Source organism: Umezawaea endophytica (assembly GCF_025061645.1).
GTDB lineage: Bacteria > Actinomycetota > Actinomycetes > Mycobacteriales > Pseudonocardiaceae > Umezawaea > Umezawaea endophytica.
On sequence record NZ_JANYMP010000037.1, the window covers coordinates 1 to 56,492 of the forward strand.

A 56,492-nucleotide genomic window follows, 5' to 3' on the forward strand; every position below is an offset into this window, starting at 1 on the left:
AGACCCAGCGTGAACAGCGAAACGATCGCGACCGGCCGCGCTGCCACCAGTGGGCCGACCCCCGTCGTGGCCGTGCGCGGTCTGCGGCGGCAGATCGATCCGGCTCAGGCCAGGCCCGTCTCGTAGGCGACTATGGCGGCCTGCACGCGGTTGCGGGCGTCGAGCTTGTCCAGGATGGAGCTGACGTGGGCCTTCACCGTTCCCTCCACGACGTGGAGGGCCTTGGCGATCTCGGCGTTGGAGTGCCCGGCGCCGAGCAGCGCCAAGACGTCGTGCTCGCGGTCGGTCAGCGCCTCGACCCGGCGCCGGGCCCGCGTGGCGGAGGCGCCGACGTCGCGGTACCTGCGGACGACGCGGTGGGCGACCGCGGGTGACAGGAACGCCGCCCCGGCGGCGACGGCGTGCACGGCGGTGATCAGCTCGCGCGGGTCGGAGGCCTTGAGCAGGAAGCCCGCCGCCCCGCCGCCGAGCGCCCTGGCGACGTAGTCGTCCTCGCCGAACGTGGTGAGCACGACGACGCTCGTCGCCGGGGCCACCACGGCGATCTCCTCGGCGGCGGCGAGCCCGTCGAGTTCGGGCATCCGGATGTCCAGCAGCGCCACGTGAGGGCGGTGGGCGCGCACCAATTCGACCGCCCGGCGTCCGTCGGCGGCCTCGGCGACGACCTCGATGTCATCGTCGGTGGCCAGGATCGCCCGGATGCCCGAGCGGACCATCACCTCGTCGTCGGCCACGAGCACCTGGATCGGGGGCATCGTGCTACGACCTCTCCAGCCGGTTCTTGGCCACCAGCACGTCGTCGACGAAGCAGAGCTGGTAGACGTCCGGACCGAGGTCGAGCAGGCCGTCGCCCGCCAGGTAGTAGACGCAGCTCGCGCCCTCGGGCCGTGGTGGGGCGGCGATCACCCTCGGCGCCGGGCCGAGGTCGTGGGGCGGCAGCAGCCGCTCGACGTCCGCGCGGCTCAGTCCGGACCGCAGGTCCTCGTACCGGTCGTCCGCGAGGCCGGTCCGACTCACGGAGAGCGCCTGGATGACGGCGAGCGCGACGACCAGCGCGAGGCCGATGCCGAGCGGCAGTGCGGCGAACCACCGCCTCCCTCTGAGGTCGAAACTCGGTGAGCGGGTGTCCCGCCACGGCTCGGTGCCGTCGTCCAGCAGTGCGGTCACCGCCCAGCCGCCGTCCGGCCGAGGGCCCGCGGTCAACCGCCCGCCTGTCAGGCGAACGCGCTCGTCCAGCCCGATCAGCCCCTGCCCGGTCCCGGTGCCGCCGTCCGACCGCGCGGACGGTCCGTTCACGACCTCGACGCGGGTACCGCCGTCCCGGCGCGCGACCGTGACGGTGACCGGCGCGCCCGGCGCGTGCCGGGCGGCGTTCGTCAACGACTCCTGGACCACGCGGTGGGCGGCCTGCCTCGTCATCGGCGACCACGCGGGCGCCGGCCCGTCGTACCGGAGGCGGACCCGCAGCCCCGCCGCCGACGCCCGACGGACCAGGTCGTCGACGCTTTCGTCCACCGGCCGCAAGGAAGCCGCGCTGCCGAACACCTGGACGATGTCGTGCAGCCGGTGGGTGGCCCGGACCGCCCCCGCCCGCACCTCGCCCGCTGCCCGCTTCTGCTCGTCGGTCAGGTCCGCCGCGAGTTCCAGCGCTCCACCGTGCAGCGCGATCAACGCCAGCTCGTGGCCGATCGAGTCGTGCACGTCCTGCGCTATCCGCTCCCGCTCACGCAGCCTGGCCTGCTCGGCGACCCCGGCCCGCTCGCCCTCGTCCTGCTCGGCGCGCAGCCGCCGGTAGCGGCCGACCGACCACGGCAGCACCGAAGCGGAGAGCTCGACGAACAGCACCGAGAGCCAGACCGCGAACGGGTCGGGCGAACGCTGGAAGGTCAGCGCGAGCCCAGTGGACAGCACGGCGCCGAACACCCACAGGGCGAGCGGAACGGACGTCATCCGCCTGCCCGCCGGGTACCCCAGCACCGCCATCGGCACCACTAGCCCGCCGCCGCCGTCGAACATCAGCACCGCCGAGAGCGACAGCCCGGCCGACAGCGCCAGCACCGGCGTCCACACCAGATCCGCTCGCCGAACGCCCATCGGTCCACACTACAAACCGGGACGGTTCGCTTGCCCCTGACGAAAGTCGGGGTGTCGGCCCGGCGGAAGACCGATGTCCCCGCACAGCCGGTGTCCCTACCTTCGTCACCGTGATCACTCGACACCTGTTGACGCGCAAGACGGTGGCGGCCCTCGTCGCCGTAGCCGCGGTCGTGGCGCTCGCGTCGCCCGCCACCGCCGCGCCGGACCAGTGGGTCCTGCCTGCACCGACCGGACCGCACCCGGTCGGCCGAACCGAACTGCACCTGGTCGACCAGGACCGGACGGACCCCTGGGTGCCGACCGGCCCACGGGAGCTGATGGTCTCGCTGTGGTATCCGGCCTTCGCGACCCGCGGCGACCGCGCGCCCTACGCCACGGCCGAGGAGTCCCGGCTCCTGCTGGAGCTGTACGGGATCACCACCGCGCCGCCGGACGCCCTGGCCGGGGTGCGCACCCACTCGCGGGCCGACGCGCCACCGCTGCCCGGCCGGTCGCCGCTGGTCGTGCTCTCACCGGGACTGGCGTTCCCCCGCTGGACGCTCACCTCGCTCGCCGAGGACCTGGCCAGCCGCGGTTACGTCGTAGCAGGCGTGGACCACACCCACGAGGGCGCCGCGGTCACGTTCCCGGACGGCCGCGTGGCCGCGTGCGTGGTGTGCAAGGGGGGCACGAGCGGGACGGCGATCACCGCCAGCCGGGTGGTGGACCTCTCGTTCGTGCTCGACCGGTTGCTCGCCGACCCCCGCTACGGCCGCTTGGTCGACCCGGATCGGATCGAGGTCGCCGGCCACTCGATCGGCGGATCGGCCGCCGCCGCGACGATGCTCGCGGACGCGCGGGTGGACGCCGGGATCAACCTGGACGGCTCGTTCCAACCTGCCCTCGGCGAGGACCTGGCGCGCCCGTTCCTGATGCTGGGTGCGGAGAACGGCGCCCCCGGCGACCGCCCGGACTGGGACCGGACGTGGACCCGCCTGACCGGCTGGCGCCGCTGGTTGCAGGTGCCGCAGGCCACGCACACCTCGTTCAGCGACGCGGCGGTGCTCACCGAGTGGCTCGGCCTGCCGCCCGTGGCGTTGCCCGGCGCTCGCGTCATCGAGATCAACCGCGCCTACGTGGCCGCGTTCACCGACCTGCACCTGCGTCACCGACCCCAACCGCTGCTGGCGTGCCCATCGCCGCGGTTCCCGGAGGTCGGCTTCGTGGGCCTGGCCGCGTGAACACCCGCACGCCGGGCGGTCGCGGCACTCCGGCTCACCCGGTGTTCCGCGACCCCTTGGCGGACGGCGTGATCAGCGCCGTGATCACCAGTTCCGCCGGCGCGACGTCGATAACGGGCGCCTGGCTGAGGGTGCGCCCACGGGCGATCTCGTCCACCGCCATGAGAACGGCCTGGACCTCGATCTGCGCCCGTGGTTCGTCCAGTTCGCGGGGGGTGGTGACGCAGAGCCGGACCCACTCGCCGACGTCGTCCCGCTGGGCCTGGATCAGCGGTTCGGCCTGGGCGCCGAGGCTGCGCATCTCCGTGACGCGGGCATCCACGAACACGGTGTGGCGAACCGCGAAGGTCGCGTAGACCGCGACCAGCCGACGCAGCGCGGCCGCTTCGCGCAGGACGTCGTCAAGGGTGATCTGCAGGTGGCCGTTGCCCGTTGCAGGGCTTCCAGCAGGACTTGTCGTGTGTGGTTCTCGCCGGTGATCAGGATGTGGTCGAGGGCTTCGCGTTGGATGGTGCCGATGACGCGTTCGCAGTGGGTATTCATCCGAGGTGCTCATGGGGCGGGGTGCTGGGTCGATGCCCGCGTCATGCTGGATCTGCCAGGCCGTCGAGGGAGCGATACGGCGGCCGAGTCGGGCCGGTCCTCCCTGAATCCGCTGGCACCAGGTCGATCCTCCGACTTGACCTGGTGCGCGCTCCAGGTCCTAGCGTCGGAGGCGTTCGTCAGCCCACGAAGTACCGCCCGGTTCGCCGGCAGGAGGAGTACCCGCGCATGATCACCCGAACCACGCTCGGCTCGCCCGGTCTCACCGTCAGCGCGATGGGCCTGGGGTGCATGGGGATGAGCGAGAGCTACGGCGCCGCCGACTGGGACGGTGGCCTGGCCACCATCGACCGGGCCCTGGAGCTGGGCATCACGTTCCTGGACACCGCCGACGCCTACGGCACCGGGCATAACGAGGTGCTGGTGGGCCGGGCCGTCCACGGCCGTCGGGACCAGGTGCAGCTAGCCACCAAGTTCGGCATCGACCGCAGCGCGGGCGACCGGGCACGCCGCATCCGCGGTGCCCGCGACTACGTGCTGCGCGCCTGCGATGCCTCGTTGCTGCGGCTGGGCGTCGAGGTGATCGACCTGTACTACGCCCACCGCCCGCCCCAGGACGTGGAGATCGAGGAGACCGTCGGGGCGATGGCCGAGCTGGTCGAGGCGGGCAAGGTCCGCCATCTGGGCCTGTCCGAGGTCGACGGCGAGTTGCTGCGCCGGGCGCACGCGGTGCACCCGATCACCGCGGTGCAGAGCGAGTACTCGCTGTGGACCCGCGACGTCGAGGCGGTCACCCCGGTGATGGCCGAGTTGGGGGTCGGGCTGGTGCCGTACTCGCCGCTGGGGCGGGGTTTCCTGACCGGCACCCTGGACCGCTCCGCGCTGGGCGAGAAGGACTTCCGGCGTACCAACCCTCGCTTCGCAGGCGAGGCGGGCGAGGCCAACGAGAAGATCGCGCAGACCGTGCGCGAGGTGGCCGACCGGCTGGGTGCCACCCCGGCCCAGGTGGCGTTGGCCTGGGTGTACGCCCAGGCCGATCGGCTCGGGGTGGCTGTGGCGAGCATTCCGGGCACCCGCAGCCCGGCCCGCCTGGAGCAGAACGCGGCCGCGCTGGATCTCAGCCTGGACGCCGAGGCGCTGGCCGCGCTGGACCCGCTGAGCGACCAGGTGACAGGTGAGCGCTACACCCCCGTGCACACCGCTGAGGTCGCTCGGGGTTAGCCGGTGGGGCGAGGTCACCGACGTCCGGCGCGACGATGTCGGTGACCTGGCCGGTCACGACCAGCCAGGTCGGGCAGCCCATGGACCCTGTGGCTTCCTGGTCGATGAAGGAGGCGACGCCACGCGGGCGGAGCACCGAGTGGCCCTGCTCTAGCACCCATAACCGGGTCGTATCCGCAGTTGTTCGTTGAGATGCTGGGCGGGTCGGCGACGATGCTCGGGTATCGGATGTCGATGTCGGGTGGTGTGGTGCCGTCGGTGGTGTGTGAGTGTCAAGAACCATTTTTTGAGCCAATGCTGAGGGATCAGCAACAGGCACAGGGAGGCAGCGCTCGGTGGGGTCACCCCCAGTGACCCCACCGAGCCCTCCTCGGGGCGGCGTGACGTCATCGTGTCTGACGCCGTGTACCAATCGCGTACCAATCGCGTACTCGTCGGCCTCAGGCGTTCTTCATCCAGTCCGTCACCACATCGGCCAGCACGGCGAGCGGTAGGGCTCCCTCCCGCAGCACCGTGTCGTGGAAGGTCCGGATGTCGAAGCGGTCTCCCAGCGAGTGTTGCGCGGCTGCCCTGATCCGGTTGATCTCCAGGCGGCCGACCATGTACGCCAGGGCCTGGCCTGGATAGCCGATGAACCGGTTGACCTCGGCTTCGACCTCGATGTCCGGTAATGCGGTGTTGGTCCGCACGTACTCCACGGCCTCAGCCCGTGTCCAGCCTTTGGCGTGCAGACCCGTGTCGACGACGAGGCGGACCGCGCGCAACACGTCGGACACGAGCATCCCCATCCGGGACAGCTCGTCGGAGTAGAGGCCCATCTCGTCGGCCAACCGCTCGGTGTACAGCGCCCAGCCTTCGACGTACGCCGTGCTCAGCGGCAGTCTGCGCAGCATCGGGAGGTGGCTGAGCCCTTGCGCGCGTGTCACCTGGAAGTGGTGGCCGGGTACGGCTTCGTGGAACGCCAACACCTCGGCGAAGTAGCGGAACCGCTCGGTGGGCCTGGTGATGTTCGTGAAGTACGTGCCGGGTCGCTTCCCGTCGGGCGAGGACGTCAGGTACATCCCCGACGGGATCGCCGCGTCCTGCTCCGGTGGAACGGCTTCGACCGCGCACCGCCGGTCGGGGATGACCGTGAACCAGTCCGGCGCCAGGCTCTCGGCCTTGGTCACCGCGATCCGCCCGGCGTCGAGGATCTCGTTCCCGTCGCGCCAGCGCAGCTTCTTGTCGAACCGCAGCCGGTGGAAGATCGCCACGATGTCGGACGTCCCGAACACCTCCTGGCCACTCCGGGCGATCTCCGCGTGGATCTTCGCCACCAGGTCCTCGCCGATCTGGTGGAGTTCCTCCGGGGGCCTGTCGGCGTCGGTGTGCACACGGACCAGGCCGGCGTAGATCGACTCTCCGCCGGTGATCCAGCACAGGCCGGGCCGCGAGTCGGGCCGAGCCTGTGGCGCGATCCGGCCAAGCACTTCGCGGTACGCCGCCAATCCCGGCCGGATCTCCGATTCGAGTAGCTGACGGCCCTGTTCGGCGTACTTCTCCATGCCGCCCTGCCGCAGCGGTCTCAGCAGCGGATCGTCCGCTCCGGTGTCCAGCACGCGGTCGACCTGCGCCACGGCTGAGTCCAGCAGCCTCGCGACCGGCGGCCTGCCCGCGCCGGTGCCGTCCACGTGACGCCGCGCCGCGGTGGCCAGGTAGTGGCGGAACTGCGCGAGCCGGGCCACGTAGGCCTCGGCCTGGGCCTCATCGTTGACCGTGACCCGCGGTACGAAGTACAGCGCCCTGGCGACCGGGGCGACGAAGAAGTCCGTGACCGTGTACTCCACCGCACGGGAGTCGATCCGGTGGCACACGGTCAGGGCCAGTTCCTCGACCGTGCCCTTGGTGATCCGGTCGATGGCAGGCAGCGCGGCGTCGTCCAGCGCCTGCGCCCTGGTCATGATGTCGACCGCACGCGCGCGCACGGCACTCTCGGCGTCCTCGGACAGGTCTCGCATGGAGTGGTCGGCTTTCCTGATGCCGTACATCGACGCGAGCAGCGGGTCCTCGTCGGTGAAGACGTCGATGAGTTCATCGGCCAGCATGTCGACGGTCGTCATCAAGTCCCCTCAACACCGGGCCCGACCTGCGCGGACCACGTCCGAAGTCCACATCACGCCGCGTACTTCACGCGTACTCCCCGCGAGCGGGACTAGAATCCGGTGTTCGTTACATGATCCGACTCGACAGGGGCGTAGATGGTGGGGGACACCGACTTCCGCCTTTTGGGGACCCTGGACGTGACGGTGGCGGGCCGGAGGATCGTTGTACCGTCTGGTACGCAGCAGGTGGTTCTGGTGGGTCTGCTGCTGCGGGCGAACCAGGTCGTCCGGGTCACCGAACTGATCGACTGGCTCTGGGACGAGGAGGCGCCGGACAACGCGGTGCCCACGGCTCAGGCCTACGTCCGCCGGTTGCGGCAGACGCTGCAGACCAGGGACCTCATCACGACCGTGTCCCACGGGTACCGCATCAACCTTGAGGGCGACGAGCTGGATCTGTTCCGGTTCCGCGGCCTGGTCAAGCAGGCCGACGAGACCGCCGACCCGGCCGCGCGGACCGACCTGATCACCCGTGCCCTCGCTCAGTGGCGTGCCCCGGCATTGGCCGACATCCCGGCCTGCTCGTTCCGGGAACGCGAAGTGGCCCGGCTGACCGAGGAGCACCTGCGGGCGATCGAGATCCGCGTCGACTGCGACCTCGCGCTCGGGCGGCACGGGGAACTCCATCCCGAACTGCTGAACTTGACCACCCAACACCCGTTCCGGGAGCGACTGCACGGCCAGTTGATGCTCGCGCTGTACCGCTCAGGACGTCAGGTCGAGGCGCTGGCCGCGTTCCAGCACGTGCGCGCCAGGTTGGCCGACGAGGTCGGTGTGGATCCGAGCGAGCACCTGCGGCTGCTGCACCAGCGGATCCTCACCAAGGATCCGGCGCTGGCGCTGACCTCGAAGCCGAACCCCGTCCCAGACCCTCCCGAGACCAAGACCACGCAGGCGAAGCCCCAGGTGCCCAGGCAACTTCCTGCGGGCCTGCAGGACTTCGTCGGCAGGGATGAGACGTACGAACAGATCGTCGGCCTGTTCTCCCGCGACGGAGGCACGGGTGTCCCGGTGGTGGCGATCTCCGGGCAGCCAGGGGTCGGCAAGTCCGCGCTGGCCGTGCAGGTCGCGCACCACCTGCGGGCGCGGTTCCCGGACGGCCAGCTCTTCGTCGACCTGCTCGGCAACGCGCTGGAGCGGGAGTTGACCACGGAGCAGGTGCTCGCCCGGTTCCTGCAGTCCCTCGGCCTGCCGCCGGACCAGCTTCCCGACGACCTCCACGGCCTCGTAGGTGCCTACCGGACCGCGCTCGCCGACCGGAAAGTCCTGGTGGTCCTCGACAACGCGGCCAGCGCCGAGCAGGTGCGCGGCCTGCTGCCCAGTACGCCGGGATCGGCAGCGCTGATCACCAGCCGCAAATCTCTGCGAGGCCTGGCCGTGCTGGGCGGAGCGCGACTGGTCAACCTGGACGTGCTCAGCCCCGGGCAGTCGGTCGCGCTGCTGAACACCATCGTCGGGCACGACCACCCGCACGATCCGGTTGTGCTGGGGGAGATCGCTGAGCTGTGCGGCCATCTGCCACTCGCGTTGCGCATCGCGGGAGCGAACCTGCTGCTGCGTGACGACGACTCGGCGCAGGCGTACGTCACCGACCTGCGGCATGGCAACCGGCTCACCGCGCTGGAGATCAAGGATGATCCCGGCGCCACCGTCCGTGCCGTGTTCGACCTTTCCTACCTCGGGCTGAAACCGGAGGTCGCGCGCCTGTTCCGGCAGTTGAGCCTGGTTCCGGGGCCGGACTTCACCCGACAGGCGGTGGCGATCCTCGCCGAACTGCCCGAGCAGCGGGTGGGCAAGCTGCTGACCGACCTGGCCGTCGCCGGCCTGCTCCAGCAGATCGCGTCCGACCGGTTCCGATTCCACGACCTGTTGCGCCTCTACAGCGAGGAACGCTGCCAGATCGAGGAGAACCCGGACAAGGCGGACGCGGTGCGGGCCCGGTTGTTCGCCTACTACGTGCGCTGCCTCGACGCCGCCGCTGACGTGCTCTGGGAAACCTGGCTCCGGCTGCCACGCACCGAGGTGGAGCTGGCGGTGCCGAGTCCCACGTTCGACGGGACGGCGCCCGCGTTCGCGTGGATGGACCAAGAGGGGCCGAACGTCATCGCGGCGATCCTCGACGCGGCGGAACGCGGACCGGTGCGCGCCGCGTGGCACCTCGTCGAATCGTTGCGCGCTTACCTGGTGACCCGTGGCCGTTACCGGGCCGAAGGAGTCGTCGCCGCGAAGGCTGCCCTGGCCGCGGCGCAGGCAGCGGGGAACGCTCGTGCGGAAGCGGCCATGCACCACGCCCTCGCCTCCATCTCCTTCCGCTTCCAGGACCGCGTCGCGGCGAAGGAGTACACCCTGGCGGAACTGGCCGCCTACGAACGGTGCGAATTCGACGAGGGCCGGGCACGGGCACTGATCGCGCTGGGCATCCTGCACTTCGTCGACGGCAGGCTCAGGCCCGCCGTGGACGAGATCGAACGGGGCGTGCGCCTGGCCGAGGAACGCGAGTCCGACAAGGTCCAGTTGTTCGGACTGATCAACTTGTGCGTGGTCGAGGAGCGGCGGGGGCACCTCGACCGGGCAGAGTGGGCCGGGCGGGAAGCCCTCCGACTGGCGCCGGCGAGCGGCACCTTGGTGACCGCGGCCTCGTCCCGCGCGGTCCTGGGTGACGTGCTGGTCCGCCGGGGCCGCTTCGGCGAGGCCATCGGACAGTTCTCGGCGGCCCTGGCCAGCTACCGGGAAACCGGGACGTGGAACAACGTGACCAAGACGCTGCGCGGACTGTCCGACGCCAACCGCTTGGCAGGCAACCACAAGGCCGCGGTGGCCCACGCGCTCGAGGCGCTGGCGGTCGCCGACGAGTCCGGCATCGAACAGGACCAGGTCGACTCGCTGATCACCCTCGCCGCGGCACACCAAGGAATCGGACACGCCGAGGAGGCGGCCACGTGCGCCCGCAACGCGTTGGAGATCGCACGTGGCCTCGCCTCCTACCGCCGCGGCGAGATCTGCGCACTGCTGGAGCTGGCAGCCCAGTGTCGTCAGCGGGGTGACCTCGCCACCGCACGCGAGCACGCTCGTCAGGGCGTCGAGCTCAGCAGGCGCGCGGAACTGCTCGACCTCGAAGGCCGCACCGAGACGCTGCTGGCCTGGCTCGCGTTCGAGGCGCAGGACCTGCTCGCCGCGCGGGAACACGCCCAGCGGGCGCTGACCGTGCACACCGACGCCGATTCCCAGTTCGACCAGGCGCGAGCCCTGCACGTGCTCGGCTTGGCGCTGGCCGCGAGCGGAGACCACGAGCAGGCGAGATCCTCATGGCGGCAGGCGTTGGACCGGCTGGCCGGAGTGTCCATTCCGGACGCTGATGAGCTACGCCTGCTGCTCGATCCTGTTTGACGACGTGGCCGCGCGCCACGCCGCGAGCAGCAGTGCGCACAGGGCCAGGCCGGCCAGGCCAGTGCCGATGATCACCGACGACGGCGCGAAAGACTCGGCCAGGACACCGAACAGCACCACAGCGATGCCCTGGGTCAGTCGCATGAACGTGAAGAGCAGGCCCGCCAGTTGACCGCGCCGCGAATCAGGAGCGGACTGGGTGTACTCGGCGCCCAGTGGAATCCAGAAGCACAGGGCCGCACCGGAAACGGCGAACAGCGCGGCACCCGCCCAGACACCGGGCTGGAGCACGAAGGCCACGAGAGGCAGGCACGTCATCACCATGAGCGGCGCCGTCAGCCGGGACCGACTGGCGGGCCTGACCCAGGTGGAGTACGCCCACAGGCCGACGACTATCCCGGTGCAGTTGGCGGCCATCAGCACTCCCGCGGCAGCCACGTCCGCCCCGGACTGCGCGGCGTACGGAACGGCGAGCGTCACGCAGATCGGGGCGATCGCGATCAGCAGTGGGAAGAGCACGAGGACGCGCAGCCGCCGATGCCGGGCGACGAATCCGATGGCTGACCGCAGTGAGGCGAACCACGGGCCCGCGTCCGTCTCGGATGCCGTCGCGGGTCGGTGCCGCAGCCCGAAGCGGATCAGAGCGGCCGACCAGAGAAAGGTGACGGCGTTGAGCACCAGCACCCCGCTGATCCCGATCCAGCCGACCATCACGCCGGAAAACCCGTAGCCCAGTGCGTATCCCAGGTGGGCGACCTGAAGGTTCATCGAGGTGGCGGTCACGAAGGACTCGCCGGTCAGCACCACGGACAGGGTGGCGGTGTGCGCGCCGTTGAACGGCGTGTCCAGCAACCGGGTCGCGATCAGCAGCAGCCACAGCCCGGCCAACGGCATTCCGGGGATCGCCATGCCCAGCAACAACATCGCGCGGCCGACGTCCGAGCAGATCATGACGGTCCGGCGGGGGTACCGATCCGCCAGGCCTGCCAGCAGCGGACCGCCGAGCAGGTCGGGGATCGTGGTCAACCCGAACGTCACGGCCATCAGGCCCGCGGACTGGGTCCGCTCGTACACCGCGATCATCAGCGCGGCCCTGGCCAGGTAGTCACCGGCCGTCGAGAGGCTCCGGCTGAGGAACAGCGCCCGGAACTCCGGGTTCGCGAGCGCCTGGTGGTAACCGACGCGTTGGGGCGTTGATGTCACGGTTTGTTCCCGATCACCGCGCATCCCATCACCAGTTCCCCCGCTGGATCGATGCCGAGCAGTTGCTCCACGAGTTCGTCGCGGACCGCTGAAGTGAACGTCATGCCCAGGCCCAGGGCAGTAACCAGCAGATATACCGTCTGGTTGAGGTGTCCGACGTCGAAGTGCAGCACCCGGTAGGTTCGGGCCGTGTGGTACTTCCACATGCTTCGTTCCAGGACCGCGGTGTAGAAGACCACCATTGCCGAATTCTCGATCCACGCCTGTTCAGTGAGAATACGAGAGAGGTCGTCGTCACCACACGGTCCACCGATACGCGCGAGCGTGTGCACGGTCGGGTTGTAGTGGTACACGCCCGGATCGATCCCGTCGACCGCTCGTACGAGGAGGTAGACCTCGGTGGGATGTCTGCCGCCGCCCGACGGCGAGGTCTTGAACACCGTCTGCGATTGTTCATCGATTTCGACGATGCCCGCGGAAACCTTCAGCAGGGCCGCCGCCGATTCCAGCGGAATCGGCTTGTCGACGAATTTCCGGTCACTGCGTCGCCGATTCAGCAGGGTGAGGAGATCACGTTCCCGCCAGTTCGCCGCGGACCAGTCGGGTAGCTGGGTGACCGGAGCATCGGCGAAGGTGTGGTGCGCCCGTGGCGGCGGACCGAGCTTCAGGTTCTCGGCCAGCAACGTGTCGTAGTCCTCTGGGGACATCGCCGCTTCGCTCGCCAGGTTGCGGGTGGAGAAGTGGAACGCGGACACGAGCCTGCCCCAAGGCTGGAACGCCGATACGGCTGACTCCTCGAGCCGGTGCCGAGGCGATCCTTCCGCGATCAGAATGTTGTGCGCCAGGAAGATCCTGGCGATCTTCGCGTAACGTTCACGGAGCACCGGATCGTCGGTCATGGTGTCCGTGGATTCCAGCGGCTTCCACTCCGAGAACAAGCGCAACAACGCTTCGGCGCCGTCAACCAGGGCGAATTGACGGTGACCGAGGGTGTCGTCCCACACGAGTTTCCCGGAGTCCCAGAAAGACACCCCGCACGAGGAGACGCGAACCTGGATGTTTTGGTGGTTCATGGGAAAACGGTCGTCCGGCTGTTACCCCTCGGACCGCGTGACGAACCCGAAGATCTCGTCGATGGGCTTGTCGTAGTCTTGCGAGTACGACTCGAACGCGATCTCGAGGTCTGCGTCCTCGATCATCGAACATTCACCCCTGTCTATCCTTGGATGTTATGGCACCGGTAACTCTTCACCATCGCCGACCGTACGCGCATCGTCATTATGGGTGACAGTCACGGTTCGCTTGGCGCCAATGACCCGTCAGCGGTCACTGAGCGTGCTCGGCTGGATGGCACTCGACCGGAGCTGATTCACTGGCCGAATGTTCGAAACTCCCGACGAGCTCCAGAGCCTCCAGGTCCTGCTCGACACGTCGTTGGCCGGCTCCAGCAACCACCTCAAATCGATCATCCGGCCAGGTGAGAGCACCTTGAACGCCGAGCAGGTCGTCCGAGTCTGCCAAGGCATGTGCACCCTGGCCATCGCCACGGTCACCCGGTGCGGTGAGCCACGCATCAGCGGTGCCGACGGGCACCTCCTGCACGGCCGCTGGATCTTCGGCACCCACCGCCAGGCCGCCAAGGCCCGTCACCTCGCGGCGCGGCCCGGCATCAGCGCGACCTTCATGCGCGGCGAGCAGCTCGGCATCTTCACGCACGGACACGCCGTCGAGCTGAACCCCGAGGGGACGAGCAGCGACCCGACGTGGCCGGCGATCCGCGACTACCTGGTCAACCACTACGACGGCGACAGCGAGGACCCGTTCTGGGACGAGAACGTCTGGTACCGCATCGACCCGAGCTGGATGGTCGCCTACAGCACCGACCCCGCCGGGCTGCTCGACCAACAACCGTCAGACTGACGAGCGTTCGAGCGGGTCGACCTCAGGCCTTCGCTCCGGGAGTGACGTGGCGGGGCTGTGGTCCGAGGTCCTCGAACAACCGTCGCCGCCTGCACGGGCGCGGGTAGCGCGACTCGACCAGCCGATGAGCCTTCGACCGGCGGTGGTGAAGCCACCCTCTACGGTTCCAGCCAGATCGCGAACCGCAGGAATTCGGCGAACGTAGTGGTCTCATCCTCCGGGATGCCTGCTCGACGGCCGCACGGTGGAACCGTTCTCGATGGTTCATGGCCGTGCACAGTGCCATGGCGATGCGACCCCGCCCGTGTGCTTTGGACGGAGGAGCGGACGGGGAGATCTTCTCGACGCTGCTCGTAGGGGAGAGGACCCTGGGTTGTGGGAAGCGACCTGTGCGGGAGGGACGAATGCGTGTCTGGCCCTACAAGTTCGAACTCGACCTCGAGACCTACCGAGCGCGTGGTGCCCTGTCGCGCGAGGCGTCGAACCCGTACTTCGACATGTTCCTGATCGACGACCGCGCGACCGACGAGGAGTTCGTCGAACGCCACCGAGGCGTCCACGTGATGGACGAGCACTACTGGTTCGGCGTCGACGTGCGATGCACATCGGCCGAAGAGGCCAAGTGGGGCGCTGTCCAGAACACCGTCCTCGAAGCACTGCGACGGATCACCGACGACCTGCTCCGCGACTTGGACGCGGGCGCCGGGGACGCTGTGCTCCTGGAGGCCCACACTCGCATGGCCGTCGTCGCGGTCGACCACCAAGCGGTGTGGGAAACGGTGGTAGCGAGGTTGAACGAGGCGATCTCCGCGGGACTGCCGATCGCCCGATTTCCGGTACCGCAAACGTGGAGCACCGCCCGGCACAAGCGCGAGGTCGGTGAGCGCAACCGGAGACTCGGAGGCGGTTACGCCTCGGGGTGAGCGCGGAAGGCCGAAGTGTCTGCGGTCGCTGACGATGACGGCAGGTTTATCGCTCAGCCGCCTGTCAGCGACGTGCCTACCGCGCACGCCCCCTCGCCCGACTCGGCACCTCTGTGGCAGTGGTCCAGAACACATTAACCCGCAATTTAGGTCCGACCGGGCGAGACAGGGTGATCGTGTGGTCACCGGTCACCGGTCACCGGTCACCGGTCACCGGTCACTCGACCTCGTCCCACCACCAGGCGATACCGGGGATGGGCGGCGCGGTCGGTTCCGCGTCGGACGGCACGTCGGCCCACGGCGAGGACGTCCGCTCGCCGTGCTCCGCGCCGCGGTAGCGCGGGACGTGGGCGCTCCACTCCAGGTTGCCGCGGACGAGGTGGTCGAGCTGGCTCAGGTGCCGCCGCACCGGTTCGCTTCCCCGAGCCTCGATCCCGCGCCGCAGCCGCAGGTAGCGGCACATGATCCGGTCGTGCAGGGCGACGGTCCGCCGGACCGCCTCCGGTGCGTCGCAGCCGTCCTCGTGCGCGATCACGCCGACGATGTTGGACTCCAGCACGTCGTGCTCGGTCTCCTTCGACAGCGAGTAGAGGTCGTTGCCGATCGTGACGAGCATGTTGGCCGCCTGCGTGGCGGCGCGGACCTCGGGCCGTTCGCGGTCCTCGTCGGGCAGGTACGTGCCCTCCGCGATCTCGATCAGCGACCCGGTCAGCCTCATCGCGCGGTCGCGGGGACCGAGGTTGACGTAGTCGGCGAGCGACGGCATCGAACCGGAGACCCGGTAGGAGGTCAGGCAGGCGACCGCGAAGAACCACTCCATGTTGCCCTCGACCCACCGGCGGACCACCGCGGCGGGCGCGGCGGCCCGCGCGCGGGCGGACAGGTCGCGGAACCCGGCCGAGAACGGGTCGTCGGCGGCCACCTCGGGGTGGTCCAGGTTGGGCATCAGCCGCATCATCAGCGGGATCAGGACCTCTGGTTGACCGACCAGCGCGCCCGCGTCGAACCTGCAGTCGTCGATGGCGAAACCCAGGTGCGTCCAGTCCGAGACGATCTGCAGCCGCTCCTCGTTTCCGAAGGGCGCGATCCGGCACGCCCACTCCGCGGCGCGGGTGCGGATCAGGTTCTCCCGCAAGCCTTCCTGCTCGAGCACCCCGAGTTCGTCCAGCCAGGCGATGCTGCGCCGCCCGATGTCCGCCGCGAGCGGGTGGACGGCGGAGGGGAGCGGGCAGTAGAGGGGCGGCACCTCCGGCGCGGCCGTGCGCACGGCGGTCATCGGCCGGTCCCGCTCGGCGTCATGACCAGGCGGTCGGGGTGGATGGTCACCCGCGGCACCGGCCGTGGGATGACGGCGGGGTCGGGGACCATCCGCCACCTCCTGGTCGTCTCCGCCAGGATGATGACCATCTCGCTCCAGGCGAACGGCTCGCCCACGCACTGCCGCGCCCCACCGCCGAACGGCTGGAACGCCGTCCGCGGGATCGACCTCGCCCGCTCCGGCGACCACCGGTCGGGGTCGAAGGTCGCGGGAGCGGGGTACACCACGGGATCGCGGTGCAGGATGTACGGGCTGAACACGACGGTCGCGCCCCGCGGCAGGTCGAACCCGCCCAACTGCGCGGGCGCGGTCACGGTCCGGGTCAACAGCCACGCCGGGCCGTAGAGCCGCATCGCCTCGTGCACCACCTGCCGGGTGTAGGTCAACGACCCGAGGTCCGAGCCGACCAGCGGCCGTCCCGGCGCCACCTGGTCGAGCTCGGCCACGATCCGATCCCGGACGGCGGGGTCGCGGCCGATCTCGTGCAGCGCCCACAGCACGGTCGCGGTCGACGCCTGGCCGTTGGTGGTGACGAACGTGATCACCTCGTCCTCCAGTTGGCGCCTGCTCATCGGCTGCCCCGTGTCGGGGTCGCGGGCGTCCAGCAGCAGGTCGAGCAGCCCCGTGTCCCGCGCGGGGCGCCGATGCTCGTCGATGAGGTCGCGGATGGCGTCGCGCAGCTCCGTGAAACTGGTGCGCTGCCTGCGTTGCGCCGGCGTGGGGACGGAGCCGAGCCACGGCGGCAGGATGGTCGCCCGGATCGTCCCCGCCATCACGTCCGGCAGCACCCGCTGGATCCGGCGCCGGGTCGCCTCGGGCGGTTCGGTTCCCAGCAATGCGGCCAGGAACACCGACAGCGTCAGCTCCTGCATGTCGTCGTGGAGTTCGCGCGGCTCGTCCGCCGCCCACCCGTCGACGACGGACCGGGCGACCTCGATCATCGTGTCGCCGCGGCCCGCGATGAAGGCGCGGCTGAACATCGGCTGCACCAGCCTGCGCTGGGTGCGGTGCAGGTCGCCGTCGGCCAAGGTCGCCAACCCGTTGCCCGCGAACCGGCTCAGCGCCTCGATCAGCCTGCCGCCCTTCCCGAACGACGCGGCCCGCGCGGTCAGCATCTCGTGCGTCAGGCCCGCGTCGGTGACGACGAACACCGGGATGCGGCCGAGCATGATCCGCACGACGGGGCCGTGCCGCCGCAGCGAGTCCATGAACGCCAACGGGTGTCTCAACAGAGGGACGACGTGTCCGAGCAGCGGTGCGCCGCCCGGTGCGAGCGGAGGAGCACTGGTGGAGGTGGCGGTCGCCTTCATGAACCGGACTCCTCATTCGGCGCGCCGGCCCGCCGTGGGGCGTGGGCGGTCGAGAGGCCGTGCTTCGGGGGTGGACGAACGGTCTCCCACGAACGTAAGCGGGATCCTCGCGGGTCCGCAATGATCTACCCGTTGGCGGAGGAACGCCTGTTTTCGCTGGTGCGACTGGGTTTTGGGGGGATTTTCCGCGTTGTGGACGTGCTGGCGAGTTCCTGCCACGGATGTCGTCGCGCGGCGGGCCTTTCCACGCCGGGGCTGTTCCTGCGTCGGAGGCAAGATCGTGCGGGTAGACCGAGGTAGGCCGGGTGGACGACACGACCGCAGGCGGGTCAGCGGCGACGGCGGTCGGGTTCGAGCTCGGCGGGGTCCCGCAGAGTCCTGATCCTCCTCCGGGGAACCTGAGTAGAGTCGGTTCGGAGATCATTCGTCGGAGGTCGACATGAAGAAGAACATCAGCTGCCCTTGCGGTGAGCGGATCACCGGCCAGGACGAGGACGACCTGGTGGCGAAGACCCAGCAGCACCTCAAGGAGAACCATCCGGGCCACGATTACTCGCGCGACGAGATCCTGTTCATGGCGTACTGAGCCGGGACTCCGGGCTGTGACCCTCGGACGGCCCCTGTGCCGCTCGGAAGGTCATCGCGGCCGGCGCACCACCGCATGTCAACAACGGCCGTCAGGCCGACTTCTACGCCACAGGACAAGGTGCCCGCCGGTGTCCCGGTCTCCGCCGCGAGGAGGACGTTCCCGGTGTGCGAGTTCCGGTCCTACCCGCCGGCCACGCGGCGCCACCTGGTTGGCGACGAGGCCGGGACGGCAGCCGCGGGTCAGTACGACACACACCACCGGCCGTCTTTGCGGGCAAGCGAGACCGCGGTCTTCCCGCCGCCGTAGAGGGCGAGTTCGACGGTGGCCTGCTCGCTGGACACGTGCACGGTGCTGACTTTCGTCGCCTCCTTCGGCAGCGTGCGCTTGATACCGCCGAACGCGGGAAACAGCGCACCGCTGTCGGTGCCCGTGCACGTCAGCCGGGTCGCCGCGGCCTCGTCGTTGGCGTCGAGCGCGACCGCGTACTGCTGGGCGGCAGCCCGCGCATCCCCCTCGTCGTCACGAGCAGGCACTGATTCCGTCACCGACTCGTCGTCACGGGCGGGCCCCGGCTCCGTCACCGCCCCACCGCACCCGGCGAGCAGCAGCACCACCGTTCCCACCATCACGAACCGGCCCAGTACACAACGCACGTCCACGTGCCTCCGATCGAACGCCTCGGTCAGCTCCAGAAGGTTCATCGTGAAGCCCTTGCCCGCACCGGGGTGTCGGGGTCCGGCTCGATCGTTTCATGCCCGTTGACGGGTAGGCGCTGCTGTTCGGCGTCACGATCGAGCGACCGGACCGTCGGCCTGCTCGCCGGCACGGGGCCAGGTGCGCAGCTCCCGGCTGCGAGCCCTGTGCTGCTCGAAAGTCGTCGCTGCCACCACGTCGCCCGATGGGGCAGCCGATCGCGCACCGCCGGCTGTCCGGCCACCCCTGGACGCGGTGGGACGGCGGCGCTTACTTGGATCTTGTGATGAGGATGTCCGGATCTGCCGACCGTGATCCCGCCGGGGCGCGACGGGTGTCCGCGCCGCGGAGATCCCCGTCGGGCGGGACAGCGGTCGCCCATCTGATCGCCCTGCAGTCCGTGCTGGGGAACAGAGTGGTGGCGGGCCTCGTCGGAGCGGCGCCGACGATCCAGCGCGTGCTCGAACGCGGAGCGGCCACGGTGGACACCAGGGTGATGGTGCTCGACATGAAGGGAAACCCGATCACGAAGGGGACGATCGTCGCCGCTCCCGGCCAGGAAACCAATGCTGACGGCAGAGATCCGGACACCGTGATCGTGCTGAGCAACAAGAAGAATAGATCTCGCAATTTGAACAACCTCCGCCTGCTGACGGAGGTGGAAGCGGCGAACGACACGGAGGACGGCCTGCCCGTCGTCGACATGAACCGCTCACCCGAGGTCCTCGAACTCTTGGGCCTGTGGAAGCTCCGGTCCGACCACAAGGTCGGGGGCAACCTCGGCAACCCGACCTCGGAAACGGTGCGACTCGCTCGCGAGGCGGGTGCGCGGTTCGACGGCCCGCCGGAGACCAAGGACCGCACCGTCTACGTCGTCGAGGGCGCGTTCTCCGACGCCGAGGGCCTGATGCGCCGCCTGTTCGGGGAGGTGTCCATCACCGGCTCCGCCGTCACGGCCGACCGCCGCGCGCAGGTCGACAGACTCGGTGCGACGTGGGTGTTGCGCGAGGACAGCTCGGCTACAGACCGGATCGCCGGGACCATCGAACTCCAGATCGGCGAGCATAGCTGCGAGTACAAGTTCGCCCGGTCCAAGGAGGAGCAGGCCGAGGAGAAGAGGCGGGTGGAGCAGTGGTCACCCGACTCGCCCAAGACGCTGGAGAACGCCGAGCACATCAGGCGCGAGTTCGCCCAGGCGCAGGATCCGAGGGGCGCGGACGTCACCGCTGACCTCGTCGGGGGGAGCTACGGCAAGCCGGAGGCACCCTACTTCCGCTCGTGGGACGAGTTCGCCGGCCAGGGCCCCGGCAAGTCGTTCTTCACCGACCAGGCGTGGAAGCACCTACTCGGCTATCCCGAGAAGTCGCGCCTGCTGTTCGTCAACCGCAACTTCGGCGGCTCGCGGATCGACACGCAACGCTACGACGAGAAGACCCAGAAGCTGGTGAGCCGCCCCGCCCACGACCTGCCCCACGGGTTCGGCGTTGTCGACCCGGTCCTGGCCCACCAGGGGCGCAAGCACCAGGCGAAGGAGGCGGCGCGGACCAGGGACATCAGCTCCAGGCACGGCCCGAGGACCCCGTACCCAGGGCCGAACGCTTTGAGCCCGGACGTGTCGGTGGTCAGCGTGGGACGGCTGTTCTGGCGGCGGTTCAAGTCGTTGGACGCCGAGGGCCAGATCGGAGTGATCACGGAGTCCCTTGGCACGGACGGAGGACAAGGCGCGGTTGGAGGTCGCGTCACGCATGGAGTACGCGCGTGGCGGCGCCGAGAAGAACGGCAAGGGCGAACCGGTCAGCAAATTCCGCCTGGGGGAGGTGACGTTCACGATCTCGGGCGGGCACTCCTACAAGTTCCATGAGGAGTCCCTGGAGAGCCACCCTGGGCACGCCGGAACTCAGAAGGAGGTCGAACTCGCGATCATGCAGCAGGCGTTGGGCCGCTACCTGGAGAACGCACTCCCCAGGTCGGGAGCCGCAGGCGGAATCGCGGACAAGAAGCACTCGGTGATCGTCAACGGAGTGAAGGTCGTCTACGTCGCGTGGTCACCGGCGCCGGGGTCGAACCTGATCACCATCTCCGACTACATGGCCGTGGACGTGCCCGTCCTGGGCAGCACCGCTCTGGACCTGCAGGAAGGCTCCCGCAGCTAGTGTTCCAACGGCACTTGTCTGCCGCGACGGCGGCGTCCGCGACGGGGAGTGCTCTTGAGTTCAATCCTCTGACTGTGCCCGTGGACCGAACCGCTCCCCGCCCATGCCCAGGATCAGCGCGACCGCGTCGTGCGAACACGACCCCGGCGTCAGCACCTCCTGCAGCAGCAGGCCACGAATCGCGGCGACGGCGACGGTGGCCCTGGTCAGCGCTTGCCCGGTGTCGAGCCCTTCACGCTCCGCCAGCGAGGCCAGCATCCCGGTGAGGTCGTCCAGCGAGGAGATGAACTCGCGGAAGTCGTTCGGGCTGTACGCGGCCAGCCCCACGACGTGGAAGAACCCGCGGGCGCGCGACAGTTGCTCCGGGTGGGTGTAGGTCCGCCAGATCGCCAGGACGAGGTCGTCGAAGGTGCCCTGCCCGGCGTCGCGGAACAGCACCTCGTTGTCACGGGTCCGCTGCGCCCCGAGCATGGCCACCAGGACGCCTGTGTGCGACCCGAAGTGGTACCGCAGGAGTGCGTGGCTGGTGTCGGTCTGGGCCGCGATCTCGCGCAGCGAGGTCTCCGGTGGAGGAAGGCCGTCGTCGAAGACGTCGAGGAGACGCGCCAGGAGGCGTTCGCGTGCATCGCCGTTGCGTGCCGTGCTTGACAGGTCCACCCCAGTAGTTTATCCATTGGAAAAGAGATTTATCCATTGGAAAACTTCTTGGAGGGCTCGTGGGACGTTTCCAGGTGGTGGGCGCGACGGTCGTGGACGGGTCGGGTCGCGATCCGTGTGACGTCGCCGTTGCGGTCGAGGACGGGCGCGTCACCGAGCTGGGCGCCTCCAGCGCGAACGGTGAGCGGCTCGACGCCGGTGGGCTGACGATGACGCCCGGCTTGATCGACGCCCACGTCCACCTGGGGCTGTCGAGCCCGATCCAGCCGCAGTTCTCGTTCCAGATCAGTGCTGCCGAGATCGCGGCGGACATCTTCGCCGCGGCCGGGGCGGCGCTCGACGGCGGCTTCACGACCGTCCGGGACACCGGCGGGATCGACGGCGGTGTCGTCACCGCGATCGCCAAGGGCAAGGTCAGGGGACCGCGCGTGCTGTCGTGCGGGCCTGTTCAGTGCCAGACCGGCGGTCACGGCTACTACGGGGCCGAGTGGGAGCCCACCGATCTGTGGAGCAGCCACCACGTTCCCGGTCTGCATGCCCTGTCCATGATGGCGGGCAACGCCGACGAGTTGCGACGCAACGTGCGCGAGGCGTTCCGGCGCGGGGCGTCGTTCCTGAAACTCTGCGTGACCGGCGGAGTGGTGGGCGGCAACGACCGGCTGACCGACACCCAGTTCACCGTCGAGGAGATCGCCGTCGCCGTGCAGGAAGCCGCGTCACGGGGCACTTACGTGACGGTGCACGCCCACAACAACGAAGGCATCCGGAACGCGGTCGAGGCCGGGGCGCGCTGTGTCGAGCACGGCACGGACCTCGACGAGCCCACGGCCGCACTGATGGCCGCTCGCGGGGTTGCTCTGGTGCCCACGTTCACCGTCGTCGAGCGGCTGCTGCACGACCCTGCCGCAGCCGGCCTGGACGAATCGGTCCGCGATCGTCTGGCGGGGGCGCGGGAGCGGATGGCCAGAGCGCTCATCGTCGCCAAGGAGGCCGGGGTGCGGATCGGGTTGGGTTCCGACCTCATCGGCCCGGCCCAGGACCGTCGCGGCGAGGAACTCCGGTTGCGCGCGCGGCTCGAGACGCCGATGGACGTCCTCGTGGCGGCCACGAAGACCAACGCCGAGATCATCGGTCTGACCGAGGTGGGTGTCATCGCGCCTGGCAAGCAGGCAGACCTCGTGCTCTGGAACGGCAACCCGCTCGAAGACCCGGACATCTTCGCCGACCCCGCCAACGCCGTACTCGTCGTCCAGACCGGACGTGTTGTGAAGGACCTCCGATGAGCACCATGTGGCACGGCTGCCTCGCCGACACCGACTACTTCGAGCTGCGTTCCAGCGGCGGGCACGACTACGGCGTCTGGGTCACCACGCCGCCAGGCTACGACCCCGCCACCGCGCAGGCGCCCGTCGTGTACGTGCTCGACGGCAACTGGGCGGTGGGCCTGACGGCCCCGCTCATCGTCACCCAGCACGACCCCATGCAGAAGATCAAGCCGTACATCCAGGTCAGCGTGGGCTACGCGGGCCAGGAAGCGGAGCACTGGGCCAGGCTGCGCAACAGGGACCTCGTGCCACCCGGCGAGCCCGTCGCCCAGGAGTTCCTCGACGCCGTGGAGATGGGAGTCCAGGCGGGCGTGACGACCCGCGAGCAAGCCGACGCCTACATCGCCGAACTGCGGAACACCCAGGGCGACGCGTTCCTGAGCTTCCTCACCTCGGAACTGCACCCCCGGATCGAACGCGACTACGGCACGGCCACGAGCGGTCACGGCCTCTTCGGCTACTCCTACGGCGGACTCTTCAGCCTCTACGCCTGGCTCACCAGCACCGCGCTCTTCGAGAGCGTCGGAGCGGGCAGCCCCGGCGTTGTCGGTGAGGACAGTCAGGTCTTCGCCCAGCTCGACACCATGAGCGACAGCCTGCCTGAGGCCAAGCTCCACCTGACCATCAACGACCGAGAGCTCCTCGGGGACCTGGCCGTCTACCAGAACCTCGCGAAGAACACGGCCACCGTCCTGCACCGCCTCACCGCCCGCGGCGCGGCCGTCACCAGCGAGGTGCTGCGCGAAACGCACCTGACCGGTCTGCAGGCCTCGTTCCTCAGCTACCTCAGGACCTGCCGTGCCCTCTGAGGGGAGAGGGCGACGTGTGGATGCCGACGTGGTCGTGATCGGGGCAGGAGTGATCGGTTCGTCGATCGCCCTCGAGCTCGCGCGGGCGGGACACCGGGTGATCGTGCTCGATTGGGCTCCGGGGGCCGGACAGGGGTCGACCTCGGCATCAAGCGCGATCGTCCGCTACAACTTCTCCACCGCCGCGGGGGTGGCCACGGCGTGGGAAGCGCATTCCGGCTGGCTCGACTGGGCGGAGCACCTCGGGCACGATGTCGGCGACCTCGCGGTGTTCCGCGAGAGCGGGTTGGTCATGCTGGACGTCGAGGCGGCTCCGCGTACGTCGTGGCTTCCGTTGTTCGACGAGATCGGTGTTCCCTACGAGGAATGGGACAGCGCGACATTGGCCGAGCGCGTTCCCGGTATCGACACCGGCCGCTACTGGCCGCCGAAACGGCTCGACGACGAGCAATTCTGGGAGGACGCGAACCACTCGCTCGGCGGCGTGTACACCCCGGACGCCGGTTACGTCTCAGACCCTGGCCTCGCCGCCGTGAACCTCGCCTCCGCGGCCTCGGCGTGCGGGGCGGAGTTCCGCTTCCGCAGCACGGTGACGGCGGTGGAGAAGGCCGGGGGGCGCGTGAGATCGGTGCGACTGTCGGACGGCACCCGGATTCCCTGTGCCGTCGTGGTCAACGCGGCCGGTCCGTGGTCGGGTGCGGTGAACCAGTTGGCAGGCGTGGGTTCCGACTTCACGGTCGGTGTGCGCCCGATGAGGCAGGAAGTAGCGCACGTGCCGGTCCAGGAGGGCTATGGGGGGCCTGTGGTAGCGGACATGGACCTGGGCACCTATTTCCGCTGTGACGTAGGAGGGGGCCTGCTCGTCGGCGGAACGGAACCGGCGTGCGATCCGATGCAGTGGATCGACGGCCCGGACGCCGTCGACATCCATCCGACCACCGCGGTCTTCGAGGCTCAGGTGACGCGGGCCGCGCGGCGGTTGCCCGACCTGGCTGTGCCCAACCGGGTGCGCGGTGTGGTGGGTGTTTACGACGTCGCCGACGATTGGACGCCGATCTACGACCGCAGCGAACTCGAGGGCTACTACCTCGCGATCGGAACGAGCGGCAACCAGTTCAAGAATGCGCCGGTCGTGGGGCAACTGATGACGGAACTGATCAGCCAGGTGGAGAATGGCGTCGACCACGACGCGTCGCCCGTCCGGTTCCGGGCCCCGCGTACCGGCCTGGAGATCGACCTCGGCGCGTTTTCTCGCAAGCGCAACCGACACACCGCGAACTCGGGCACGGTGATGGGCTGAGCGGGAACTTACCGTCCCGGTCGCGGATCAGGAACTGTGCGGAGCTGCCTGCGTCGTCGAGGTCCACGACGAGGTTCGTCGCTGCCTGGGCGACTCACGCCGCGGTCGGATGCGCGGTGGCGCCCAGGACGCGGATTCGGCGGTTGGTGTGTTCGATGACCGCGAGCTTGTGCAGGCGGGTGCCGGTCAAGGTCGGGATCTCGACGAAGTCAAAGGCCAGGAGCGTTTCAGCTTGGGAGCGGAGGAAGTCCGTCCAGGTGGTGGATGTGCGATCGGTTGTCGGGTCGATTCCGGCGTCCTTGAGGATTTGCCACACCGTGGATGCGGCGACCGTGATGCCGACTTGTCTCGGTCGCTCATGGCGAGCAGACGTAGTAGAGCGACCGCGTTGGTCGCGCCGCGGCAAGGCAGTCGCCGAGTCGGTGGTGATCCAGAGCCTGATCGAGTCCTGCAACCCGGTCCAGATGGATGTCCTGCGACGGGTCCACGCCCTCATCGCGGAAACCCCTGGTGCTTTATGAGCGGCGGAGCCGCTTGCTGTGGGGCCGTCAACCGCCACCCGCACCGCCACGCAAACACTTTCAAACACTCGCGAGCCCGGAGCGGCCCGCTGACCTGGTGGTCGGCGGGCCGCCGCGGGATCTACGAGCAGACGAGGTCCTCCGCCGGGCGCTCGCCCGTGGTCAGATAGGTCGTGACCGCGTCGTTCAAGCACTGGTTCGCGCCGAGCAGGTAGGCACCGTGGCCACCCTGCTCGGCGGTGATCATCCGGGACCGGTCACCGAGGGCTCGGTGCATCTTCTCGGCACCGGCCAGCGGGGTGCCCGGGTCATTGGTGTTCTGCGACAGCAACACGTTCGACGGCCCGCGGTCACCGACGCGAACGGGCGGCTCGGCCGGTTCGGTCGACCAGAACGCACACGGGCGGATGTTGGCCCCGGCCCCACCGAACAGCGGGAAGCGCTCCCGGTCCACAGCGGTGTCGTGCACGTAGGTGCCGATCGACCGCGGCCAGCGGTTGTCGTTGCAGAGCACATAGAGGTGGCTGGACATGAGGTTGTCCACATCCTGCGCCGCCGCTTCGGTCGCGGTGGGCGGCAGCGGCTGGTTCGTGTCGAGCGCCCGCCACGTCTCGGCCAAGCGGGGCATCCGGTTGTCGCGGTAGAGCCCGCCGAAGGTCAGCAACCGGAACGTCGAGCCGTCGATGCCGTCCACTGGCTTCTGGTCCAAGCGGTCGGACAGTTCGTGGAACTTCGCGGTCACCGCCTCCGGGGTGGCGCCGAGGCCGTACTCGGGATGCGCGGCGGCGAACGCGGCGAAGTCCGGGATCCGCTCCTCCATGCCAGGGCCGAGCAGGCGGCTGGCCTCGTGGTCCAGTCCGGCCGGGACCAGGTTGCTGTCGAGCACGATGCGGTCGCTGTGCTCGGGGAACAACGTGGTGTAGACCGCGCCGAGATGCGTGCCGTACGAGTAACCGAGGAACGAAAGCTTGTCCTCGCCCAGCTTCCCGCGGATCAGGTCCATGTCCCGCGCGGTGGCCGCGGTCGAGATGAACGGGAGCAGGTGCGCGGTCTCGGACTTGGCGCACTGCTCGGCGACGGCCTTCGCGTTCTTCGCCTGCTCCAGCACGTCGACCGCGTTGTGCGCGTAGGGCGGAATGTTGCCGCGGCTCTGCTGCTCCGGCGTCAGGTCGCAGGTCACCGGTGTGCTGCGGCCGACACCACGCGGGTCGAACCCGATGATGTCGTAGGTGTCGAGCACGCTCTGCGGCAGCCCGAGGCCGGCGGGGAAGTCCAGCCCGGCTCCGCCCGGCCCGCCGGGATTGGTCAGCAGCACGCCTCGACGCTGCTCCGGATTCTTGCTCGCCAACTTGGACAGCGCGATCTCGATCTGCGGCCCGTCCGGGTTCCGGTGGTCGAGCGGAACGTCCACGGTGGTGCACTGCAGGCCGGGAACGTCCAGCCCTTCGCAGTCACCCCACCGCAATGACGGTTCCGCGAGCACCGGTGGTGCGAGTGCCGTCGCGGCCGCGACCGCGGCGGCGACGACGATGGTCAACGCTCTGCGCATGGTTTCCCTCTCCGTGACGGGACATGCGCCCGCCCACCACCCGAGTAGAAACCGTGCCCTTGAGGCATGGTCAAGATAAATCGAATGCTGTACCGATCGGAATAGACGTCGGTGGGCGCACCGTAGCCGTCCACTACCGCCAGGACTCCGATGCCGCCGCCGGCGTCGTCGAGAAGATCACCGCGTCCAGTGGCAGGGCGTTCAGCTCCGCCGCCGACCTGGCCGCGCCCGACACCGGAACCGCCCTTCTGGGCCGACTACGCCGCCGCGGGCCCGCTGCGCGACGCCCCGGTGCGGATGCTGGTGAACAACGTCGGGATCTCCCTGCGCGGCACCATCGAAGAGTTCAGCGCCGAGGACTTCGCCCGCCAGCAGCAGGTCAACGACACCGCGCCGTTCCTGATCACCCAGGCGGGCCTGCCCGCCTCGCCGACGGCGGGCGCATCGTCAACGTCTCCAGAACGCCCGTGGCCGCATTGGCGAACGCTGGCGAGGTAGCGGGAAAGCCGGATGGGGTGCTCGTGCCAGCCGCCATCGGCGGCTTGGGCGGCGACTGCGGCGAAGAGTGCCCGTTCGGTGTCCAGCCAGGCCCGCGCGGCGGTGGGATCGTCCGTCGGCGGGCCCTCGCGGTGGGGTAGGCCCGCCCTGGTCAGCCCTTGCTCGGTGCCACCGCGACCACTCAGCCCGAGCCCATGCCGCAGGCCTTCGCGGCCTCCTCGAACTTCTTGGTGTCGTCGCCGAGGGCGAGACTCGAGCCGCTGGCGCTGCCGGTGCCGGTGAAGTCGGGGTCCGGCATGTCGATGCCGTGCTCGCGCATGCACTTGGCCTGCTCGCGCATCTTGTCCTTCTCCTCCTGACTCGGCTCCTTGTACTCGCCGCCGTTCGGGAGGAACTTCTTGCACGCGTCGTTGGCCTTGTTCATCTTCTCCTGTTCGGCGCCCTCCCCGATCGGGATGGCCTGCATCACGCCGTCCTTGGGGTCGGGCATGTCGATGCCGTTGTCCCGCATGCACTTGGCGTATTCGCGCAGCTTGTCGTCGTTGACGGGGTCGAGGTTCGCGCCCTTCGGCTTGTCCTGCCCGGACGACGGGGAGCCGGAGACCGACGCGACCTTGCTGCCGCTGTCACCACCCCCACAGCCCGTGACCAGCACGAACAGCACGGGTACCAGTAGGCCTGCGGCAAACTTCACCTTCACGTGCTCCTCCTTGTGTGTGGTCGGCGGGGGCGCTCCCCCGAGTTCGGCTCCGCCGCGGTCGAAGTTCTACGGACCGGGGGATCTCGGGGAGTTAAACGATGTTGCTTATCCAATGCTTATGTCCCCTTCCGCGAAACTGGGCGCATGCGGGTGCTGGTGGTTGAGGACGAACGTCTGCTCGCGGACTCGATCGTGGAGGGCCTTCGCAGGCTCTCCACGGCGGTCGACGTCTGCTACGACGGCGGGGAGGCGCTGGAACGCGTCGGGGTGCACGACTACAACGCGGTCCGGGTGGTGATGATGACGCTCCGCCGCAAGCTCGGCACACCCCAGGTGATCGAGACCGTGCCCGGCGCGGGCTACCGGTTCACGTCGTGAAGGAGCTGCGGCTGTCGATCCGCACCCGGCTCACGGCCTGGTACGGCGGGCTGTTCGCGCTGGCGGGCACGGCGCTGCTGATCACCAACTACGTGCTGGTCGCCACGCCGGACACCCTCGGTGCCGTGCGCGCCACCGAGGTGCCCACCAAATCCGTGCCCACCGGATCCGTGCCTGCGGTACCGGTCGCGCGGTACGACGTCGCCCAGACCCAGGCGTTCGACACGGTCGAGGACTACCGCGCCTCGGCGTTGAGCACCCTGCTGCTCCAGTCGGTCGTCGCGCTGGTGGTCACGGTCGTCCTCGCGGTCTGGATGGGCTGGCTCTTGGCGAGCCGGGTGCTCCAGCCGCTGCACTCGATCACCAACACCGCCCACCAACTCGGCGCCGACAACCTCGGCAGGCGGATCAACCACGAGGGCCCCGACGACGAGCTGAAGGACCTCGCCGACACGTTCGACGGGATGCTCGACCGGCTCACGGGGGCGTTCGACAGCCAGAAGCGGTTCGTCGCGAACGCCTCGCACGAGCTGCGCACCCCGCTGGCCATCCAGCGGACCCTGATCGAGGTCGCGATGGGCGCGCCGGACGCCCCGCCGGAGCTGGCGAGGCTGGGGAACCACCTCCTCGACACGAACACCCGCAGCGAGAAGCTCATCGACGGCCTGCTGCTGCTCGCCCGCAGCGACCGCGGCCTCAGCAGCCGGGAACGGATCCGGCTGCACGAGGTGGTCGCCGACGTGGTCGCGTCCAGTGCGGAACTGGCGGATTCACGCCAGGTGGAGGTGCACGTGTCGGCGTCGCGGCGGATCGTCGTCGGCGACCCGGTGCTGCTGTCCCACCTGGTCTCGAACCTGATCCGGAACGCGATCCTCTACAACAAGCCCGGCGGGACGGTCCATGTCGAGACCGGCTCCGAACCCGCGTTGCGGGTGGTCAACACCGGTGAACCGATCCCGGCCGAGGTGGTCCCCGGCCTGTTCGAACCCTTCCAGCGGTACCGCACCGAACGGTTGGTCAGCGAGGGCACAGGCCTGGGTCTCTCCCTCGTCCGGTCCATCGCCGCAGCCCACGACGGATCCGTCACCGCCCGCCCGAACGAGACCGGAGGTCTGCTGCTGGAGGTGAACCTTCCCGTAACAGACGTGCGCGCTCCACCGATGTACGGCAAGATCGGGTGACATGTATTCGAACATGTGTTCGATCGTGGTGTGGTGGCGAAGATGAGCATGCACCAATGGCAGCAGTCCGACGACGACGTACAGCGTCTGCGGCAGTTGGTCAACCGCACGCTGTGGTGGTGCCTCAGCGAAGGGTGGGAGCGTCCGCATGGCGGGTGCCTCGAGTCCTCGCGGGAGACCGTTCCAGGGCCGCTCACACCTGGGCGACGTTTCGGCTCGGTTCGAGTGCCACGTCGTCAAGTGGAGCGGAGGCACTTCACTTCCGGGTCACGCGGACCGTGTTGGACACCAGCGCGCCTGGCCACTTCTTCGTCGTCGTGTTCCCGGGCTCCATGCCGGTTGTCCAGTTCTCCCAGTCCCTGGGGGTGCAGGATATTACATATAAATGCCGAGTGGATCCCTTGTCCTTCGCCTGTCCAGGATGCTCGTAGGGGCCGCCGTCGGGTACGGAATCCGAATCCTTCAACTGGGGAGTGAACACGGATTCCTTGTAGCCTGGATTCTCGGATTTCGGAAACTCTATGACGAGGTGGTAGTTCTGGCCGTCATTCGGTGGGCAATGAATCGTCGCGGTGTAGAGGTAGTCGTCCTGCGAGACTTCCTCCGGGGCGCTACCTACTGCTCTGGGATCTCCGTCGGGACAGATGGCGACCGCTGGAGCGGGAGTGGCCGGAGTCGATGTCGCGGACATGATCGAGCCGGTCGGGGGATCGGTTTTCCGCCTGTCCGGGGGCTCGTCGGTGTTCTGTGGATGTTTTATGGCGACAATCGCGACCACGCACAAGCATGCGAACAGGAAGGCAAGGGGAACTCCTCCTTTGATTATTATTCTTCCGATGGTTCCAGACTGGATCGCGGTACGGAAGTTTCCCCACATGGAGTTGTCTTTGGATCCGTCGTCGTTACCGGCCTCGGTGCCCACGGTTCGATATCTGTCCCGCATGCTCAACCGTTACGGACTGGACGACTCGGTCGACGCCGACCACCTGATCAATGCTCGCCGAGCCCCGACTCGACCGCGAGCAGAACGCTCACCGCGACGACGGCGACCCCGAGCGGGATGAGCAACCGGCGCACGGAGGTCGTTTCGACAACGCTGGTCACGGAACGCTCCTTTCGTTGCTCCCCAACCAACTCCCTCACGTCAACCGGGGTCCGATACCGCTTCGACGGACTCACTATCGGGCGGGTCTACGCGGTGGATGACAGGGCGATGCCCGGTGCTCACCCGAACGCGGCCGGGGTAGTGGTCACCACCCCGGCCGCGTTCGTGGTCCACGACCTCACGGCTCGAAGCCGCCCTCGAAGAAGACGCCGTGGGCCGCCGACATGACGACGATGCAGAAGGCCAGCACCGCGAGCAGCCTCAGCCTTCGACTCCGCAGGTTCAGCGCGGTGCTTCCACGCCCCAGCAGCGCGGCGAGGAAGGTGCGTGCGCGCACGGCGTCATCACGCCAACCGGTGACCGGCGGGTGCGTCGGCGGCAGGTCCTCGGTGAGCACGACCAGTTCGTGCCGGTAGCGGGCGGAGTAGGCCTGGGCGAGGCGTTCTTCGACCTCGGTCATGGTCAGCCTGCCTTCCCCGGCGGCCTCGTGCAGGCGTGAGCTGACCTGCTCGCGTTCCGCGTCGGAGCACCGCAGGCTCGTGGTGGGGGCGGTCATGGTTCCTCCTTGAATCGGGGTGGACGTTCGTGGTGCCAGGCGTTGAACGCGGCGGTCATCGCGACGATCCAGGCGGCGCCGAGGGCGTAGCCCGCCAGGACGTCGGAGACGTAGTGGACGGACAGCGCGATTCGGGACAGGCCGATGCCGAGCACCATGGCCGCCGCCGCTGTCGTGGCGACCCGGCGCCACACGGGGGTCAGGCCGTGCCAGAACAGCAGGAGCAGCAGCGAGTAGGCGACGACGGCGGATTGGGCGTGGCCGCTGGGGAAGCTGAGGCCCGAGGCGTGGGCTACGGGATCGGCGACGGTGGGGCGGGCTCGGTGCACGATGGTCTTGACGACCTCGTTGAGCACCGCGCCACCGGCTTCGGTGACGGCGGTGAACGTGGCCAGTCGAGGCTTGCGCTGGTACAGCAGCCAGCCGGTGATCACCGCGAAGACGGCGACGTAGACGGGCGCCGAACCCGCGGTGCTCAACGCCTTCATGACGGTCGTGAAGGCGTTGTGGTCCAGGGCGAACCGGTGCAGGTCGTCTCTGGCGCCCTCGTCGATCGCCCGCAGCGGCGGCCACCGGTCCTGGACGAAGAACAGCAGCAGGCCGAAGGGGATCGCGACGAGTGCCAGGGAGACCAGCGCCAGCACCGATCGGATGCTGAACCTGGTGTCCGCCGGGACCGTCGAGTTCGCCACGGGTGCCGTTCCTCCGATCAGGTCCTGGTCAGCGCTCACCCTCGTGTTCCTGCTGGTTCTCGTGGTCGACCTGGTGGCTGTGTTCGCGGTTGTCGCAGCCGCGGGTCGGCGCGCAGCGCCTTCGAGATATGCCAGCCCGCGAGGGGGAGGCTGCCGAAGTACGTTCCACCCGCCACGCGGTGCAGGTCACCGGAGAGCGACGAGTCACCGGGCAGCCGGTTGGTGGGGAACACCGCGCACAGCAGCACCACCGCCAGCACGTAGAGCGCGCCACCGGGGTGGTAGAAGACGTAGTCGCTGACCACGTTCGCCACGGGGTCCACCTGGGACCGCAGGGCCACGGTGAGGTAGGCGGTGACGAGCAGGCAGCCGGTCGGCAGCGCGATGGAGACCCTGGCGAGGGACGCTGGACGGGGGATCGTGGCCACGTCGTTGACGATGCCTGGCGATCATTAAAGGACCATGAGGATCCTCAGGGGTTTGAAAGAGAAACCGACGGCAGGCCGATCCGCACCAGCGTGCCGCAGCCGTCGGACCGCCCGACCGTCGCCGTGCCGCAGGATGGCCGACAACTCCTAATTGCGCCGCCGGGAGTCGACTCGGCCTTCAGCACCGGTCCGATGTGCTGCTCCACCGCCGCCTTGGTGGCATCGGGTAGGTCATCCCAATCATGGCGGGTTGTCACTGGCGGATCCCGGCGCCGACGTGGCCGATGCCTTGGCCCGCTACGACAACGCCCGCCGACCCCGCGCGAGCCGTGTGCAGATCTGGGCGCGCCGGATGGGCGACATCGTTCACGGAGACGGTTTGCTCGCCACACTGCGCAACGCACTGCTGCAACGGCTCGATGTCGGCTGAAACTAGAGGGTGATCGCCATCGAGTGCCTCACCCCTCGGCAACCGCCTCCACGGCGGCGGCCTCGTCGCGCACATCCGGAGAACCACTGCCCGCTTGCCAGGCTGCCTCGATCATGCGGAACACCTCGTCCACGGCGGCCTCCGGGTCGTCCGCTTCGCGGCCCAGCGAGTAAGCGGCGATCACGAACCTTGCGATGGCCCTGCTGGTCGTCGCACTGCACCCCAGAGCGGGGTCGGCGGTGATGGCCGTCGCCAGCGCCTCCGCCTGGCGCAGCATCATCGACTGCTCGTACTCCCGCAGGGCTTGAGATCCGTCGATCATGCGCCACGCCGGTCCCGCGCCGTCCCCCGAGCAGTGCCGCACCATGGCGTGGACCTCGCGGCGCAGCGCGGGCACGAGTGGTTCGCCCGCGTCTCGCTCGGTGACCGCCTGTGTGAAGCGCCGCTGGAACTCGTCGTCGCGCTCGAACACCAATGCCTCCTTCGACGCGAAGTGGGAGAAGAGGGTGGTGACGGCGACATCGGCCTCGGCGGCCACGTCGCGGATGCCCACCGTCTCGTACCCGCGTTCCAGGAACAGCCGCATGGCGGTGTCGGCGATCTTCTGACGGGTCGCGGCCTTCTTGCGCTCACGGCGCCCTGGAGGCTCGGTCATGAGTCAACACTATCAGATACAAAACAATACCTGTTTCAAAACGCTCACTGTTAGTGTTAGCGTGGATGTCATGAAGAAGGTGAGCTTCACCGAGTTCGGCAGCCCTGACGTCCTCCAACTCGTCGACGCCGAGGAACCCCACCCAGGTCCCGGCCAGGTGCGCATCGCGGTGCGAGCGGCGGGCGTGAACCCCGTCGACTGGCGGATCCGCCGAGGCCAGATGCAACAAGCCCACCCCATCACCCTGCCCGCAGGCATCGGGCAGGACGCTGCGGGCGTGGTCGACGAAATCGGTGCCGACGTGGACGGGGTCGAGATCGGTGACCACGTGTTCGGCGAGGGCGCGGAGACCTACGCCGAGTTCGCGGTGCTGTGGGCGTGGGCCCGGATGCCCGACGGACTCGCGTTCGACGAGGCGGCCGGGTACCCATCCGTGGTGGAGACCGCGCTGCGCATCATCCGCGAGGTCGGAGTGACCTCCGGGCAGACGCTCCTGGTGAGCGGCGCGGCCGGGGGAGTGGGGTCAGCGGTGCTTCAGATCGCCCGCGACCGCGGCATCACGGTGATCGGCACGGCCGGGGCGGCGAACCAGGACTACCTGCGCGGCCTCGGCGCGGTCGCGACGACGTACGACGAGGGGTGGGCCGAGCGCGTGCGAGGGCTCGGCCACGTCGACGCGGCCCTGGACCTGGCCGGGGCGGGCGTGCTCCGCGAACTGGTCGAGCTCACCGGGGATCCGCGGAAGGTGATCACCATCGCCGACCTCGACCCGTCTACCGGCGTCCGGTTCTCCGGCACCGCCGGAAGCATGCCGGACGCGCTCACCGGGACCGTTGACCTCATTGGGCGGGGAAAGCTCCACATCCCGGTGGAGAAGTCGTACTCGCTCGCCGATGCGGCCGCAGCGCACGTCGACAGCGAAGCAGGTCACACGCGCGGACGACGGGTCATCATCATCTGAACCGCCTCCTGGGACGAGCACCCGAGTTCGCGCTGTCGGGCGCGGCGCCGCAGCAGGACAGGGATGCCGCCGCGGCGCCGCGGACGCTGGCTTCGACCACGACCACATGCTCGGCCTGCTCCCAAAGCCGGCCGATAACCCGCTGCCGGGTCCAACCCCATGCCGCTATGCGGGGAACGCCGACGAACCACCGTCGCTGATCAACCCCTTGACACAAACCGACTTACGCTGATGTGCGGACGTCGGTTGGTCTTGAATCAGCGGTCTCCGCCGTTGTGCGGTGTGGGGTGGTGCCGAACGTCGGGTGGTAGCTGGTCGCGGGCTTGAGGGGGCCGGTGTTGGTTGTAGCGGTTTTCGTAGGTCTTCAAGACTTGACGTGCGTGGGCTTCGTCGGTGATCAGAATGTGGTCGAGGTGTTCGCGTCGGATGGTGGCAAGGATCGGTCATCGTTGCCGGGCTTCGCGGTAGGTGCGGGCCAGGTGTTCCTGGAGCCGGGCGTGGCGGAACTGGTAGGCGGCTCCCGATTGGCGCAGCACGCCCAGTCGATGAGCGTCGCGGAGGAAAGCCACCACGGCCCACGGCATCCGACCGGTCAACGGCAGCCACACCCGTGCCAGGACCAGCCACTGGCCCCACGCGGTCGCGCTGACGACGTAGCCGATACCGCCCCCGAGTCCGGCGACGATCCCGATCATGATCGCGTAGGTGACGCTCCACTGGACGAAGATCCCGGTCCCGTCCAGTGCCACCGCGGCGAGCCAACAGGTCAGTCCGCTGCCCGCGCCGATGACGAGTCCGAACACGGGAACGACCACGAGCACCCGGAAGACCGCGTTCGACCGGCTCCTCACCAGCAGGGCCACGGGGCTGACCGCCGCTTTCGGGTCGAGTGGTGTCTCGAGCCAGGCGGTGAGCGCCGCGGCGATCCCGCCCCCGAGCGCGAACAGCGGCCCGTAGACGATGGTGTCGACCACGCCCAGGCGCACCAGCCCGGCGATCCAGCCTTGGCCGTCGACCGGTGCCACCGGGATCTTGCGCACCACGGCGAACACGACCCCGAACACCAGTCCGACCACGAGCCCCAGCCACAGCCGGGGAGCGATCTTCGCGTGGTCCGCTCCGGCGACCGGGGGTATCCGCACCCGCACCCGTGACGGCTCCAGCGCCGCGGGGAGGAACCTGCCCGCCGCCCAGTTCACGATGCCGAAGACGCTGCCGGCGAGGATGCCGAGGAGTAGCCCGAACACGCTGAGCGCCATCAGTTCGGAGGGGCCCAGCACGAAGTCGTCGCTGGGCAGGGCCACGCGTACGACCGTTTCCACGACCACCGCGACGAGCCCGATGAGCAGGCCGGACACCAGGACGATCGCCGCGGTCCCGGACCTCCTGCCCAGGGTCTCGCCCAGGTGCCACCAGTGGAGGTCGGGTGTCCGGAGTTCCGTCAGGTGCCGGGCGAGGTAGCCCAGCCAGTGTTCGGCGCGCTCGGGTTCCCAGCGCTTGCGGTGTCCGCCGGGCGTCGGGCGTCGGTAGACCGCGAGGGTGTAGTCGGCCAGCAGGTGCGCCTCGATCGCCTCGGGGGTGGGGAATTGGCTCGGGTCGAGCAGTTCCGCCGGGTCTCGGCCGGGCGGGGCGCCGTAGGCGGTGTGGGCGAGGGTGACCATCAACGGCGTCGACAGTGCCTCGGCGAGGACGGCGGCCGCACGGGTCCGAGGCTGGGCGCGGAGTTCGTCGAGGACCGGTGTCCATGCCGCCGCGCCGCCGGGCGGCACGTGCCCGACCAGGTCCTCGGGGGTCAACGCGACCAGTTCGATCGCGGCCGCGCATGACAGCGGCCAGGCTTTCGACGCCGCGGCCTCGTACTGCTCGGTGCGGCTGGTGAGCACCAACGGCACGGCGGCCGTGGTCAGCCCCTTGAGCGCGTCGCGGTGCAGGCCCACGGCGATCTCGTCGAACCCGTCCAGCACGGGCAGCACCCGGCCGGTCTCGACCAGGGCGGCGGCGAGCGACTTCCCGTCCGGCCCCACCGCGTCCAGGCCCGTGTGGTCGAGTGTCAGCCGGTCGACCAGCCAGTCTTCCAGTTCGATCACGGTCGGGTCCCACGACCCGAGGCTGAAGACGACGGGCACCGGATCGGTGTCGGCGCGGCTGCCCAGCAGTTCGAGGACGACCCGCAGCGCCAGCACCGTCTTGCCCGATCCGGGCGCGCCCAGCACCACCAGCCGCCCGAACCGGAGCTCGCGGAAGACACGGGCGACGTCGCCCAGTCCGCCTGCCGCGACGTCCGGCAGGGCGCCGCGGGCGTCCGTCAGCGCATTGGCCGCCGAGCGCCACCGAACGGGCAGCGCCACCGGCTCCCGAACCTGCCGCCGTGCTTCCTCGCGCCGCCACTGCGAGCGGACCGCGTCTGCCAGCCGATCGGCGGCCTCGGCCAGCAGAGCGGCCCGACCGGTGAGCAGCTCCGGTGGTGGCGAGTGGAAGTTCAGGCCGCCGTGCAGCGTCCCCACCTGCACCGCCGTGCCCGCCGACGCGGAGAGCACGTTGTTAGTGCTCTGTCCAACGGCGTCATCGGGGTGCGTTGGCTCGTTCGGCGGTTCCGGGTCGAGCGTCGCCACCAGTCGTACCTCCTCCGCTCGAACCGCGTTCCACGGCTCGACCGCTGTGCTCCGAACGTCCGCGCCATCACACCGCCGAACGGCCGCTCGGCACACCGCGAAAATGTGGTCTGAATGGCCAGGAAGCCCTTCGGTGAGTGACGTGACCCGTTGAGGTGATCCGGGACGTGGTTGCCTTTGGAGGCGGCCACGCCATGGTTCAACCAGCGAGGTCCCGTTAGTTATCGACGTCCGCGAGTGGGTGCGGCCGGGCGCTACGCCGTGAGGTCGGGTCGCGCAGCGGGGTGCTGTTGGGCATCGAGTGGTAGTTGGTCACGGGCCTCCACTGCGTGCCCGGTAGGGCGACGGGCAGGCGTGGCTTACCCGATCTTGACGGGGTTCGGTCGGCATCGTGTCGAGGGCGCCTTTCGCGAGGGAAGGTGGCCTTCGCCTGTGAGGAGGTGGGCCCTGGCTCTCAGACCGGTGTGGGCAGGCCATTCGCGGTGGGTGAAGGGGAACCGGATCGGGATGGCGGTCCAGCTCTGCGCGCTGCCGTGGCTGCACTGCGGCGCGACCAGCGCTTCGCCGATGGCGATGCGGGGCGAGACGAACTGGTGCAGATGTTCGACCAGGCGTTCTCCGGCGCCGAGGGGAGGGCGCGCCGCAAGCTCGACCAGTTGTTGGTGGCGCGGGCCAAGGCATCCGAGCGCAAGCTGGACCTGCTGGAGGAGATCCTCACGGTGGCCGCGGACGAGTCGGTGGCCGAGAGCGAGGTCGGCGGGCTGCTGCGGCGCGGGATCGGGATGGACCGACTGCGGGCGGCGCGACGCGATCCGAGGGACCGGGTGCAGCGCGACCACGGGCACCTGGCGCTGATCGACGCCAGGTTCACCTACCTGCGGGAGTTCGCCCCGCACGTCGTCGCCCCCCTGGAGTTCGCTGGTTCGCCGGGGTTCGGGGCCAGCAGATCGCCGGCCGATTTACGCTGATCAGCTCCTCCTCGCTGGACCCCGCCACCGTCGACGTGCCGATAAGGAGGAAGCGGCTCGGCCGCGACGAGATCGTCCACTCGGCTCCGTCCGCTCACGGGTGTGACAACGGCTTCCCCAGGGCCGTCTACCTAGTGGCCGCAGGCCCAGGTGGGTGCGATGTCGAGCCCTCCGACTCGTCGAGACCTGCTGTCATGACGTCGACCAGTTCGCGGAGTAGCCGCGTGAGCGACTCCGTCTGCTCGACCGGGCAGGCGGTGAGCGCGGCGTCCAGGGCGGACCCGATCGATGAGAAGAACACCTCCGCGTCGGCGTGCACCCGTGGCGTGGTGTGCAGGCTGACGAGTCGCCGGTCGCGGTGCTCCCTGCTGCGGACGACGTGACCGGCCTCCTCGAGCCGGTTGAGCACCGCGGAGGTCGCGTTGGCGCTCAGGCCGATCCGTTCGGCGAGGCGAGCGGGTGTGATCGATCCGCCGCCGCGCTCGGCGTCGAGGATCGCCACGACGGCGGCGGCGTCGGTGGGGTGCATGCGCTGCTGCTTGGCGAACTGCCTGCCGAGCGCCGAATCGGCCGCGCCGAACGCGCGCAGCAGGCCGATCATCTCCGCGCGGCGCTCCTGATCTGGACTCACGTCGTCACCTCCACGGCGAGATGGTACTACGCTGGAGTTATTCCACCATGGAAGTATCCTTGCAAAACCAGGAGATGATCGTGGCGACATCGCCGTCGACGACAGAGCACGTGCACTCCCGGGATGGCACCGGAATCGGCTTCCTGCGCCAGGGAAGCGGACCGGGCATCGTGCTGGTGCAAGGTGCGATGGCGGATGTGCACGCCTACCGGGACCTCGCGGCGGCGCTGTCGACGTCGCACACCGTCGTCTCCGCCGAACGTCGGGGCCGCGGCCTGAGCCCCCGCCCCTACGAGCCCGGACACGACATCATGCGCGACGTCGAGGACCTCGACGCGGTCATGGCGGCCACCGGGGCGAGGACGCTGTTCGGGTTGAGCTCGGGGGCGGTGATCACCATCGAGGCCACCAGGGTCCTCGGGCGCGTCGAACGCGCCGCGGTGTACGAGCCCCCGTTCTACCTGCCCCCGTCATACGAGCACGGCATCGACCGGGCCGCGATCGCGCGGCTGTTCGCCGCACTGGAGGCCGAGGACCTCCCCTCCGCGCTGCTCGACTCCCTCCTCGCCGCCGGCACCGCACCCGCTCTCCTCCGTCGAGCGCCCCGCCCCCTTGCACGAACGCTGGCACGTGCGGTGATCGCCGCCGATGCGCGGGGACGCGGCCCGGCGTCGACCTTCCGGGACCTGCTGCCGGGGGTGCGGTTCGACTTCCACGACGTCGCCTGCGTCGACGGACGCATCGAGCAGTACGCGTCCATCACCAAGCCGCTGCTGCTGCTCCGCGGCACGAGGAGCCCCCTGTTCCTGCGACAGGCCGTCGGAGCCCTGCACGACCTCGTCCCGCACTCGCGGCTGCACGAGTTCGACGGCCTCGGCCACGACGGACCGTGGAACGCGGGCGACCCGACCGGAGTCGCGGCCGTGATCAGCGACTTCCTCCGGCACGCGGGAGCACCGGATGCGTCTTGACCACATCAACCTCTGCGCATCCGACGTCCCCGCGCTGACGCGGACGCTGACGCGGCACTTCGGGTACACGGCGTTGCGGGAAGGCACCGTTGCGGACTACCCCGGAGCGCCGAACCCCGGAGCCGCGTTCTCCTTCCTCCTCGGGCAGGACGGTTCCCACATCGTCGTCACCCAGATCACGGCCGCGGCCGAAGACGTCTCGTCCTACCCGCCGCAGTTCCACTTCGGACTGATGCAGGACACGGTCGAGGCCGTACACGAAAAGCACGCCGAACTCACCGCCGCCGGGCACCGGCCCGGACCGATCAGCAGTGGTTTCGAGGTCCTCGGCGCGACCTGGACGGCGTTCTACTGCCCCCTCGGCGACGGCCTCGAGATCGAGATCAACCACCGCACCGCGTCGGCACTTCTGGACCGTCCCGCATCAGGATTTGACGAACCCGCACTATTCCGTCCCATTTGAACTCCGACGCCCAGCCGGGACCAGAGGGTATGCCCCCGGCGACAGCCAACATCGGCCGAAGCAGGTCCGGAAGGTTCTCGCGCCGTGCGACGGGTTCCGTCACCAGCCCATAGTCCAGGATAGAATGTCCACTCGCGACACGGAGAAGACCCGTTGCGCCCAGGTCTGAGGCTCGTGGTCGACAGGCGATGTCGGGGACCGCGACCGGCTCCGGTTCGGAGTGTTGGGGTTGGCGGCGCGGTGAACGGCCGCCTGGTGCCGTCAGGTTCGCGCTGCCACCAGGTGGCGGTCCAGGTCGCCGAGCACCTCGACGACCGTCGTGGTCGGGGTGGTGGCCAGTTGGGTGCGTACGGACGCCAGCAGGCCGAGGGTGCGGGCGGAGTGCACCTGGGGGAGCCGACGCAGCGCCTGCCGGACCTCCGCCGCCGCGAGGTCGAGCTTACCGGCGCGGGCGTGGGCCAAGCTCAGCCAGGCGCCGTGGCGCAGCGCGGAGCGCTGGTGGACTTCGTGTTCGTCGGTGTGGGCGCGCGGGGCGAGCAGGGTGGTCGCCTGCTCCAGCAGTGCGGCGCGGTCGGCGGCCGCGGCCAGGGCCAAGGCGTCCTCGTGCTGGCCGCGGGCGGTGGATTGGTTGGACATCAGGGCCAGCACGCTGGTGGTCAATGCGGGGTCCTCGGCGGCGCGGGCGGCGCGCAGGGCGAGCAGGTACCAGCGCTGCGCGCGTCCGTCCGCGGCATCGTCAAAGGCCATGAACCCGGCGGTCTGTGCCATCCGGGCCAGGGCGCCCAGCAGGCGCCGGGCCTGCGATGCGTCGTAGCCGGTGGTGCCCAGCAGGTCGATCAGCGTGGTGGCCTGATCGCCGACCCACGTCTCGGCGGCGCCTCCTCCGTGGCGGCCGTCGAGGTGCCGGGCGGCGGCGGCCGCTCGTTCCATCTTGAGGACGAACTCGTCGGTGATGCGTCCGCGGGCGCTGGCCTGGCGTGCCGCGGCGGTGACGCAGGCTGCGCTGGCGGCGTTGAGCAGTAGCGCTCCGGACATGGCCAGGACGCTTCGTCGGGTGGGCATCGCGACCTCTATCAGGCATGTCGGCAGGTCGGAGACTCACGGTAGGTCAAGTCCCTGGGTGGAGGGCACCAGCACGAGTCGGCGGGGTGTGTGCGGCGGCCACAGCCGTAGGTCGTCTTCTCGTGGACGCCCGTGCCGCGTGGTGCGGTGCCGAGGTCGTGCCAGGCGGCGTTGATTCTGCGTGTCAGCTGTTCCGGGCTCCAGCTCAGCTCCTCCGGTGTCTGCCTGAGCCGCAGGGCGTACTGCGGTAGCGTCGGCGCTTCGGCCATGACGCGCTCCCAGCGAGGACGAAGGGTCGGTCAGGCACGCTAGCGCGAGACTCGGGTGGTGGCTGCGGCCATCGGGCTGATGCGTCGATCCCACCGATCCCAGCGATTCGTCGTGCTGCGGAACTGTCCGGTGAGGGGGTCGTGGCGGCATCGTCCTGACCGCACAACCGACGCACCCGACACAAACTGTCCCCAATGGACGGAGGTTGGGTGTGGTGCGGCGACACCGGGCGGGGCACGACACGCACGTCGGCTCGCGACCGGCCGTGCCCCGGCCCGGACCCGGCGAACCGGGGCTAACAGGATGAACGAGGTCAGCAAGGGGTAGTGACGCCCCCGCCGTGCCCCTGCCGCGCTACATCGAGTTGGAGATCAGCCGCCGCTGCAACCGCACCTGCTCCTGGTGTCCCAACGGCGAGCAGCCCGCCCGTCACGACCAGGAACTCATGCCGTCGCCGCTGTTCGAGAAGATCACCGCCGAGCTGGGTGGCCTGGGCTACGGCGGATGGCTGGCCAACCACAACTACAACGAGCCCCGGCAGGTCAATGACGACCACAAGGATCGGGTCGCCGTCCATGAATTGGAGATCCGCCACAGGGACTGCCTAGCGCGACCCCGACGCTGCGAAACAAACCATCGGTCATACTGGGTGTCTGCGGCGTGCTGGTGATCCCGCGACAGTCGTCAGCTTGTGGTCAGCGGGTTTCCGCAGGGCAGAGCATATCGGTCGTCGGTCGCTGCCCCGTCACCAGGAAGTCGGTCACCGCGGTGTTGGCGCACCGGTTCGTCCCGAACAGGTAGACGCCGTGGCCGCCCTGGTCGACGGTGACCATGCGGGCGCGGTCAGCCAGCGCGGAGCGCAGCGTGCGGGCGTTGGCCAGCGGTGTGCCGGGATCGCGTTGGTTCTGCACCATAAGCACGTTCGACGGCCCGTTGCCGGTGATCCGAACCTGCGGCTCCAGCGGTGCTGTCGGCCAGTACGCGCAAGCCGAGATGTTCGCCGCGGCGGCACCCAACAGCGGCGACCGCAGCCGACCGGCCTCCACATCTACCTGGTAGCTCGTCACCGACCGCGGCCACGCCGAGTCGCCGCAGAGCACGGCGAACCGGGCAGACAGGAGGTTGTCGATGTTGTCCGGCGTCGGATACGGGACCGGGGCCTTGCCCTCGTCCAACGCCTGCCAGTCCTCCGCCAGGGCCGTCAGGTCCACGGAGTAGAGCCCCTCGAAGGTCAATCCCCGGAACAACGAGCCGGTGATTCCCGCGACCGGGGTCCGGTCGAGCCTGGCGGCCAGTTCGTGGAACTTGGCGGTGACCTGTACGGGTGTGGTGCCCAGCCCGTACTGCGGCCGGTCCGCCACGAACGTCGCGAAGTCCGGGAACCTGTCCTCCATGCCGCGGGCGAAACCGCGCATCGCGTTGATGTCGTAGCCGCCCGCACCCAGGTTGCTGTCCAGCACGAACCGGTCGCTGCGCCGCGGGAACAGTGTCGTGTAGACCGCGCCGAGGTAGGTGCCGTACGACGTGCCGAGGAAGGACACCGTGGACTCGCCGAGAGCTTCGCGGACGCGGTCCATGTCGCGTGCGGTGTTCGCGGTGGTGATGTGCGGGAGCATCGGCGCGGACTCGGCATCGGCGCACCGCTTCGCTTGCGCCTTCGCGTGCTCGGCTTGTGTCAGCACGTCGGCCGGGCCGTTGGGGTAGGGCAGGTTGCCGCGGGCGATCTGTTCCGGGGTGAAATCGCAGGCGACCGGACTGCTGTGCCCGGTTCCGCGCGGATCGAGGCCGATGACGTCGTAGGTGTCGAGCACGTTCTGCGGCAGCCCGAAGAGCTTGAGCAGTTGCGGGTGGTCCAGGCCGCCGGGGCCGGGGCCGCCGGGGTTGGTCAGCAGCACACCGCGCCGTTTCCGCGGATCCTTGCTGGGCAGGCGCGAGATGGTGACGTCGATCTTGCGACCGTTGGGGTCCTGGTAGTTAAGCGGGACCTTGAGCGTCGTGCACTCCAGGTCCGGGGTCGGCAACGGACCCGCCGGGCACGGTGCCCAGTCCAGCCGGGCGGGTGCCGAGGACGCCGTCGGCGCTACGACGGTCGCGCCGAACACCACGATGGCGGCGATCAGCAGGGTGGTGCGCATCGGATTCCCTCTTTCGCAGGGATGCTGGTCAACGACAGAGTCGGAACCGACCGCCGGGACGTGCTTGGTGGACAGGCTGCCCGCCTGGTGGAGAGCGGGATGGGGCTGAAGCCGGCGTGGTCCGTGTCGGGCAGTGAAAGCCATGCCGTAGCGGCACATGCAACACACTCCGTGAGTGATCTACACGACAAGCGGGAGGGCTGGACACGGTCAGCGACAACACCCCACGGTTCTTGGCTAGGTGACCGGGCACCACGCCGCGCCGCTGGACGTGCGTCCCGGTAGGTGGCACCCGCCCGCGAACCGTCGACCGATGCCGCAGAGGAATGGGGACCGCGCCGATGCCCTGGAGCACCCGAGAGCTCGCCAATCTCGCTCGCACGAGTCTCCGAACTGTCCGGCACTACCAGGAGCTGGGCCTGCTGTGCGCGCCACCACGCGACCCGAACGGCCACAAGCAATACGGCAGCGAGCACTTGGTTCAGCTTCTGCGGATCAAACGCCTCACCAACCTGGGGTTCTCCCTGTCCCAGGTGGCGACCGCGCTCGACGAACCTCATGACGTCCAAACGGCGCTGCTGCGGCAACTCGACACCGAGTTGACCCTGGCCATCGCCCAACTCGAACGAACCCGCGACGACGTCCGTGACGTCTTGCGTCTCGGTATCGCTCCGGACATCCCACCAGAACTCGCCCACGTGCTCCAACCCCGAGACCGCACCGAGCACGGGGCAGCGTTGGGCATCGTGGTCTCCCACCTGCTAGGACCCGTCACCACCGAGGTCCTTTCCGCGCTGGACCAGGAGCACGGCAAGAAGATGATCAGCTTCGACCGTGAGTTCGTCCAACTCGCTGCTGACGCCGACCCCGTCACACGGAATCGACTGGCCCGAACGGCGACCGAACTACTTACGGTTCTGCTTGAACACCCCGGCGACCATGCCGAGGCGCAACCACCACGCCAGGACGCGCACAGAAATCTCGAGCTCGCCGTGCAGGATTTCCTCAACCCCGCGCAGGCCGATGTCCTGCGCCGTGTCCGGGCCAACTTCGCGGGGTCGGGCGTTGATCGACCGTGAGCTCTATTCTCCGAGGTCCTGGGTCTAGGACCTCGAGCGGCATCGAGGCCGGTAACCTTGCGGCCGCGGTGGACCTTGGTGCAGTAGACCAACCGGCTGCGGTGTCCGGCGCGCACGCAGACCAGTCCGGCGATCGAGATCCGGCCGGATCCCTTGCCCTACAACGGGATCACCGGTATCCGCCTCCGGCGTCCACAGGTACGAGCCTTCGGTGGTCGCAGGGCCTGTCCGGTCTCGTCCTCGAAACAGATCCACGCACCCTTCGCCGCAGCTACGGGTTTCCCGTGGGCCACGCCTCCCACCGCAGGTGGTGACGGCGTCCTCGTTGCGTTCGACTGCTCGATGAGCGGGACCCTGCGGGGAGAAAGCCCTGCGGTGCAACAGATACGACACTCCACGCAGGGTGTATCGGGCACGGAACATCCGGGCGATCAGGTCGGAGACCCGTGCGAGCGTTGGTCCTCATCGAAAGCGTGCGCGGCGGGGCCTTGTTCCCCCGCTTGGGTCAGCCGATCCAAGCGGGGGTCGTCCAGGCGACAGGACGATCCGCCCGGCCCCTCGACGCCAACGCCGCCATGCCCTCGGCCCGCCATCGGCGACGCCAGACGTAGACCGCGTTGGTCGAGACCCGCGGCCGTCGGGCGGTCTCCGCGGCAGGTACGTCCCAGGCGATCCATTCCTCGGGGCGTTCGACGATTCGATCGAGTGGGGACGCCATCCAGGGCGGTCCGGACGGAGTCATGGGAACGACGAGTTGACGGATCTGCACGACGTCGCCGAACACCACGCCGTGAATCTCGTTGTGGATCCGAGGCGGCTCGGACATGGAGCAAGTGTGCCGGTGAACGGGAGGAGACCACAGATACCGTCAGGTGAAACCCGTCGCTCGCACACCCGCACAGGGAGCGGCCATGCGCCAGCGTTGGCGTTGAACGTCCGCACATGTGGCCTGGTGCGCGTCCGGGTCAGGTGCGCTGTCATGCCGAATTCTGGAGTGGCGGGCGCCGGTCGCGGACAGGGCTGACCGATTCGAGTCGTTCAGCCAGTGCGAGGAGGTCGTTGTCGGCCCACCAGGTGCCGATGAGCTGGACACCGATGGGCAGGCCGCCCGCGGTCGTCCCAAACGGCAGCGAGACGGCGGGCAGGCCGGTGAGGTTGAATGGCACCGTCGCCCGCATGACGTTGCGGGCCGGCACTTTCTCCCCGCCGACAACGTAACTGGATCGCGCATGCGGCGGCGCCGGGATCGTCACCACCGGGCAGACGAGCACATCGTAGGCCTGGAACCAGTGCGTGAACACCGACCTCAGTTGTTCCACCTCGCCTTCGGCGGCAAGGTAGTCGGCGATCGTGACGTCCGGTGCCTGGAGCGTCCGCGCGATCACCGGGTGCAACTCCGCCTCCCGCCCTGCCGTGATGCCGCGCAGGTAGGGCAGCATCTCAGCGGTGAACAGCGTCGCCGAGATCCGCGTGCAGTCGTGCTCGGCAAGCCACGGGACGCCGACCTGCTCGACCTGGAGACCGAGGTCGGACAGAGCCGCAGCCGCCGACACCACCGTATCGGCCACCTCCGGGTCGATCGGGCCGAACGCGTCGGTGGTCCAGCCGATCCGGGCGGGCCCGCCGGGCCGGGCGGCGGCCAGAGCGGCCGCGTAGGGGTCCCGCCCGTCGGGGCCTTCCAACAGCGACAGCGCCAGCCGCAGGTCACGCACGCTGCGCGCCATCGGGCCGACATGCCACCAACGCCGCAGCGCGTGCGGGAAATGACCGGTGCACGGCACCCGCCCATGGGTGGGTTTGATTGAGGTGATGCCGGTGTCGTGAGCCGGGCCGCGCACGGAGATCGCGACATCACTGCCCAGGCCGAGCGGCGACAGACCCGCCGCGATGGCCGCAGACTCGCCTCCACTGGAGCCGCCGGGGGTGCGCTCGGGGTCGTAGGGGTTGAGCGACCGGCCGGCGACCAGGTTGTCGGTCTCGGTCCAGTACGACATCTCCGGCAGGTTGGTCTTCGCCAACGGGATTCCGCCCGCAGCCCGCAGCCGCGCCACGGCGGTGGCGTCGGCGTCCGGGACGTGATCGGCGAACAACGACGATCCCCGTGTGGTCCGCACGCCTTCGGTGTCGAACGAGTCCTTGATCGTGAACGGCACGCCACCCAGCGGCCCGGTGCGCGGGCGAGCGGCAGCGGCGAGGGCCTGCTCGCCCAGCACGGTGACGAACGCGTTGACCCGCTCGCCCAGCGCCTCGATGCGATCCAGATGCGCCTGGACGACCTCGACCGTGGTGACCTCGTCGACGGCTATGAGGCGCGCCAGTTCGGTCGCGTCGAGCCAGACCAAATCCGCAGTGTCCATCGTCGATGATCGTAGTGATGGGAGCCAGCACCCATCATGGCGGCACCCCGAGCCGCGCAGCCAGTGCGTCGCCGGCTGTGTCGCCAACTGGACCACCGTCCACGGATCACCCTTGGCTCAGTGCCTTGATGTCGCGGTTGCACCTGCACCAAGTCAGCGCATTGATATGGAGATAGGCCACAGCCATCGACCACGGCCTCATGATCGCCGTCTGCTCTTGCCATGACCTGCACAAGCACCACACCCGAAACTCCCTCGTCCTCATCCTCGTCCTCGTCATCCGAATCAGTGATGCATCGGCAGTCGGATGGCCGGTGGCAGCGGGGCCGAGTCGGCGATCGTGCGGAACGACCGGGTGATCAGCGCCGCGAGCCTGCGCGTTGCCGCTGCCTGACCCGCGGGAGAACTCGCTCGGACACCGCGCCCAGCCTGCATGGCGAGGACAATGTCCTCCAGGACGATGTCCGCCCGCAGTTGGCCGCTGTCCTTGGCGCGGCCGATCAGCTCGAGCAGACCGCGCACTGTCCGGTCGCGGTGGGCGGTGAACTCGGCGCCGCGGGAGAGGCCCGCGAGGATCGCGTGCACCCGCGGGTCGCCGCCATAAGCGGTGACGAGCTTCTCGATCACGACGACCAAGCCTTGCCACGGGTCCGTGGCCGCGAGGCCCTCCTCGACCACGGTCGAGCACAAGGTCATCTCCTCGGCGAAGGCCGCCGAGAACAACTCCTGCTTGGTCGGGAAGCGCCGGTGGACGGTGGCCGTGCCGACCCCGGCCCGTCGCGCGATCTCCCGTACCGGAACGGAGAACCCGTCGGTGGTGAACGCCAGCCTGGCCGCCGCCAGGATGCGCTCGCGGTTGTCGTAAGCGTCCGAACGCAACTGACTCTCCTTGGGACCCACCACTCTCACTTTAGGCGGGCAGGAACAACACCCCGCTTACCGTCAGGGTCATGAGAGCAGTCGAGTTCGCCGAGTACGGCCCACCCCATGTCCTCCGGATCGTCGAGGTGCCACCACCGCACGCGGGTCCGGGCGAGATCCGCGTCGCGGTCCGCGCGTCGAGCGTGTCACCGGGTGAGGTGCACAGCCGCTCCGGAGCCATGCGAGAGGTGTTGCCGACGGTTTTCCCGGTCCGCACCGGCTACGAAGCCGCCGGGGTGGTGGACGAGGTGGGGGAGGGCGTGTCCGACGTCCGGGTGGGGGACGAGGTGTTCGGCGCGACCGCGCTCGCCGACCGCGGTGCGAACGCCGACCACGCGGTCCTCACCGCGTGGACGCGCAAGCCCTCGGTGTGGACGTGGGAGGAGGCGGCCGGCGCGATGGGCGGCATCGAGACGTCCTTCCGGGTCCTGGACCGACTCGGGGTGACCGCCGGGCACACCGTGCTGGTGCAGGGCGCGGCAGGCGGGACCGGCACCATCGCCGTGCAACTCACGGTCGAGCGCGGCGCCACCGTGATCGGCACCGCGAGCGAGCACAACCACGACTTCCTGCGTTCTCTCGGCGCCGTGCCGACGACGTACGGGCCGGGGTTGGTCGAACGGGTCCGTGCCCTCGCGCCGACCGGTGTGGACGCGGTGTTCGACTGCGCGGGCGGCGCGCTGCCCGATCTGGTCGCCATCGCCGGTGATCCGGCCCGCGTGGTCACGGTCGCCGACATCACCGCGGCCGCCCACGGCGTGCACCTGTCACACGTGTCCTCCGGCACGACCCTGGGCCCCGCCGACCCACGGCCTCGCGATCGCGGTCGAACTGGCCGAACGGGGCCGCCTGCGGATCCCCGTTGCGGGGTCGTTCCCGCTCGCCGAGGTCGCCGCAGCCCACGCACTGAGCGAGACCGGCCACGCCCGCGGCAAGATCGCACTCCTGCACTAAAACGAGTCTCCACGGCGGTGCCGTGGCAGGTCATCGCGAGCCGATCAGCCCATGCCCGCTGCTGCGGGCATCCCCACCATCAGTTGCCAAGCGGGCTGCCATACCTGCCACGTCACACCTGCCGGGCGGGCGCCGGGCCGGGCCAGCAGATCCGCCACGGCGTCGCGGACGACGTCCAACGGCACCTCGGCATCGGCGGGCCAGTCATGACCGGTGCCGAAGTACGCGAACTCCACGCCCTGCGGGTTGGCCCGGTCACCGCGGCTGAACCACTCGCCCTCGCCACGGTCATCACCGGGGACGTCACCGGCGTAACGCACCGCGCCCAGACCGGTGGTGGCATCGGCACCGATCACCAGTTCGTGATCAGGCCGGCCGTCGATGTTCTCGTCCACGGCGTAGATGGTCGCCGAGGTGTATTCCCATCCCGCCGCCAACAGTGCGTCCACGAACGCGTCGATGTCTTCCCGAGTGCGCAGCACGGCGGCCGGATGTCCATGCCGGTAGGTGGCCTTCAGGGCTGTACCCATGCTCTACCGCGCCTGTTCTGGTATAGGTCCTACTGTTGCCTGGCCAGTACACCGTGAGACGTTGCCCCGGCCGCAGAACGTGCGGCAAGAGCGTGTCACACGACCACTCGCCGTCTGATCATGGGTGAAGCCCTTGGCGGCTTGTACGCGTTGGAGCGGTTGGCGCAGGACAATCCCGATCAGCGGTCGACGGTGGTGCGGGTGTTCTGCGCGTATTTGAGGATGCCGTTCGAGCTGCCTGGCGAGCCGCCGCAGCCTGCGGTCGGGCCGGAGTACGAGGCGGCGGTGCTCGTACATCGCGAGCGGGTGCAGGAACGCGAGGTCCGCGTTGCGGCTCAGCGCATCCTGCGTGACCACCTGCGACCGGGAGACGGACCTCAGCCCGCGGCGACGTTCTGGCCCGACACCGACCTCGACCTCATCGGCTCCTCCCTGATCGACTTCGACCTGCAACGCTGCACCGCCCGGACAGCCATCTTCGAGTTGGCGACGTTCACCGACTCCACCATCTTCAAGGCGGCGACGTTCGACGCTTTCGTCGTCTTCGAGTCGGCGACGTTCACCAACTTCGCCAACTTCAGGTCGGCGACGTTCGACCATGTGGTTCCGCAGGAGGTGCGGGAATTTCTCTCTTAGACGGGGTGAACTAGTGCCCGCTGGTGTTCGTGGTCGAGCAGGCACTCCAGTAGGGCGGTGACGACCGCGCTCGGCGAGGTCGTCACCACTCCTCTACCGGGCCCCGGTCGTCGCGGTGGCGTAGCTGCTTGGGCAGGGCCGCTGTGACGACTTCGCCCAGCGCGGTCTTCTCTTGGAATTGTCCGATGTCTTTGGACAACATCGAGTGGCCCTTGATGGACTGGCGCTGGGTGCCGTGCTGTCGCACGGCTGAATACAAGCTGTTGAGGACAGTGGCCTTGGCATCGATCAATGCCCTGTCATGCTGGTGGTGTTCGGCCCACAAGTCGACGAACGCCTGGACCAGCCCCTGCGGCACCGGGCCCTTCGTCATCTTCATCAACTCGGGTAATCGCCGCGCGTCAACAGGGCCGTTCTTTGTGCTGTCGGCAGGAAGAACTCCGCTACTGCGACAATCGGCGGGATTGCGCTGCGCCCAGCGTTGCGCTGCGTCTTTGTTCGTGAACTTGCCGTCGCGAAGCTCGTAGAGCAGCACAATCAGGTCCACGCCAGCCTGGCCCCATCTGGCCTGGAGATCCTATTTGTCGATCCGGGGCGGAGGCCCTCCGGTTCTAGCAGGTTTGCAGGTCTGTCCGCCACGAATCCGTCCTGGCACTTGTCCGATTCTCGTTGTTGTCCGTGAGGAGTAGTAGGACAACAACGGCATGGATCTCAATGGGAGGGCAAGCCCAGTCGGCTCGCTCACCCGAGAACTGCGGTCTGGCGTCAACTCGATCGCCGGAGGTTCTCCAACCCTTGGGAGGATCGCGTGCCCTGCATGACGCCTCCGCTGGCCACCAGCGCACCACCGGCGAAGTCAACGGCCACGACGGCATTCACGGCTCCCACATGGCCGATCATCCTGGTGGCCGTCTGCCGGTCGAGATCGTGCAGCAGCACCTCCCCGTCCTCGCCCGCCGTCGCCAGCAGCGCCGTACCGTCCACCTCGAGCAGCGCGACACCATTGACCCACCCGTCATGTCCGGAAAGGACAGTGGTCACGGTGCCCGCCACTGGATCCCACAGGCGGGCCGTGCCGTCCGTGCCCGCCGTGGCGATCCTCGTCTTGCCCTGCACCTGGCCCGTGGCCACGGCCAACCCGGTCGGTGTCGCCGAGTTCGATCGTGCGGTGCGCGGTTCCGGTCCACCATGCCTTCACGATCGTCCAAGCCGGTTCACGCAGGAGTAGGCGTGCGCTTTCGGCGAGCGGGTCCGCCCTCCTGCGCCGGGCGTTGACGTGCAGCCACCACAGCCGCTGCTGGTCAGCCTCCGGCCAGTGGTGCAAGGTCAGTTGGAGAGCCTCATAGGCGGCGTGACCGTCGGCGCTGCGCAGGGCGTGCGCCGAGCGGTGCAGCGAGTCCACGGCGGCGACGAGCAGGAATCCCGCGTCCTGCACGAGTTCGTCGAGTGTCCCGGCCGCGGCGGCGTGCGCGGCCAGATGAGTGCGCGCGTAGTGGCCGATCGCGCCCCACGGCCTGCCGGCCAGCGTGTCGGCGACGCGCCGGTGCGTGGTTTCAGGGTCGCCGGTGGTGCGGAGGTGATCGATCAGCGCCTGGTGGAACAGGTGCACGGTCTGCTTGCCGGTGGAGGTGGACAGCGTGAGGTAGTCCGCCGCGGCGGCGCGTACCCGCCACACCTGCACGTCGGTGACGTCCCGCCCGGTCACGGCCGCGGCGAGCAGTCGCCAGTCCTCCAGTGAGATGCCCGCGCCCTCCGACCAGGCCAGCGCGGTGAGCACGGCGGCGTCGTCGGGGGCCAGGCGTTCGGCGATGTCGGTGGTGAACGCCGCGCCCACGCTCTCGGGGAGCCGGTCTGCCCAGTCCGGTAGGCGGGGGAGCGGTTCGGTGTCGTCGCGGCGCGCGGTCGCCGCGGTGCGGGCGAACAGGAAGTTCGTTTTCTGGTCGGTGCGCACGCGGGCCGTGATCGCCGCGCTCACCTCGGCTGTGGCCTCCGGTTCGGCGGCGTACACAGGGTTGAGCGCCAGCAGCGCGCCGACGTAGCGTTCGGTGTCCGTGCTGCTCACGCTGTAGGGCAGCTCGTCGAGATTCACGACGAGGCGCGCCCCGTGCAGGTCGGGCAGCAGCGAGTCGCGGGTGCCGACGACGACCCGGACGTCCGGCTGGACGGCCAGGTCGTTGAGCAGAGCCACGATGCGAAGCGCTTCACCCCGGTCTGCCTGTGTGGGCCCGGCCTCGTCCAGCGCGTCCACCACGATCCGCACGGGCCCGTCGAGCCGGGCGAGACCGGCGTGCAGCGCGGCTTGGTCGGTGCTGTCGGGCAACCCGCACGAGTGGGCGATGATCCGCACCACGTCCTCGACCGTGCGCCGACGTGCCCACACGATGGTGTAGCCCGACCGGTCGGCCAGCGCTCGGCCCAGCACCGCCGACTTGCCCGCCCCCGCCGAGCCGGTGAGCACGGCGAGCCCGTCGACCGGACCGGTCAGCCACTGGGTCACCGCCGCGATCGCGACGTCGCGTCCCACGAACACGTCGTCTCCGGCGGGCGCCGCGCCCCACCCGGTGCTCTTGGGCCGGAAGTGCTCGGCCAGGGCCTGTTCGGTTGCCTCGGCGACCTCGCCGAGAGTCAACGCCGACCGGCGCGCGGAGCGCACGGCATGGTCGAGGACGGACGCCGACAGGTCGGCCTCCAGTCGCACCGGCCGCAGGTTGGGGAACCACTCGGCCCCGGTCGACTTGTCCGACACGTGCACCGACACGAGCGGGTGCGCGGCGCGGAGCCGGTCGTCGGTCGCCGCGGCCAGTGCCTTGAGCGGGACGAACGGGTCGAGCACGTGCAGGTGGTCGACCTCCAGTTCCTGCCACGCGGGCAGCAGGGCGGCGGTGAAGGCTCCGTCCTGGACGCGCTGCCCCGGCCGTACGGCGGCCAGTACCGCCAGTTGTTTGAGGTCCGGTCCGCTTACCGGCAGGTCGTGCTCGAGGCGCGCCCGTGCCGCCTCCAGCGACTCCACTCCCGCGCCCGCGAAGCAGCAGTCGAGCACCAGCAGGAGATGGCGCAGCGTGTCGTGCTGGTGGAACGCGGTCAGCACGTCGCCGACCGGGATCGTGTTCTCGGCGAACACGTCGTCCGGGTCGTGGTCCACCCCCACCAGACGCAGACCCTGCGCCGGGTGGTCGACACCGTGGCCGCTGAACCACACCACCACCGGCTCGTCGGGCTCGAAGTCGCCCCGCAGCAGGTGATCGCGCAACGCCGCTCGGAGTTGCGACGCGGTCCGGTCCACGAGCACCTCAGTGCGAAACCCGCCGCGGGTGAACCGGTCGGCGACCGCGCGCAGGTCTCCGATCACGTGCGGCAGGACGTCGCCGTGCTCGGATGGATAGCGGGAATGGCTGCTGTTGCCCAGCCCCAGGAAGAAGCCCGCTATCGGCCGCTCACCCCTGCCAGGACCGCGCCCGCCACCTCGGCGGTCCTCAGATACGCCTCCGCCGCGTGCATCGACGTCAGCCGCACGGGCAGGTCACGCACCCGCGATCGGCCGTCGGGGTGGGCGAACAGCGGAGAGAGTTCCTTGTGCAGGGCCACGACGTCACCGGCGAACGACACGTTCGTCCACACCCGTACCCCGCCGGGCCACACTCCGACGCCGTCGCAGGGGCCGGGCGTGAGCCGGTCGAATACCTGCGGCGACCATCCCAGCGGTGACCCGAACGTCACCAGAGCCCGCACCGGCCAGTCGGGGTTGGCGGCCAACATCTCGTAGGCCACGACCGAGCCCAGCGAGTGTGCCACGAGCACCCGCGTCCGTTCGGTCACCGCGTCCTGGACCACCGCCTGCACCCGTTCCCGTACGGCGGTATCGCGCAGGTACAGCGACACCTGCCGGATGCTCAGGGGGATACGCGAGGGCGGGCAGTCCGCGAACGGGCCCCACCCGGACATCCGCTTGATCTGCTCCTGCACCGACAGGGGAACTCCTGCCTTCGTCGCGTCCGCCGAGAGTGCCGGTGTCTGCGCGACTGCCGCCGCCCACAGCGACTCGACCATCGCGCGTTCCACGACGTCGAGGTCCGCGACCGCCACCTCGTCGCCGTCAGGTCCTTTCGAACCCGATGCAGCGAACGCGTGACGGTAGTAGGCCAGCACCACGTCGTCCTTCGACAACCCCGGTGATCCGGTCGTCCTGGCCCCGGCGTTCAGCGCGTCCAACCAGGCACTGGCCATACCCGCAGCGCTCTGCCGAGGCGAGCCGATGCCGTGCACGAACACCACGTCAGCCATGGGGGCTTCGATCGTTGCGCGTCGTGTCGTCACTCGTATCCGCAGATCACGTCGGACTGTTACGTGCGACTCCGGTGTCTGTCACGGATCGGATGCCTCCACGTTCTGCGCATTCACCGGGAAAAGATCGTTTCGGCTTTCACGGATTCGCGATGAAAGGGCTGGTGTTGGTGGAGTGGGCGCCATATAGTTCGCGGTACCAGTATCCGACCTGGGTTCTTGCCCATCGCTTCCGTGAGGTTTCCCATGGCGCAGAAGGTTCTTGTCCAGCTGATCGATGACGTGGACGGCACGACGTCCGATGACATCGCGACCGTGCGTTTCGGATTGGACGGCGTCGCCTACGAGATCGACCTGACCGCGGCCAATGGCGACAAACTTCGTGACGAACTCGCGGGCTTCGTGGCCAACGCCAGACGGGTCGGCGGCCGAGCCAAGCGCGGCACCGTGGTGGCCGGTGGTATCCCGACGGCGCGGTCGAAGGAACAGACGCAGGCGATCCGTGAGTGGGCCAAGTCCAACGGACATCAGATGGCGGATCGAGGGCGCATCCCGGCCAGTGTGATCGACGCGTTCGAGGCCGCTCACAACTGACCGGTCGCGAAGCCCACGCGCGAGCTGGGCGCATAGTGATGGTTTTACCGTGATGACCCCATTCGAGGGTTGCCCGAGCTATGCCCGCTGTGGACCAGGCGATCGCTGGGAGCCCTGTCCTGGTGGTGGGCGGAGAATGCGTTCTGTCCACCACTCGTGGTTGATAGGTGCTCGCTGAGTTCATCAGGGCCAGAGGTGGGTGTCGGCACCGGATGACGTGGCGTTGTGCGAGCATGTCGAATCGGGTGTCGATATTCGACTCCGGTCATCCAGGCTTCCGCTGGTGGTAGTGGGCTTACGAGCGAAGGCCTGGACGGGATTGGCTGGCCGTGTGGCGCCCATTGGATATGTCTTGAGGGGGCCGTCCGTCGATTTGGTGTTCACGCCGACTGCGTTCACGTCACCGGCGCCGGTTTTCGCCTACGGGAGGACGCCGCCACTGCCTCTGCATCGATGACGGCCCGACCTCAAACGCTCCCTGCCCGTCAACGGGCAGGGAGCGTCGCTGCGTTGGGTGGTCGCCACAACCACGCTGGTCTCGGGGTGTGCGGCGGGCGCCATCCTGGTACGTCGGCGGGGTCCTGAAGGATCGGCGTCCCGGCTGCGTCGGTAAACATCAGGTGATCACGACTGGATCACCGTCACCGTGTTGTCGTGGCTGAGCGTGACGTTCGCTCGTGGAGTGCGACTGTCAATGGCACTGGTCAACTCGAGCACGAGCCTTGTGCTTGCCGAAAACTACGTCCGTGCTGGTCAGGCGGCGTGGTGGTACTCGTTGAGGATGCCGCCCAGTCGTGAGTGGATTTTCTCCATATTTGAAAAATTAAGAGCCTGTCTCACGTGGGTCGTTTGGAGCTGTTTGGCATGATCGTTGGTCGTGGATGACCTGCCGCAGCGCTTGGTGCCAGACGAGTTGTGGGCCCTGGTCGAGCCGTTGACCCCTGGGTTCACCGCCCGTCCGCAGGGTGGTGGAATTGCGCCGGTCGATGATCGGGCGGTGTTCACCGCGATCGTGTTCGTGCTGACCAGCGGCTGTCAGTGGCGACTGTTGCCACCCTTATTCGGGGTCACCGTCCTGACCGCGCACCGCCGCTTCACCGACTGGACCAAAGCCGGGCTGTGGCGGCGGATGCACCGGGCGGTGCTCGACGAACTCGGTACCCAAGGACTGATCGACTGGTCCCGCGCGGTCCTGGACGGAGCATCCGTCCGGGCGAAAAAAGGGGAACCATGACCGGCCCCAACCCCGTGGATCGCGGCAAGTCGGGCTCAAAGATCCACGTCCTGACCGACCGACACGGCATCCCGCTGTCGGTCGCGGTCTCCGGAGCCAACACCCACGACTCCCAAGCGCTCAAACCGTTGGTGATGGCGATCCCCGCGATCCGGTCCAGGCGTGGCCGCCGTCGTCGCAAGCCCGACAAGTTACACGGGGACAAGGCTTACGAAAGCCGCGAGCTGCGCGGATGGGTGCGTGCCCGCGGCATCGGCGTCCGGATCGGCCGCAAGGGCATCGAGTCCAGCAACAAGCTGGGCCGACACCGGTGGGTAGTTGAACGCACGAT

General features: G+C 69.1%; 54 protein-coding genes and 3 pseudogenes. 25 read left to right on the forward strand and 32 right to left on the reverse strand.

The features are described from left to right. Positions 1–104: 104 nt before the first annotated feature. Both NZH93_RS43575 and NZH93_RS43580 read right to left on the reverse strand, forming a co-directional pair. Positions 105–755: a response regulator transcription factor gene (locus tag NZH93_RS43575; RefSeq protein WP_259629216.1), complete on the reverse strand. Its 651-nt coding sequence runs from the start codon at positions 753–755 to the stop codon at positions 105–107. A 4-nt stretch (positions 756–759) separates the two neighbouring features. Next, a complete protein-coding gene (locus NZH93_RS43580; RefSeq protein WP_259629217.1) occupies positions 760–2,094 on the reverse strand; it encodes a sensor histidine kinase in 1,335 nt (444 codons plus the stop codon). Between the two features lie 110 nt (positions 2,095–2,204). Between NZH93_RS43580 and NZH93_RS43585 the strand changes: the two genes are divergently transcribed. Continuing rightward, positions 2,205–3,317, forward strand: a complete 1,113-nt coding sequence (locus NZH93_RS43585) for an alpha/beta hydrolase family protein (protein WP_259629218.1) — start codon at positions 2,205–2,207, stop codon at positions 3,315–3,317. A gap of 34 nt (positions 3,318–3,351) precedes the next feature. Here the strand turns inward: NZH93_RS43585 and NZH93_RS43590 are convergent, their stop codons facing one another. Beyond that, on the reverse strand, positions 3,352–3,639 hold the full coding sequence (locus tag NZH93_RS43590) for a hypothetical protein (RefSeq protein WP_259629219.1): 288 nt from the start codon (positions 3,637–3,639) through the stop codon (positions 3,352–3,354). Positions 3,640–4,088: 449 nt separating this feature from the next. Between NZH93_RS43590 and NZH93_RS43595 the strand changes: the two genes are divergently transcribed. Continuing rightward, positions 4,089–5,081, forward strand: a complete 993-nt coding sequence (locus NZH93_RS43595) for an aldo/keto reductase (RefSeq protein WP_259629220.1) — start codon at positions 4,089–4,091, stop codon at positions 5,079–5,081. A 440-nt stretch (positions 5,082–5,521) separates the two neighbouring features. Here the strand turns inward: NZH93_RS43595 and NZH93_RS43600 are convergent, their stop codons facing one another. Further along, positions 5,522–7,180 (reverse strand): DUF885 domain-containing protein, encoded by a 1,659-nt coding sequence (locus tag NZH93_RS43600; protein WP_259629221.1) that lies wholly within the window; start codon positions 7,178–7,180, stop codon positions 5,522–5,524. Positions 7,181–7,417: 237 nt separating this feature from the next. Between NZH93_RS43600 and NZH93_RS43605 the strand changes: the two genes are divergently transcribed. After that, positions 7,418–10,609, forward strand: coding sequence for an AfsR/SARP family transcriptional regulator (locus NZH93_RS43605; RefSeq protein ID WP_372506994.1), 3,192 nt, complete (start codon positions 7,418–7,420; stop codon positions 10,607–10,609). Here NZH93_RS43605 and NZH93_RS43610 read toward each other — a convergent pair. Together NZH93_RS43610 and NZH93_RS43615 are read right to left on the reverse strand one after the other, a co-directional pair. Further along, positions 10,583–11,812 (reverse strand): MFS transporter, encoded by a 1,230-nt coding sequence (locus tag NZH93_RS43610; protein ID WP_259629223.1) that lies wholly within the window; start codon positions 11,810–11,812, stop codon positions 10,583–10,585. The genes NZH93_RS43605 and NZH93_RS43610 overlap by 27 nt on opposite strands. Further along, positions 11,809–12,885 carry a SagB family peptide dehydrogenase gene (locus tag NZH93_RS43615; RefSeq protein ID WP_259629224.1) on the reverse strand — a complete coding sequence of 359 codons (1,077 nt, stop codon included), beginning with the start codon at positions 12,883–12,885 and terminating at the stop codon, positions 11,809–11,811. The genes NZH93_RS43610 and NZH93_RS43615 overlap by 4 nt, the downstream gene beginning before the upstream one ends. A gap of 307 nt (positions 12,886–13,192) precedes the next feature. Here NZH93_RS43615 and NZH93_RS43620 point away from each other — a divergent pair, with 307 nt between their 5' ends. Continuing rightward, positions 13,193–13,732 carry a pyridoxamine 5'-phosphate oxidase family protein gene (locus NZH93_RS43620; protein ID WP_259629225.1) on the forward strand — a complete coding sequence of 180 codons (540 nt, stop codon included), beginning with the start codon at positions 13,193–13,195 and terminating at the stop codon, positions 13,730–13,732. 404 nt (positions 13,733–14,136) lie between these two features. Further along, positions 14,137–14,655, forward strand: a complete 519-nt coding sequence (locus NZH93_RS43625) for a hypothetical protein (protein ID WP_259629226.1) — start codon at positions 14,137–14,139, stop codon at positions 14,653–14,655. Positions 14,656–14,872: 217 nt separating this feature from the next. Here NZH93_RS43625 and NZH93_RS43630 read toward each other — a convergent pair whose 3' ends face one another. Beyond that, entirely contained in the window at positions 14,873–15,931 is a 1,059-nt protein-coding gene (locus tag NZH93_RS43630) for a terpene synthase family protein (RefSeq protein WP_259629227.1), read from the reverse strand. Then, positions 15,928–17,283, reverse strand: a complete 1,356-nt coding sequence (locus NZH93_RS43635; protein WP_259629228.1) for a cytochrome P450 — start codon at positions 17,281–17,283, stop codon at positions 15,928–15,930. Before NZH93_RS43635 ends, NZH93_RS43630 begins: the two co-directional genes overlap by 4 nt. 439 nt (positions 17,284–17,722) lie before the next feature. Here NZH93_RS43635 and NZH93_RS43640 point away from each other — a divergent pair, with 439 nt between their 5' ends. Beyond that, a complete protein-coding gene (locus NZH93_RS43640; protein ID WP_259629229.1) occupies positions 17,723–17,869 on the forward strand; it encodes a DUF1059 domain-containing protein in 147 nt (48 codons plus the stop codon). A gap of 242 nt (positions 17,870–18,111) precedes the next feature. Here NZH93_RS43640 and NZH93_RS43645 read toward each other — a convergent pair whose 3' ends face one another. Further along, positions 18,112–18,573 (reverse strand): hypothetical protein, encoded by a 462-nt coding sequence (locus NZH93_RS43645; RefSeq protein WP_259629230.1) that lies wholly within the window; start codon positions 18,571–18,573, stop codon positions 18,112–18,114. Positions 18,574–18,965: 392 nt separating this feature from the next. Here NZH93_RS43645 and NZH93_RS43650 point away from each other — a divergent pair, with 392 nt between their 5' ends. Both NZH93_RS43650 and NZH93_RS43655 read left to right on the forward strand, forming a co-directional pair. After that, complete coding sequence (locus NZH93_RS43650; protein ID WP_259629231.1) at positions 18,966–20,426, forward strand: hypothetical protein; 1,461 nt, start codon at positions 18,966–18,968, stop codon at positions 20,424–20,426. Further along, on the forward strand, positions 20,383–20,718 hold the full coding sequence (locus tag NZH93_RS43655; protein WP_259629232.1) for a hypothetical protein: 336 nt from the start codon (positions 20,383–20,385) through the stop codon (positions 20,716–20,718). Before NZH93_RS43650 ends, NZH93_RS43655 begins: the two co-directional genes overlap by 44 nt. A 60-nt stretch (positions 20,719–20,778) precedes the next feature. Here the strand turns inward: NZH93_RS43655 and NZH93_RS43660 are convergent, their stop codons facing one another. Further along, positions 20,779–21,375: a TetR/AcrR family transcriptional regulator gene (locus NZH93_RS43660; RefSeq protein ID WP_259629233.1), complete on the reverse strand. Its 597-nt coding sequence runs from the start codon at positions 21,373–21,375 to the stop codon at positions 20,779–20,781. A 59-nt stretch (positions 21,376–21,434) separates the two neighbouring features. On the opposite strand from NZH93_RS43660, the gene NZH93_RS43665 reads away from it, so the two are divergent. From NZH93_RS43665 to NZH93_RS43675, 3 genes are read left to right on the forward strand one after another with little or no spacing between them, the layout of a single operon-like run. After that, the gene (locus tag NZH93_RS43665) at positions 21,435–22,658 is read left to right on the forward strand and encodes a metal-dependent hydrolase family protein (RefSeq protein ID WP_259629234.1); all 1,224 of its coding nucleotides are present in this window, start codon (positions 21,435–21,437) and stop codon (positions 22,656–22,658) included. Beyond that, positions 22,655–23,509, forward strand: a complete 855-nt coding sequence (locus NZH93_RS43670; RefSeq protein WP_259629235.1) for an alpha/beta hydrolase — start codon at positions 22,655–22,657, stop codon at positions 23,507–23,509. The genes NZH93_RS43665 and NZH93_RS43670 overlap by 4 nt, the downstream gene beginning before the upstream one ends. Before the next feature lie 16 nt (positions 23,510–23,525). Beyond that, the gene (locus NZH93_RS43675; RefSeq protein WP_259629236.1) at positions 23,526–24,809 is read left to right on the forward strand and encodes an NAD(P)/FAD-dependent oxidoreductase; all 1,284 of its coding nucleotides are present in this window, start codon (positions 23,526–23,528) and stop codon (positions 24,807–24,809) included. A 94-nt stretch (positions 24,810–24,903) separates the two neighbouring features. Here NZH93_RS43675 and NZH93_RS43680 read toward each other — a convergent pair whose 3' ends face one another. Together NZH93_RS43680 and NZH93_RS43685 are read right to left on the reverse strand one after the other, a co-directional pair. Further along, on the reverse strand, positions 24,904–25,380 hold the full coding sequence (locus NZH93_RS43680) for a hypothetical protein (protein ID WP_259629237.1): 477 nt from the start codon (positions 25,378–25,380) through the stop codon (positions 24,904–24,906). Between the two features lie 71 nt (positions 25,381–25,451). After that, on the reverse strand, positions 25,452–26,879 hold the full coding sequence (locus tag NZH93_RS43685; protein WP_259629238.1) for an alpha/beta hydrolase: 1,428 nt from the start codon (positions 26,877–26,879) through the stop codon (positions 25,452–25,454). A gap of 189 nt (positions 26,880–27,068) precedes the next feature. Between NZH93_RS43685 and NZH93_RS43690 the strand changes: the two genes are divergently transcribed. Continuing rightward, positions 27,069–27,377 carry an SDR family NAD(P)-dependent oxidoreductase gene (locus NZH93_RS43690; protein ID WP_259629239.1) on the forward strand — a complete coding sequence of 103 codons (309 nt, stop codon included), beginning with the start codon at positions 27,069–27,071 and terminating at the stop codon, positions 27,375–27,377. Between the two features lie 181 nt (positions 27,378–27,558). Here the strand turns inward: NZH93_RS43690 and NZH93_RS43695 are convergent, their stop codons facing one another. After that, the gene (locus NZH93_RS43695) at positions 27,559–28,077 is read right to left on the reverse strand and encodes a hypothetical protein (protein WP_259629240.1); all 519 of its coding nucleotides are present in this window, start codon (positions 28,075–28,077) and stop codon (positions 27,559–27,561) included. A 144-nt stretch (positions 28,078–28,221) separates the two neighbouring features. Here NZH93_RS43695 and NZH93_RS51345 point away from each other — a divergent pair, with 144 nt between their 5' ends. Both NZH93_RS51345 and NZH93_RS43710 read left to right on the forward strand, forming a co-directional pair. After that, positions 28,222–28,455 carry a winged helix-turn-helix domain-containing protein gene (locus NZH93_RS51345; protein WP_372506995.1) on the forward strand — a complete coding sequence of 78 codons (234 nt, stop codon included), beginning with the start codon at positions 28,222–28,224 and terminating at the stop codon, positions 28,453–28,455. Beyond that, the gene (locus tag NZH93_RS43710) at positions 28,452–29,636 is read left to right on the forward strand and encodes a sensor histidine kinase (RefSeq protein WP_259629241.1); all 1,185 of its coding nucleotides are present in this window, start codon (positions 28,452–28,454) and stop codon (positions 29,634–29,636) included. Before NZH93_RS51345 ends, NZH93_RS43710 begins: the two co-directional genes overlap by 4 nt. Positions 29,637–29,892: 256 nt before the next feature. On the opposite strand, the gene NZH93_RS43715 is transcribed toward NZH93_RS43710, so the two are convergent. The 5 genes from NZH93_RS43715 to NZH93_RS43735 all read right to left on the reverse strand — a co-directional run bounded on the left by NZH93_RS43715 (position 29,893) and on the right by NZH93_RS43735 (position 32,623). Next, on the reverse strand, positions 29,893–30,558 hold the full coding sequence (locus NZH93_RS43715) for a hypothetical protein (RefSeq protein ID WP_259629242.1): 666 nt from the start codon (positions 30,556–30,558) through the stop codon (positions 29,893–29,895). Positions 30,559–30,919: 361 nt separating this feature from the next. After that, the gene (locus tag NZH93_RS43720) at positions 30,920–31,297 is read right to left on the reverse strand and encodes a DUF1707 SHOCT-like domain-containing protein (protein WP_259629243.1); all 378 of its coding nucleotides are present in this window, start codon (positions 31,295–31,297) and stop codon (positions 30,920–30,922) included. Then, entirely contained in the window at positions 31,294–32,028 is a 735-nt protein-coding gene (locus tag NZH93_RS43725; protein WP_259629244.1) for a phosphatase PAP2 family protein, read from the reverse strand. The genes NZH93_RS43720 and NZH93_RS43725 overlap by 4 nt, the downstream gene beginning before the upstream one ends. Further along, entirely contained in the window at positions 32,025–32,417 is a 393-nt protein-coding gene (locus tag NZH93_RS43730; RefSeq protein ID WP_259629245.1) for a hypothetical protein, read from the reverse strand. Before NZH93_RS43730 ends, NZH93_RS43725 begins: the two co-directional genes overlap by 4 nt. Before the next feature lie 44 nt (positions 32,418–32,461). After that, positions 32,462–32,623, reverse strand: coding sequence for a hypothetical protein (locus NZH93_RS43735; protein WP_259629246.1), 162 nt, complete (start codon positions 32,621–32,623; stop codon positions 32,462–32,464). Between the two features lie 44 nt (positions 32,624–32,667). Between NZH93_RS43735 and NZH93_RS43740 the strand changes: the two genes are divergently transcribed. After that, a complete protein-coding gene (locus tag NZH93_RS43740) occupies positions 32,668–32,847 on the forward strand; it encodes a hypothetical protein (RefSeq protein WP_259629247.1) in 180 nt (59 codons plus the stop codon). A gap of 28 nt (positions 32,848–32,875) precedes the next feature. Here the strand turns inward: NZH93_RS43740 and NZH93_RS43745 are convergent, their stop codons facing one another. Then, positions 32,876–33,502: a TetR/AcrR family transcriptional regulator gene (locus tag NZH93_RS43745; protein WP_259629248.1), complete on the reverse strand. Its 627-nt coding sequence runs from the start codon at positions 33,500–33,502 to the stop codon at positions 32,876–32,878. A 70-nt stretch (positions 33,503–33,572) separates the two neighbouring features. Between NZH93_RS43745 and NZH93_RS43750 the strand changes: the two genes are divergently transcribed. Then, positions 33,573–34,463, forward strand: a complete 891-nt coding sequence (locus tag NZH93_RS43750; RefSeq protein WP_259629249.1) for an NADP-dependent oxidoreductase — start codon at positions 33,573–33,575, stop codon at positions 34,461–34,463. A 443-nt stretch (positions 34,464–34,906) separates the two neighbouring features. Here NZH93_RS43750 and NZH93_RS43755 read toward each other — a convergent pair whose 3' ends face one another. Beyond that, entirely contained in the window at positions 34,907–37,075 is a 2,169-nt protein-coding gene (locus NZH93_RS43755) for an NACHT domain-containing protein (protein WP_259629250.1), read from the reverse strand. A gap of 533 nt (positions 37,076–37,608) precedes the next feature. Here NZH93_RS43755 and NZH93_RS43760 point away from each other — a divergent pair. Continuing rightward, on the forward strand, positions 37,609–38,043 hold the full coding sequence (locus NZH93_RS43760; protein WP_259629251.1) for a hypothetical protein: 435 nt from the start codon (positions 37,609–37,611) through the stop codon (positions 38,041–38,043). Positions 38,044–38,170: 127 nt separating this feature from the next. Here NZH93_RS43760 and NZH93_RS43765 read toward each other — a convergent pair whose 3' ends face one another. Next, positions 38,171–38,674 carry a MarR family winged helix-turn-helix transcriptional regulator gene (locus NZH93_RS43765; protein WP_259629252.1) on the reverse strand — a complete coding sequence of 168 codons (504 nt, stop codon included), beginning with the start codon at positions 38,672–38,674 and terminating at the stop codon, positions 38,171–38,173. 74 nt (positions 38,675–38,748) lie between these two features. Between NZH93_RS43765 and NZH93_RS43770 the strand changes: the two genes are divergently transcribed. Together NZH93_RS43770 and NZH93_RS43775 are read left to right on the forward strand one after the other, a co-directional pair. Continuing rightward, a complete protein-coding gene (locus NZH93_RS43770; RefSeq protein ID WP_259629253.1) occupies positions 38,749–39,645 on the forward strand; it encodes an alpha/beta fold hydrolase in 897 nt (298 codons plus the stop codon). Next, positions 39,635–40,108, forward strand: coding sequence for a VOC family protein (locus NZH93_RS43775; protein WP_259629254.1), 474 nt, complete (start codon positions 39,635–39,637; stop codon positions 40,106–40,108). Before NZH93_RS43770 ends, NZH93_RS43775 begins: the two co-directional genes overlap by 11 nt. Before the next feature lie 261 nt (positions 40,109–40,369). Here NZH93_RS43775 and NZH93_RS43780 read toward each other — a convergent pair whose 3' ends face one another. Further along, positions 40,370–41,170, reverse strand: coding sequence for an NsdA family TPR-like regulatory protein (locus NZH93_RS43780; RefSeq protein WP_259629255.1), 801 nt, complete (start codon positions 41,168–41,170; stop codon positions 40,370–40,372). Between the two features lie 610 nt (positions 41,171–41,780). Here NZH93_RS43780 and NZH93_RS43785 point away from each other — a divergent pair. After that, on the forward strand, positions 41,781–42,110 hold the full coding sequence (locus NZH93_RS43785; RefSeq protein ID WP_259629256.1) for a hypothetical protein: 330 nt from the start codon (positions 41,781–41,783) through the stop codon (positions 42,108–42,110). Positions 42,111–42,135: 25 nt separating this feature from the next. Here the strand turns inward: NZH93_RS43785 and NZH93_RS43790 are convergent, their stop codons facing one another. After that, positions 42,136–43,575 (reverse strand): alpha/beta hydrolase, encoded by a 1,440-nt coding sequence (locus NZH93_RS43790; protein WP_259629257.1) that lies wholly within the window; start codon positions 43,573–43,575, stop codon positions 42,136–42,138. Between the two features lie 341 nt (positions 43,576–43,916). On the opposite strand from NZH93_RS43790, the gene NZH93_RS43795 reads away from it, so the two are divergent. Next, complete coding sequence (locus NZH93_RS43795; protein WP_259629258.1) at positions 43,917–44,654, forward strand: MerR family transcriptional regulator; 738 nt, start codon at positions 43,917–43,919, stop codon at positions 44,652–44,654. A gap of 24 nt (positions 44,655–44,678) precedes the next feature. On the opposite strand, the pseudogene NZH93_RS51350 reads toward NZH93_RS43795, so the two are convergent. From NZH93_RS51350 to NZH93_RS43810, 4 genes and pseudogenes are all read right to left on the reverse strand, one after another. Next, positions 44,679–45,098, reverse strand: a pseudogene (locus tag NZH93_RS51350) (helix-turn-helix domain-containing protein); the annotation flags it as partial. A gap of 61 nt (positions 45,099–45,159) precedes the next feature. Then, positions 45,160–45,480 carry a helix-turn-helix domain-containing protein gene (locus tag NZH93_RS43800; RefSeq protein WP_259629259.1) on the reverse strand — a complete coding sequence of 107 codons (321 nt, stop codon included), beginning with the start codon at positions 45,478–45,480 and terminating at the stop codon, positions 45,160–45,162. 151 nt (positions 45,481–45,631) lie between these two features. Then, positions 45,632–47,011 (reverse strand): amidase, encoded by a 1,380-nt coding sequence (locus NZH93_RS43805; protein WP_259629260.1) that lies wholly within the window; start codon positions 47,009–47,011, stop codon positions 45,632–45,634. Between the two features lie 285 nt (positions 47,012–47,296). After that, positions 47,297–47,890 carry a TetR/AcrR family transcriptional regulator gene (locus NZH93_RS43810; protein ID WP_259629261.1) on the reverse strand — a complete coding sequence of 198 codons (594 nt, stop codon included), beginning with the start codon at positions 47,888–47,890 and terminating at the stop codon, positions 47,297–47,299. A 71-nt stretch (positions 47,891–47,961) separates the two neighbouring features. Between NZH93_RS43810 and NZH93_RS43815 the strand changes: the two are divergent. Next, positions 47,962–48,886, forward strand: a pseudogene (locus NZH93_RS43815) (NADP-dependent oxidoreductase). Between the two features lie 44 nt (positions 48,887–48,930). Here the strand turns inward: NZH93_RS43815 and NZH93_RS51355 are convergent. Further along, a complete protein-coding gene (locus NZH93_RS51355) occupies positions 48,931–49,416 on the reverse strand; it encodes an Imm1 family immunity protein (protein ID WP_276025168.1) in 486 nt (161 codons plus the stop codon). A 120-nt stretch (positions 49,417–49,536) separates the two neighbouring features. On the opposite strand from NZH93_RS51355, the gene NZH93_RS43825 reads away from it, so the two are divergent. Further along, a complete protein-coding gene (locus NZH93_RS43825; protein WP_259629262.1) occupies positions 49,537–50,052 on the forward strand; it encodes a pentapeptide repeat-containing protein in 516 nt (171 codons plus the stop codon). Positions 50,053–50,134: 82 nt separating this feature from the next. On the opposite strand, the gene NZH93_RS43830 is transcribed toward NZH93_RS43825, so the two are convergent. The 4 genes from NZH93_RS43830 to NZH93_RS43845 all read right to left on the reverse strand — a co-directional run bounded on the left by NZH93_RS43830 (position 50,135) and on the right by NZH93_RS43845 (position 54,333). After that, positions 50,135–50,599, reverse strand: coding sequence for a hypothetical protein (locus tag NZH93_RS43830; protein WP_259629263.1), 465 nt, complete (start codon positions 50,597–50,599; stop codon positions 50,135–50,137). A 218-nt stretch (positions 50,600–50,817) separates the two neighbouring features. Beyond that, on the reverse strand, positions 50,818–51,093 hold the full coding sequence (locus NZH93_RS43835) for a WD40 repeat domain-containing protein (RefSeq protein ID WP_259629264.1): 276 nt from the start codon (positions 51,091–51,093) through the stop codon (positions 50,818–50,820). Then, the gene (locus tag NZH93_RS43840) at positions 51,068–53,401 is read right to left on the reverse strand and encodes a caspase family protein (RefSeq protein WP_259629265.1); all 2,334 of its coding nucleotides are present in this window, start codon (positions 53,399–53,401) and stop codon (positions 51,068–51,070) included. The genes NZH93_RS43835 and NZH93_RS43840 overlap by 26 nt, the downstream gene beginning before the upstream one ends. A 74-nt stretch (positions 53,402–53,475) precedes the next feature. Continuing rightward, positions 53,476–54,333: a hypothetical protein gene (locus NZH93_RS43845; RefSeq protein WP_259629266.1), complete on the reverse strand. Its 858-nt coding sequence runs from the start codon at positions 54,331–54,333 to the stop codon at positions 53,476–53,478. 246 nt (positions 54,334–54,579) lie between these two features. Between NZH93_RS43845 and NZH93_RS43850 the strand changes: the two genes are divergently transcribed. Next, entirely contained in the window at positions 54,580–54,927 is a 348-nt protein-coding gene (locus NZH93_RS43850) for a histone-like nucleoid-structuring protein Lsr2 (protein ID WP_259629267.1), read from the forward strand. Positions 54,928–55,798: 871 nt separating this feature from the next. Then, a pseudogene (locus tag NZH93_RS43855) lies at positions 55,799–56,492 on the forward strand (IS5 family transposase); the annotation flags it as partial.

Excerpts from the sequence above, each read along its gene's own strand:
- NZH93_RS43750 (WP_259629249.1), top strand. The coding sequence starts at position 33,573 with ATGAAGAAGGTGAGCTTCACCGAGTTCGGCAGCCCTGACGTCCTCCAA.
- NZH93_RS43825 (WP_259629262.1), top strand. The coding sequence starts at position 49,537 with ATGGGTGAAGCCCTTGGCGGCTTGTACGCGTTGGAGCGGTTGGCGCAG.
- NZH93_RS51345 (WP_372506995.1), top strand. The coding sequence starts at position 28,222 with ATGCGGGTGCTGGTGGTTGAGGACGAACGTCTGCTCGCGGACTCGATC.
- NZH93_RS43575 (WP_259629216.1), bottom strand. The coding sequence starts at position 755 with ATGCCCCCGATCCAGGTGCTCGTGGCCGACGACGAGGTGATGGTCCGC.
- NZH93_RS43595 (WP_259629220.1), top strand. The coding sequence starts at position 4,089 with ATGATCACCCGAACCACGCTCGGCTCGCCCGGTCTCACCGTCAGCGCG.
- NZH93_RS43640 (WP_259629229.1), top strand. The coding sequence starts at position 17,723 with ATGAAGAAGAACATCAGCTGCCCTTGCGGTGAGCGGATCACCGGCCAG.
- NZH93_RS43670 (WP_259629235.1), top strand. The coding sequence starts at position 22,655 with ATGAGCACCATGTGGCACGGCTGCCTCGCCGACACCGACTACTTCGAG.
- NZH93_RS43845 (WP_259629266.1), bottom strand. The coding sequence starts at position 54,333 with ATGGCTGACGTGGTGTTCGTGCACGGCATCGGCTCGCCTCGGCAGAGC.
- NZH93_RS43645 (WP_259629230.1), bottom strand. The coding sequence starts at position 18,573 with ATGAACCTTCTGGAGCTGACCGAGGCGTTCGATCGGAGGCACGTGGAC.
- NZH93_RS43775 (WP_259629254.1), top strand. The coding sequence starts at position 39,635 with ATGCGTCTTGACCACATCAACCTCTGCGCATCCGACGTCCCCGCGCTG.
- NZH93_RS43780 (WP_259629255.1), bottom strand. The coding sequence starts at position 41,170 with ATGCCCACCCGACGAAGCGTCCTGGCCATGTCCGGAGCGCTACTGCTC.
- NZH93_RS43795 (WP_259629258.1), top strand. The coding sequence starts at position 43,917 with ATGCCCTGGAGCACCCGAGAGCTCGCCAATCTCGCTCGCACGAGTCTC.
- NZH93_RS43635 (WP_259629228.1), bottom strand. The coding sequence starts at position 17,283 with ATGAAGGCGACCGCCACCTCCACCAGTGCTCCTCCGCTCGCACCGGGC.
- NZH93_RS43805 (WP_259629260.1), bottom strand. The coding sequence starts at position 47,011 with ATGGACACTGCGGATTTGGTCTGGCTCGACGCGACCGAACTGGCGCGC.
- NZH93_RS43745 (WP_259629248.1), bottom strand. The coding sequence starts at position 33,502 with ATGACCGAGCCTCCAGGGCGCCGTGAGCGCAAGAAGGCCGCGACCCGT.
- NZH93_RS43630 (WP_259629227.1), bottom strand. The coding sequence starts at position 15,931 with ATGACCGCCGTGCGCACGGCCGCGCCGGAGGTGCCGCCCCTCTACTGC.
- NZH93_RS43770 (WP_259629253.1), top strand. The coding sequence starts at position 38,749 with ATGATCGTGGCGACATCGCCGTCGACGACAGAGCACGTGCACTCCCGG.
- NZH93_RS43685 (WP_259629238.1), bottom strand. The coding sequence starts at position 26,879 with ATGCGCAGAGCGTTGACCATCGTCGTCGCCGCCGCGGTCGCGGCCGCG.
- NZH93_RS43720 (WP_259629243.1), bottom strand. The coding sequence starts at position 31,297 with ATGACCGCCCCCACCACGAGCCTGCGGTGCTCCGACGCGGAACGCGAG.
- NZH93_RS43800 (WP_259629259.1), bottom strand. The coding sequence starts at position 45,480 with ATGTCCGAGCCGCCTCGGATCCACAACGAGATTCACGGCGTGGTGTTC.
- NZH93_RS43600 (WP_259629221.1), bottom strand. The coding sequence starts at position 7,180 with ATGACGACCGTCGACATGCTGGCCGATGAACTCATCGACGTCTTCACC.
- NZH93_RS43615 (WP_259629224.1), bottom strand. The coding sequence starts at position 12,885 with ATGAACCACCAAAACATCCAGGTTCGCGTCTCCTCGTGCGGGGTGTCT.
- NZH93_RS43620 (WP_259629225.1), top strand. The coding sequence starts at position 13,193 with ATGTTCGAAACTCCCGACGAGCTCCAGAGCCTCCAGGTCCTGCTCGAC.
- NZH93_RS43580 (WP_259629217.1), bottom strand. The coding sequence starts at position 2,094 with ATGGGCGTTCGGCGAGCGGATCTGGTGTGGACGCCGGTGCTGGCGCTG.
- NZH93_RS51355 (WP_276025168.1), bottom strand. The coding sequence starts at position 49,416 with ATGGGTACAGCCCTGAAGGCCACCTACCGGCATGGACATCCGGCCGCC.
- NZH93_RS43790 (WP_259629257.1), bottom strand. The coding sequence starts at position 43,575 with ATGCGCACCACCCTGCTGATCGCCGCCATCGTGGTGTTCGGCGCGACC.
- NZH93_RS43850 (WP_259629267.1), top strand. The coding sequence starts at position 54,580 with ATGGCGCAGAAGGTTCTTGTCCAGCTGATCGATGACGTGGACGGCACG.
- NZH93_RS43625 (WP_259629226.1), top strand. The coding sequence starts at position 14,137 with ATGCGTGTCTGGCCCTACAAGTTCGAACTCGACCTCGAGACCTACCGA.